55 protein-coding genes, 8 tRNA genes and 1 pseudogene (1 of these 64 only partly in view) are annotated in these 56270 nt (G+C 70.8%); 18 read left to right on the plus strand and 46 right to left on the minus strand.

Annotation, left to right across the window (positions count from 1 at the left end; translation table 11 throughout):
- The 5 genes and pseudogenes from ACIQMV_RS18515 to ACIQMV_RS18535 form a co-directional block, all read left to right on the plus strand.
- Positions 1-919, plus strand: a pseudogene (locus ACIQMV_RS18515) (DNA polymerase III subunit gamma and tau); the annotation flags it as partial.
- Positions 920-1065: 146 nt separating this feature from the next.
- Positions 1066-2319: a phosphoribosylamine--glycine ligase gene (gene purD / locus ACIQMV_RS18520; RefSeq protein WP_402593859.1), complete on the plus strand. Its 1254-nt coding sequence runs from the start codon at positions 1066-1068 to the stop codon at positions 2317-2319.
- Between the two features lie 293 nt (positions 2320-2612).
- On the plus strand, positions 2613-4595 hold the full coding sequence (locus ACIQMV_RS18525) for a hypothetical protein (RefSeq protein WP_402593861.1): 1983 nt from the start codon (positions 2613-2615) through the stop codon (positions 4593-4595).
- Positions 4596-4857: 262 nt separating this feature from the next.
- Positions 4858-6351 (plus strand): N,N-dimethylformamidase beta subunit family domain-containing protein, encoded by a 1494-nt coding sequence (locus tag ACIQMV_RS18530; protein WP_402593863.1) that lies wholly within the window; start codon positions 4858-4860, stop codon positions 6349-6351.
- 86 nt (positions 6352-6437) lie between these two features.
- Positions 6438-7337 (plus strand): phosphoribosylaminoimidazolesuccinocarboxamide synthase, encoded by a 900-nt coding sequence (locus ACIQMV_RS18535; protein ID WP_402593865.1) that lies wholly within the window; start codon positions 6438-6440, stop codon positions 7335-7337.
- Between the two features lie 44 nt (positions 7338-7381).
- Here the strand turns inward: ACIQMV_RS18535 and ACIQMV_RS18540 are convergent.
- The 8 genes from ACIQMV_RS18540 to ACIQMV_RS18575 form a co-directional block, all read right to left on the minus strand.
- Positions 7382-7454: transfer RNA gene (locus tag ACIQMV_RS18540), tRNA-Gly, on the minus strand.
- Between the two features lie 23 nt (positions 7455-7477).
- On the minus strand, positions 7478-8101 hold the full coding sequence (locus tag ACIQMV_RS18545; RefSeq protein WP_141359990.1) for a response regulator transcription factor: 624 nt from the start codon (positions 8099-8101) through the stop codon (positions 7478-7480).
- Positions 8098-9357 carry a sensor histidine kinase gene (locus ACIQMV_RS18550; RefSeq protein ID WP_402593866.1) on the minus strand — a complete coding sequence of 420 codons (1260 nt, stop codon included), beginning with the start codon at positions 9355-9357 and terminating at the stop codon, positions 8098-8100. The genes ACIQMV_RS18545 and ACIQMV_RS18550 overlap by 4 nt, the downstream gene beginning before the upstream one ends.
- Positions 9358-9387: 30 nt before the next feature.
- On the minus strand, positions 9388-10164 hold the full coding sequence (locus ACIQMV_RS18555; protein WP_402593868.1) for an ABC transporter permease: 777 nt from the start codon (positions 10162-10164) through the stop codon (positions 9388-9390).
- Positions 10161-11138 (minus strand): ABC transporter ATP-binding protein, encoded by a 978-nt coding sequence (locus ACIQMV_RS18560; protein WP_402593870.1) that lies wholly within the window; start codon positions 11136-11138, stop codon positions 10161-10163. The genes ACIQMV_RS18555 and ACIQMV_RS18560 overlap by 4 nt, the downstream gene beginning before the upstream one ends.
- Positions 11139-11266: 128 nt before the next feature.
- A tRNA-Gly gene (locus ACIQMV_RS18565) sits at positions 11267-11339 on the minus strand.
- Positions 11340-11420: 81 nt separating this feature from the next.
- Positions 11421-11492 (minus strand) — tRNA-Gly (locus ACIQMV_RS18570).
- 148 nt (positions 11493-11640) lie between these two features.
- A complete protein-coding gene (locus ACIQMV_RS18575; RefSeq protein WP_141359994.1) occupies positions 11641-11958 on the minus strand; it encodes an Lsr2 family protein in 318 nt (105 codons plus the stop codon).
- Positions 11959-12323: 365 nt separating this feature from the next.
- Between ACIQMV_RS18575 and purS the strand changes: the two genes are divergently transcribed.
- From purS to purM, 6 genes are all read left to right on the plus strand, one after another.
- On the plus strand, positions 12324-12596 hold the full coding sequence (purS, locus tag ACIQMV_RS18580; RefSeq protein ID WP_141359995.1) for a phosphoribosylformylglycinamidine synthase subunit PurS: 273 nt from the start codon (positions 12324-12326) through the stop codon (positions 12594-12596).
- Positions 12593-13297 (plus strand): phosphoribosylformylglycinamidine synthase subunit PurQ, encoded by a 705-nt coding sequence (purQ, locus tag ACIQMV_RS18585; RefSeq protein WP_141359996.1) that lies wholly within the window; start codon positions 12593-12595, stop codon positions 13295-13297. Before purS ends, purQ begins: the two co-directional genes overlap by 4 nt.
- Entirely contained in the window at positions 13294-15552 is a 2259-nt protein-coding gene (gene purL / locus ACIQMV_RS18590; RefSeq protein WP_402593873.1) for a phosphoribosylformylglycinamidine synthase subunit PurL, read from the plus strand. The genes purQ and purL overlap by 4 nt, the downstream gene beginning before the upstream one ends.
- Before the next feature lie 127 nt (positions 15553-15679).
- Entirely contained in the window at positions 15680-16477 is a 798-nt protein-coding gene (locus tag ACIQMV_RS18595; protein WP_402593875.1) for a sterol carrier family protein, read from the plus strand.
- A gap of 234 nt (positions 16478-16711) precedes the next feature.
- A complete protein-coding gene (purF, locus tag ACIQMV_RS18600; protein ID WP_402593877.1) occupies positions 16712-18241 on the plus strand; it encodes an amidophosphoribosyltransferase in 1530 nt (509 codons plus the stop codon).
- Positions 18242-18273: 32 nt separating this feature from the next.
- Positions 18274-19341, plus strand: coding sequence for a phosphoribosylformylglycinamidine cyclo-ligase (gene purM, locus ACIQMV_RS18605; protein WP_402593879.1), 1068 nt, complete (start codon positions 18274-18276; stop codon positions 19339-19341).
- 144 nt (positions 19342-19485) lie between these two features.
- Here the strand turns inward: purM and ACIQMV_RS18610 are convergent, their stop codons facing one another.
- Positions 19486-19737 (minus strand): DUF3073 domain-containing protein, encoded by a 252-nt coding sequence (locus ACIQMV_RS18610; RefSeq protein ID WP_141360001.1) that lies wholly within the window; start codon positions 19735-19737, stop codon positions 19486-19488.
- Positions 19738-20036: 299 nt separating this feature from the next.
- Positions 20037-21131: a Leu/Phe/Val dehydrogenase gene (locus tag ACIQMV_RS18615; protein ID WP_402593881.1), complete on the minus strand. Its 1095-nt coding sequence runs from the start codon at positions 21129-21131 to the stop codon at positions 20037-20039.
- Positions 21132-21413: 282 nt separating this feature from the next.
- Here ACIQMV_RS18615 and ACIQMV_RS18620 point away from each other — a divergent pair, with 282 nt between their 5' ends.
- Positions 21414-22280 carry a hypothetical protein gene (locus ACIQMV_RS18620; RefSeq protein WP_141360003.1) on the plus strand — a complete coding sequence of 289 codons (867 nt, stop codon included), beginning with the start codon at positions 21414-21416 and terminating at the stop codon, positions 22278-22280.
- A 587-nt stretch (positions 22281-22867) separates the two neighbouring features.
- On the plus strand, positions 22868-23074 hold the full coding sequence (gene bldC, locus ACIQMV_RS18625; protein WP_003949541.1) for a developmental transcriptional regulator BldC: 207 nt from the start codon (positions 22868-22870) through the stop codon (positions 23072-23074).
- Between the two features lie 474 nt (positions 23075-23548).
- On the opposite strand, the gene ACIQMV_RS18630 is transcribed toward bldC, so the two are convergent.
- From ACIQMV_RS18630 to ACIQMV_RS18660, 7 genes are all read right to left on the minus strand, one after another.
- Entirely contained in the window at positions 23549-23743 is a 195-nt protein-coding gene (locus ACIQMV_RS18630) for a DUF6274 family protein (RefSeq protein WP_398229065.1), read from the minus strand.
- A 200-nt stretch (positions 23744-23943) separates the two neighbouring features.
- Positions 23944-24018: transfer RNA gene (locus ACIQMV_RS18635), tRNA-Asp, on the minus strand.
- 93 nt (positions 24019-24111) lie between these two features.
- A complete protein-coding gene (gene hrpA / locus ACIQMV_RS18640) occupies positions 24112-28089 on the minus strand; it encodes an ATP-dependent RNA helicase HrpA (protein ID WP_402593883.1) in 3978 nt (1325 codons plus the stop codon).
- A 194-nt stretch (positions 28090-28283) separates the two neighbouring features.
- Positions 28284-28357 (minus strand) — tRNA-Phe (locus ACIQMV_RS18645).
- A 25-nt stretch (positions 28358-28382) separates the two neighbouring features.
- A tRNA-Asp gene (locus ACIQMV_RS18650) sits at positions 28383-28457 on the minus strand.
- 48 nt (positions 28458-28505) lie between these two features.
- Positions 28506-28578, minus strand: a tRNA-Glu gene (locus ACIQMV_RS18655).
- A gap of 80 nt (positions 28579-28658) precedes the next feature.
- Positions 28659-30257, minus strand: coding sequence for a metallophosphoesterase (locus ACIQMV_RS18660; RefSeq protein WP_402593885.1), 1599 nt, complete (start codon positions 30255-30257; stop codon positions 28659-28661).
- 79 nt (positions 30258-30336) lie between these two features.
- Here ACIQMV_RS18660 and ACIQMV_RS18665 point away from each other — a divergent pair, with 79 nt between their 5' ends.
- A complete protein-coding gene (locus ACIQMV_RS18665) occupies positions 30337-30687 on the plus strand; it encodes a metallopeptidase family protein (RefSeq protein WP_216372783.1) in 351 nt (116 codons plus the stop codon).
- Positions 30688-30978: 291 nt separating this feature from the next.
- On the opposite strand, the gene ACIQMV_RS18670 is transcribed toward ACIQMV_RS18665, so the two are convergent.
- On the minus strand, positions 30979-31266 hold the full coding sequence (locus ACIQMV_RS18670; protein WP_402593888.1) for a hypothetical protein: 288 nt from the start codon (positions 31264-31266) through the stop codon (positions 30979-30981).
- Between the two features lie 242 nt (positions 31267-31508).
- On the opposite strand from ACIQMV_RS18670, the gene ACIQMV_RS18675 reads away from it, so the two are divergent.
- From ACIQMV_RS18675 to ACIQMV_RS18685, 3 genes are all read left to right on the plus strand, one after another.
- The gene (locus ACIQMV_RS18675) at positions 31509-33674 is read left to right on the plus strand and encodes a DEAD/DEAH box helicase (RefSeq protein ID WP_402593890.1); all 2166 of its coding nucleotides are present in this window, start codon (positions 31509-31511) and stop codon (positions 33672-33674) included.
- Between the two features lie 242 nt (positions 33675-33916).
- Positions 33917-33989, plus strand: a tRNA-Lys gene (locus ACIQMV_RS18680).
- A gap of 291 nt (positions 33990-34280) precedes the next feature.
- On the plus strand, positions 34281-34520 hold the full coding sequence (locus ACIQMV_RS18685; protein ID WP_402593892.1) for a helix-turn-helix domain-containing protein: 240 nt from the start codon (positions 34281-34283) through the stop codon (positions 34518-34520).
- 49 nt (positions 34521-34569) lie between these two features.
- Here the strand turns inward: ACIQMV_RS18685 and ACIQMV_RS18690 are convergent, their stop codons facing one another.
- The 3 genes from ACIQMV_RS18690 to ACIQMV_RS18700 all read right to left on the minus strand — a co-directional run bounded on the left by ACIQMV_RS18690 (position 34570) and on the right by ACIQMV_RS18700 (position 35437).
- Entirely contained in the window at positions 34570-34764 is a 195-nt protein-coding gene (locus ACIQMV_RS18690; RefSeq protein WP_402593894.1) for a DUF397 domain-containing protein, read from the minus strand.
- Positions 34765-34874: 110 nt separating this feature from the next.
- Complete coding sequence (locus tag ACIQMV_RS18695) at positions 34875-35069, minus strand: hypothetical protein (protein WP_402593896.1); 195 nt, start codon at positions 35067-35069, stop codon at positions 34875-34877.
- Entirely contained in the window at positions 35066-35437 is a 372-nt protein-coding gene (locus ACIQMV_RS18700) for a hypothetical protein (protein ID WP_402593897.1), read from the minus strand. Before ACIQMV_RS18700 ends, ACIQMV_RS18695 begins: the two co-directional genes overlap by 4 nt.
- Before the next feature lie 143 nt (positions 35438-35580).
- Here ACIQMV_RS18700 and ACIQMV_RS18705 point away from each other — a divergent pair, with 143 nt between their 5' ends.
- Positions 35581-35829 (plus strand): GntR family transcriptional regulator, encoded by a 249-nt coding sequence (locus ACIQMV_RS18705; RefSeq protein WP_402593899.1) that lies wholly within the window; start codon positions 35581-35583, stop codon positions 35827-35829.
- Between the two features lie 111 nt (positions 35830-35940).
- On the opposite strand, the gene ACIQMV_RS18710 is transcribed toward ACIQMV_RS18705, so the two are convergent.
- The 25 genes from ACIQMV_RS18710 to ACIQMV_RS18830 form a co-directional block, all read right to left on the minus strand.
- Positions 35941-36309 (minus strand): hypothetical protein, encoded by a 369-nt coding sequence (locus tag ACIQMV_RS18710; RefSeq protein WP_402593900.1) that lies wholly within the window; start codon positions 36307-36309, stop codon positions 35941-35943.
- Positions 36299-36733, minus strand: a complete 435-nt coding sequence (locus ACIQMV_RS18715; protein WP_402593902.1) for a hypothetical protein — start codon at positions 36731-36733, stop codon at positions 36299-36301. The genes ACIQMV_RS18710 and ACIQMV_RS18715 overlap by 11 nt, the downstream gene beginning before the upstream one ends.
- Positions 36733-36918, minus strand: coding sequence for a hypothetical protein (locus tag ACIQMV_RS18720; RefSeq protein WP_402593904.1), 186 nt, complete (start codon positions 36916-36918; stop codon positions 36733-36735). The genes ACIQMV_RS18715 and ACIQMV_RS18720 overlap by 1 nt, the downstream gene beginning before the upstream one ends.
- Before the next feature lie 13 nt (positions 36919-36931).
- Entirely contained in the window at positions 36932-37861 is a 930-nt protein-coding gene (locus tag ACIQMV_RS18725) for an N-acetylmuramoyl-L-alanine amidase (RefSeq protein ID WP_402593905.1), read from the minus strand.
- A gap of 63 nt (positions 37862-37924) precedes the next feature.
- Entirely contained in the window at positions 37925-38419 is a 495-nt protein-coding gene (locus ACIQMV_RS18730) for a hypothetical protein (RefSeq protein WP_402593906.1), read from the minus strand.
- Positions 38416-38868, minus strand: a complete 453-nt coding sequence (locus ACIQMV_RS18735) for a hypothetical protein (protein WP_402593908.1) — start codon at positions 38866-38868, stop codon at positions 38416-38418. Before ACIQMV_RS18735 ends, ACIQMV_RS18730 begins: the two co-directional genes overlap by 4 nt.
- Before the next feature lie 13 nt (positions 38869-38881).
- Positions 38882-41188, minus strand: a complete 2307-nt coding sequence (locus tag ACIQMV_RS18740) for a LamG-like jellyroll fold domain-containing protein (RefSeq protein ID WP_402593909.1) — start codon at positions 41186-41188, stop codon at positions 38882-38884.
- Positions 41189-41206: 18 nt separating this feature from the next.
- Positions 41207-44992, minus strand: a complete 3786-nt coding sequence (locus ACIQMV_RS18745; RefSeq protein ID WP_402594010.1) for a hypothetical protein — start codon at positions 44990-44992, stop codon at positions 41207-41209.
- Positions 44993-45078: 86 nt separating this feature from the next.
- Positions 45079-45648 carry a hypothetical protein gene (locus tag ACIQMV_RS18750; protein WP_402593910.1) on the minus strand — a complete coding sequence of 190 codons (570 nt, stop codon included), beginning with the start codon at positions 45646-45648 and terminating at the stop codon, positions 45079-45081.
- A 14-nt stretch (positions 45649-45662) separates the two neighbouring features.
- Positions 45663-46172: a hypothetical protein gene (locus ACIQMV_RS18755; protein WP_402593912.1), complete on the minus strand. Its 510-nt coding sequence runs from the start codon at positions 46170-46172 to the stop codon at positions 45663-45665.
- A 7-nt stretch (positions 46173-46179) separates the two neighbouring features.
- Positions 46180-47166 carry a phage tail tube protein gene (locus tag ACIQMV_RS18760; protein ID WP_402593913.1) on the minus strand — a complete coding sequence of 329 codons (987 nt, stop codon included), beginning with the start codon at positions 47164-47166 and terminating at the stop codon, positions 46180-46182.
- Between the two features lie 3 nt (positions 47167-47169).
- On the minus strand, positions 47170-47370 hold the full coding sequence (locus ACIQMV_RS18765; RefSeq protein ID WP_402593914.1) for a hypothetical protein: 201 nt from the start codon (positions 47368-47370) through the stop codon (positions 47170-47172).
- Between the two features lie 24 nt (positions 47371-47394).
- Positions 47395-47859 (minus strand): hypothetical protein, encoded by a 465-nt coding sequence (locus ACIQMV_RS18770; RefSeq protein WP_402593916.1) that lies wholly within the window; start codon positions 47857-47859, stop codon positions 47395-47397.
- Complete coding sequence (locus ACIQMV_RS18775; RefSeq protein ID WP_402593918.1) at positions 47859-48413, minus strand: hypothetical protein; 555 nt, start codon at positions 48411-48413, stop codon at positions 47859-47861. Before ACIQMV_RS18775 ends, ACIQMV_RS18770 begins: the two co-directional genes overlap by 1 nt.
- A 15-nt stretch (positions 48414-48428) precedes the next feature.
- Positions 48429-48647 (minus strand): hypothetical protein, encoded by a 219-nt coding sequence (locus ACIQMV_RS18780; protein WP_402593920.1) that lies wholly within the window; start codon positions 48645-48647, stop codon positions 48429-48431.
- Positions 48648-48710: 63 nt separating this feature from the next.
- Positions 48711-49958, minus strand: a complete 1248-nt coding sequence (locus ACIQMV_RS18785) for a phage major capsid protein (RefSeq protein ID WP_402593921.1) — start codon at positions 49956-49958, stop codon at positions 48711-48713.
- Positions 49959-50025: 67 nt separating this feature from the next.
- Complete coding sequence (locus ACIQMV_RS18790; RefSeq protein WP_402593923.1) at positions 50026-50796, minus strand: HK97 family phage prohead protease; 771 nt, start codon at positions 50794-50796, stop codon at positions 50026-50028.
- Positions 50774-52087: a phage portal protein gene (locus tag ACIQMV_RS18795; RefSeq protein ID WP_402593924.1), complete on the minus strand. Its 1314-nt coding sequence runs from the start codon at positions 52085-52087 to the stop codon at positions 50774-50776. The genes ACIQMV_RS18790 and ACIQMV_RS18795 overlap by 23 nt, the downstream gene beginning before the upstream one ends.
- Positions 52084-52266 (minus strand): hypothetical protein, encoded by a 183-nt coding sequence (locus ACIQMV_RS18800; RefSeq protein ID WP_402593926.1) that lies wholly within the window; start codon positions 52264-52266, stop codon positions 52084-52086. Before ACIQMV_RS18800 ends, ACIQMV_RS18795 begins: the two co-directional genes overlap by 4 nt.
- A complete protein-coding gene (locus ACIQMV_RS18805) occupies positions 52260-53777 on the minus strand; it encodes a terminase (protein ID WP_402593928.1) in 1518 nt (505 codons plus the stop codon). Before ACIQMV_RS18805 ends, ACIQMV_RS18800 begins: the two co-directional genes overlap by 7 nt.
- Complete coding sequence (locus ACIQMV_RS18810; protein WP_402593930.1) at positions 53719-53991, minus strand: hypothetical protein; 273 nt, start codon at positions 53989-53991, stop codon at positions 53719-53721. Before ACIQMV_RS18810 ends, ACIQMV_RS18805 begins: the two co-directional genes overlap by 59 nt.
- A gap of 249 nt (positions 53992-54240) precedes the next feature.
- Positions 54241-54678 (minus strand): AAA family ATPase, encoded by a 438-nt coding sequence (locus ACIQMV_RS18815; RefSeq protein ID WP_402593932.1) that lies wholly within the window; start codon positions 54676-54678, stop codon positions 54241-54243.
- A gap of 4 nt (positions 54679-54682) precedes the next feature.
- Positions 54683-54958 (minus strand): HNH endonuclease, encoded by a 276-nt coding sequence (locus tag ACIQMV_RS18820; RefSeq protein ID WP_402593933.1) that lies wholly within the window; start codon positions 54956-54958, stop codon positions 54683-54685.
- A 20-nt stretch (positions 54959-54978) separates the two neighbouring features.
- Positions 54979-55245: a hypothetical protein gene (locus ACIQMV_RS18825; protein ID WP_402593935.1), complete on the minus strand. Its 267-nt coding sequence runs from the start codon at positions 55243-55245 to the stop codon at positions 54979-54981.
- A 698-nt stretch (positions 55246-55943) separates the two neighbouring features.
- Positions 55944-56270: the end of an FtsK/SpoIIIE domain-containing protein gene (locus tag ACIQMV_RS18830; RefSeq protein WP_402593937.1), read on the minus strand. Its footprint extends 1800 nt past the window's final position; 327 of the gene's 2127 nt are visible here — the last part of the coding sequence; the start codon falls outside the window, past its right edge — the gene reads right to left on this strand; the stop codon is at positions 55944-55946.

Consider the following 56270-nt stretch of genomic DNA (forward strand, 5'->3'; position numbering starts at 1 on the left):
CGCGCCTGCCGTGAGCGACCGTCCCCAGGAGGCCGCTCCGCCCGTCCCGCCGGCCGCTCCCGCTCCCACTGCCGCCGCACCCGCCGCACCCTCCGCGCCCGGTGCCTGGCCCACCGCGGCGGCCGCGGGCGGTGGCCGTCGGCCGGGCGGCTGGCCCACCGCGGCAGCCCCGGGCGGTGGGCAGGCGCCGGGTGCGGAGGGCGCGCCCAGCGCCCCGGCGCCCGCACAGCAGGCACCCGCGGCGAGGCCTGCCGCCGCACCGGTGTCCCCCGCCCCACCGGCCCCGGCGGGCGGCGGGCTCGACCCCCGCGTCCTCTGGCCGAACATCCTCGAAGCGGTGAAGAACCGCCGTCGCTTCACCTGGATCCTGCTCAGCCAGAACGCCCAGGTCTCCGGTTTTGACGGCACCACTCTCCAGATCGGCTTCGTCAACGCCGGCGCCCGCGACAACTTCGCGAGCAGCGGCAGCGAGGACGTGCTGCGCCAGGCACTGGCCGAGCAGTTCAACGTCCAGTGGAAGATCGAGGCGATCGTCGACCCGACGGGAGGCGGCGGCTCCGGGGCCGCACCCGCGGGCGGCGGCTACGGCGCAGGCCCCGGAGGCAGCGGCTACGGCAGCGCAGGTGGCGGCGGCTACGGCGGCGGGGGAGGCGCGGCGGCGCAGCGTACGGCGGCTCCCCCGCCCATGGCTCCGGCGGCGCCCGCTCCCGCCTCGTCCCCGAGCCGGCCGTCGTCCGCGGCGGCACCCGCGCCCGCCCCGGCACCCCGGCCCTCCGCCCCCGAGCCGGCTCCCGTCGCCCCCGAGGACGACATCCCCGAGGACGACGACCCGGACCTCGACGAGTCGGCCCTGTCCGGTCACGAACTGATCGTGCGGGAGCTGGGCGCGACGGTGGTCGAGGAGTATTCGACGGAGTAGCGGCGCAACAGAGGGGCGGAGCAGTGCAGTGGGGCCTCGGTACGGTTCCGCCCCGGCTCTGCTCGGAGGAACCTACGAACGCCCCGCCGCCGTCCCCTCGGCGGCCCGCACAAAGGGTGACGCGCCGCTGCCGTTAGGCTGACCTCGTGAAGGTCCTCGTCATCGGCAGCGGCGCCCGCGAGCATGCCCTGTGCCGTTCCCTGTCCCTCGACCCCGCCGTCACCGCGTTGCACTGCGCGCCCGGCAACGCCGGCATCGCGGAGGTCGCCGAGCTGCACCAGGTCGACGCCCTCGACGGCGCGGCCGTGTCCGCGCTGGCCGCCGAGCTGGGTGCCGACCTCGTGGTCGTCGGTCCCGAGGCCCCGCTGGTCGCCGGGGTCGCCGACGCCCTGCGCGAGGCGGGCGTCCCGGTGTTCGGCCCCTCCAAGGAGGCCGCGCGGCTGGAGGGCTCCAAGGCCTTCGCCAAGGACGTGATGGCCGGGGCGGGCGTGCCCACGGCCCGTTCGTACGTCTGCACGACGGCCGAGGAGGTCGACGCGGCCCTCAACGCCTTCGGCGCGCCCTACGTCGTCAAGGACGACGGGCTCGCCGCTGGCAAGGGCGTCGTCGTCACCGACGACATCGAGGCGGCCAGGGCGCACTCGGCGGCCTGTGACCGTGTGGTGATCGAGGAGTATCTCGACGGACCCGAGGTCTCTCTCTTCGCCGTCACCGACGGCGAGACGGTCCTGCCGCTCCAGCCCGCCCAGGACTTCAAGCGGGCACTCGACAACGACGAGGGCCCGAACACCGGCGGCATGGGCGCGTACTCGCCGCTGCCCTGGGCCGACCCCAAGCTCGTGGACGACGTGCTGCACAGCGTCCTTCAGCCCACCGTCGACGAGATGCGCCGCCGCGGCACGCCGTTCTCCGGCCTGCTCTACGCGGGGCTCGCCATCACCAGCCGCGGCATCCGCGTGATCGAGTTCAACGCCCGTTTCGGCGACCCCGAGACCCAGGTGGTCCTCGCCCGTCTCCAGACCCCGCTGGCGGGTGTCCTGATGGCCGCCGCCACCGGTGATCTCGCACATCTGGAGCCGCTGCGCTGGAGCGACGACGCGGCTGTCACGGTGGTCGTCGCCTCGCACAACTACCCCGGCACCCCGCGCACCGGCGACCCGATCACCGGCCTCGACGAGGTGGCCGCGCAGGACGCCCCGCACGCGTACGTGCTGCACGCCGGCACCCGGCGCGAGGGCGATGCCGTTCTGAGCGCGGGTGGCCGCGTGCTGTCCGTCACGGCGACCGGCAAGGACCTGACGGAGGCACGCGACCGCGCGTACACAGCGGTCGCCCGTGTCCGTCTCGACGGCTCCCAGCACCGCTCGGACATCGCGGCGCGGGCCGCGGCGGACGCGTAGCGCGGCGACCCGCCCCTTTCCCCGGACCGGTTCTCCTCACCGGCTCCGTTCCTCACCAGCAGGCCCCGGCTCCACGAGCCGGGGCCTCATCAATGCGCTCTGCCGTTCGGCTCTGACCAAAGCCATTCCATCGAGTGACCAATGCTCCATCCGGCTGACGCGGGCCGGGGGCCCAACTAGGGTGCGCGCAGGCATTCCGGCACTTGGCCCACCGGCATTGCGATGTCAGTCATGGGTGCCACAGTGGGGGAATGAGCAACGCCAGGACAGTCGGGAGGGGGTGACGGGCGGTCGTGACCGGTATGGGTGTGGAGGTCGCTGTGCAGGCCGCGCGCTCCAGGGCCCTGGCCGTGCTGCGCGTGCGCAGCCGAGCGCTGGCCCTCGCCCTGCTGCCCGCCGCCCTCGCCGTGATCCTGCTCGCCGGCGGCTCGGCAGGGCACCTCGTGGGTCACGGCTGGGACGTCGCCCGCTGGGCGGTCGGCGCCGTCGCGGTCGTCGTCCTGCTCCTGGCCGCGGGCATCGGGCTGGTCGTGGCCCGTGCCCGTCCCGCGATGAGCCCGACCGTCCCGATAGCCGAGGAGTCGGCCCCGGACCTGTACCGCCTGGTGCACGATCTGGCCGACCGCCTCGGCGTCCCCGCCCCGTCGGCCATAGAGCTCACCCCGGACTGCGACAGCTGGCTGGAGGACCGTACGCACCCGGCCCACGGCCCTCCACCGGGGGAGGAGCACCTCCCCGGCGAGCCGGACGCCCTGCGCGGACTCTCCCCGGCCCGCCCGCGCCGCAGGGCGGCGACGCCCGTCCTCGTCATCGGCTCCCCGTTCCTGTGGTGGATGCGCGTCGGCGAGCTGCGGGCCGTGCTCGCCCCGGTCGTCGCCGGTACGGGACCCTCGGCGCACCCGGACATAGCCGCCGCCCGGCGTTTCGTCCGCGGTCTGGACGCGGCGGTGGCCGTCGCCTCGGCACCCGGCCGCCGTCCCCTGATCCGCCCGGTGTGCGCCGGACTCGGCTGGGTGGTCCGGTTGCTGCTGCGCGGCTGCCGGGAGCACGCGGCCCAGATGGAGCGCGGGGTGGCGGCCGCGGCGGCGGAACGCGCACAGGCTGTGGACTACGGGCTCAGGATCGTCGCCCAGGAGCAGGTGGGCCTGGCGTACGCGGGCTGGGACCGGCTGCTGACCCGGGTCGCGCTCCCCGCGTGGCGCATGGGCCGCTGGCCCTCCCGGCTCGACGCAGGTGTCGTCGCTGCCCTCACCGAACTGTCCCGCCGCGACCGCCTGGCCGAGGGTTTCGCCTCCCGGCTCGGCGAGCGCCCGGCCTGCGATCTGCTGGAGGAGCCCGGTGCCATCGACGAGGCCGCCTCGCTGCTGGCCGCGCGCCTCTTCCACGGCGGCCCGGCCGAGCGGAGCCCGGACTGGTGTCCGGTGGACTGGCAGGAGTACCCGGACGAGGTCGTCGACCGCAAATGGCGTGCCGACGCCGCTCGCCTCCACCGCGTCCTGGACGCGCTGGGCGTCCGCCGCTCCCCCGGCTCCGCCGCCGATCCGCACGGACCGACCCTGGCACGGGTCCTGGAGCACCTGTCCGCACCGTCCCCCTCCGGCAAGCTCTCCGAGCGGAGGGGACTCCCGGCCGACGACGTCCGGCCGGCTCACGGCGACGGCGCGTACCACCCGTACGGCGAGTACGGCGGGCACGGCGAGTACGGCGAGTACGGCGGGCACGACGACAAGCAGGGTCACGGCGACTACCGGGAGCCGACAGAACGCGTAGATCATGCACATCGCGCAGACCGCGACCGGCACGCAACTCCGGAGAACCACGCCGCCCCCGAAGCTCCCGCCCCGCCGGACGAGGACCCCGGCCTCGGCAGCGAGCGCGGCGCCGCACTCGCGGCCGGCATCAGCGCCGAGCTGGCCCGCGAGGAGGCGTCGGCGCCACCGGCGTGCACGGTGTCGGCGGGAGCCGAGCAGCTCGTCGGCACTCCCCTCCGGAACGAGGACTCGCTGCCCCTCTTCCCGCTCGAACCACCCCGCACCGGCCGCGAACTCCTCGCCGACCACGTCACCGCGATGGTGTGCTGCGCCGCCATGGACACCGCCGACGCCTCCCCGGGCCTCGACTGGCTCGACGGCCCCGCCCTCCTGATCAACGGCGAGAGGGCCGCCGACCTCAACCCCAAGGTCCTCGCGCTGGTCGAGGACGGCGACCCGGTCCCGCTGCGGACCTGGCTGGTCGACTCGGGCATACGTCCGGAAAAGCCCGTACGGCTGGTCTGACCTGGGCCGACGCCGTCCCGGCAGCAGCGTTAGCGGATCCCCCTCTTCCACTTTCGGCCAATTCACAACGAATAGTGACAGGATGCGCGCGTTATGTGATGTGCTGGGACCGATAGCGCACGTGGCAAGCGCGTGCGACATACGACAGCCGCAGCCGGACACGCCGACCGTCACACGCCGACCCGACGCGTCGGTCACCGCGGCCACCGACAGACCCGCACCGCCGCATGGGACCACGGGGGCACGAGGGAGGGGATCGGGCATGGGATCGGAGCAGATTCGCCGCTGGGAGTCGGGAGCACTCGCGCACGCCGTGACGGACCCCTTCGGCCTGGGCCCCGTCCCCTGGCTGCGCGGCAGCGAGACGTACTTCGACGACACCGGCCACGTCGTGCCCTGGTACGTCGACCCGTCCCCGCAGACGCCGCCCGGCGGCCCCCGCGTCCCCGCCCCCCGCACCTCCGGCGTCGGCCCCCGTTCCGCCGACGACGTCCACCGGCAGATCAAGGGCTTCGTCTCCACCGGCGCCGTCACCCCCGGCGAGGCGATCGACTTCCACATCACCGTCGATCCGCCCCAGCAGTTCGGTGTGGACGTCTACCGCATCGGGCACTACGGCGGCGACGGCGCCGCCAAGATCACCACCAGCCCGCGCCTGTCCGGCATCGTCCAGCCCCCGCCGCTGACCGCCGACCGCACGGTCTCCTGCCACCACTGGTGGCTGTCCTGGCGGTTGCAGGTGCCGTCCTACTGGAGCGTCGGCGCGTACGTGGCCGTGCTCACCACCGCCGACGGATACCGCTCCCACATCCCGTTCACCGTCCGCGACAACCGTCCCGCGGACCTGCTGCTGCTCCTGCCCGACATCACCTGGCAGGCCTACAACCTCTACCCGGAGGACGGCCACACCGGCGCCAGCCTCTACCACGCCTGGGACGAGCACGGCCGACTGCTCGGCGAGGCCGATGCCGCCACCACCGTCTCCTTCGACCGCCCCTACGCGGGCGCGGGCCTGCCCCTGCACGTGGGCCACGCCTACGACGTCATCCGCTGGGCCGAGCGCTACGGCTACGACCTGGCCTACGCCGACGCCCGCGACCTGCACGCCGGCCGTGTCGACCCCAGCCGCTACCGCGGCCTGGTCTTCCCCGGCCACGACGAGTACTGGTCGGCCGGTATGCGCCGCACCGTCGAACTCGCCCGCGAGCACGGCACGTCCCTGGTGTTCCTGTCGGCCAACACCATGTACTGGCAGGTCGAACTGGGCCCCTCCCCGTCCGGCGTCCCCGACCGCCTGCTGACCTGCCGCAAACGCAAGGGCCCCGGCCGGCCGGTGCTGTGGCGGGAGATCGACCGGCCCGAGCAGCAACTGGTCGGCATCCAGTACGCAGGGCGCGTCCCCGAGCCGCATCCGCTGATCGTCCGCAACGCCGACCACTGGCTGTGGGAGGCGACCGGGGCCGAGGAGGGCGAGGAGATCGCGGGCCTGGTCGCGGGCGAGGCCGACCGCTACTTCCCGCGCACTCCGCTGCCCGAGTACCAGGACCGCATCCTGCTCGCCCACTCCCCGTACACGGACGGCGAGGGCGTGACCCGCCACCAGGAGACGTCCCTGTACCGGGCCCCGTCCGGCGCCCTGGTCTTCGCCGCCGGGACGTTCGCCTGGTCCCCGGCCCTGGACCGCCCCGGCCACGTCGACGCCCGGGTCCAGCGCGCCACCGTCAACCTCCTGGATCGCATCTGCAAGCGCGACTGACCGCCACCGCGGAGCCACCCCAGCCCGGAACCGATCCCTCCCATACGGGAGAATCGAGCCATTGGACAGAACCACGGGGAGGAACCGTGTCCGGATTCATCGAAAAGCCCGAGCCGATCCAGGTTCCGGGCCTGGTGCATCTGCACACCGGCAAGGTGCGCGACCTGTACCAGAACGAGGCGGGTGACCTCGTCATGGTCGCCAGCGACCGCATGTCCGCCTACGACTGGGTGCTGCCGACCGAGATCCCCGACAAGGGCCGCATCCTCACGCAGCTGTCCCTGTGGTGGTTCGATCGGCTCGCCGACCTGGCCCCGAACCACGTCCTGGCCACCGAGGTGCCCGAGGGCGCCCCGGCCGACTGGGCGGGCCGCACCCTGATCTGCAAGTCCCTGCGGATGGTCCCCGTGGAGTGCGTGGCCCGCGGCTACCTCACCGGTTCGGGCCTGGCCGAGTACGAGCAGACCCGCACGGTCTGCGGCCTCGCCCTGCCCGAGGGCCTGACCGATGGCTCCGAGCTGCCCGCACCGATCTTCACCCCGGCCACCAAGGCCGAGGTCGGCGAGCACGACGAGAACGTCTCCTACGAGGAGGTGGCCCGCCAGGTCGGCGCGGAGACGGCCGCCCAGCTGCGCCAGGCGACGCTCGCCGTCTACGGCCGGGCCCGGGACATCGCCCGCGACCGCGGGATCATCCTCGCCGACACCAAGTTCGAGTTCGGCTTCGACGGGGACACGCTCGTCCTCGCCGACGAGGTCCTCACCCCGGACTCCTCCCGCTTCTGGCCGGCCGACCAGTGGCAGCCGGGCCGCGCGCAGCCCTCGTACGACAAGCAGTTCGTCCGTGACTGGCTGACGTCCGCCGAGTCCGGCTGGGACCGCGGGAGCGAGCAGCCCCCGCCGCCGCTGCCGGAGCCGGTCGTGGAGGCGACCCGGGCGAAGTACGTGGAGGCGTACGAGCGGCTGACGGGAACGAGCTGGTCGTAGCAGACGAAAAGACCCCGGTCCGATGGACCGGGGTCTTTTTCCCGAGCGGACGACGAGGCTCGAACTCGCGACCTCAACCTTGGCAAGGTTGCGCTCTACCAACTGAGCTACGTCCGCATTGCGCCGTGGCGCGAGGCCAACTATACCCAACCTCGCTCCCGTGCGAGCCGTACTGCCGCATGTCGATTCTCCGCGCCCAGTTTGGTCACGGCCGACGACAGGTAGTTCCGTACGGTCCCCGGTGACAGCGCGGCCCGCTCGGCGATCTCCGTGACCGGTGCCCCGTCGGCGGCGAACTCCAGCACCTCGGCCTCCCGCGTGGTCAGCGGCGAGTCCCCGGCGGAGATCGCGTCGGCGGCCAACTCCGGGTCGACGTAGCGGTTTCCGGCATGCACGGTGCGAATGATCTCGGCGAGCCGCTGGGCGCTGACGGTCTTCGGGACGAACCCGCGCACACCCGCGGCAAGCGCCCTCTTCAGGTGTCCGGGCCGTCCGTGACCGGTCACGATCAGCACCCGGCAGTCCGGCAGCTCGGTCCGCAGGGATGTGGCGACCTTCACACCGTCCGCGCCCGGCATCTGCAGATCCAGCACGGCCACGTCGGGCACGTGCGCCCGCGCCATGGCCAGTGCCTCCGGTCCGCTCGCCGCCTCCGCGACGACCAGCAGATCGTCCTCCAGCGAGAGCAGGGCGGCGAGGGCGCCGCGGATCAGGTGCTCGTCGTCGGCGAGCAGCAGCCGTACGGGCACGGGGGATGTCGTCATCGGGTGGCCTCGCTCAACGGACGGGCGGTCTCGGGATCGGCGGCGGGCGGCGGCAGCGGCACCTCGGCGGTCAGCCGGAACCGGTCGCGCCCCAGGGGACCCGCCCGCAGGGTGCCGTCGAGTTCCGACAGCCGTTCCCGCAGACCGGCGAGCCCGGAGCCCGGCCGGTCACCGGCGGGGGACTCGGGCACCCCGTCGTTCTCGACGCACAGCTCGGCCCGGCCGTCGGCGACGCGCAGGGACACGGTGCACCGCTGGGCGTCTCCGTGCCGGAGCACGTTCGTGGCGGCCTCCCGGACGACCCAGCCGAGCGCGGACTGCACCGGTGCGGGCAGACCGGCCGGCGAGCCGGTGACCGCGCAGTCGATGCCGGCCGCCGCCAGGACACCCTGAGCGCCGGCGAGTTCCGCGGCGAGGTCGGCCTCCCGGTAGCCGCGGACCACGGCACGGACCTCGCGCTGCGACTCCTGGGCCAGCCGTTGCACCTCGATCATCTGCCCCACCGCCTCGGGCCGGCCGCGCCGGCCCAGTTGCACGGCCAGCTCCGCCTTCAGCGCGATCACCGCGAGGTTGCGCCCCAGCACGTCGTGCAGGTCCCGCCCGAACCGCAGCCGTTCCTCGGCGACCGCCAGCCGGGCGCGGGTCTCGCGGGCCTCGTCGAGCGCGTAGACGGCGTTCAGCAGCCAGACGGAGAAGACGGAGGTGAAGGCGACGAACGCGCCGCCGACCAGCACCGCGCCCGCCGTGGCCAGTGCGGCGATGCCGGGGAGGCCCAGCGGGAACGTGTAGAGACCGGCGCCGGCCGCGAAGCCCAGCACGACCGCGACCACACGTCGCCGGTTGCGCACGCCGAGCGCGATGATGCCGGCGCCCATGACCAGCACGCCCCCGAAGACGGCGCCGGCCGCGGTGACGACGACGTCGGCCTTCGGGCCGTGCGCGCGCTCCGCCATCGCCATCGCCACGGTGGCGGTCACCGCGGTGACGGCGGCCAGCGTCCACAGCATCCGCACGGGTTGTGGACGGCTGCCGCGTGTCCAGTCCAGCGCCCGGGCCGCGGTCACCGCACAGGTCAAGGAGTGCCCGCACACCAGAAGCAGCAGCCAGGTCCCCGGGTTCGGCCCCGCCTGCCGGAAGGCCGAGAGTCCAAAGGCGACCGCCTCGATCAGCGCGAAGAAGTGGAACGACCACCGTGTGTACGTCTCGACCTTCGCCGGCGTGCTCTTGCCGCGCCACCAGCCGACGGGCCCGCCCATGGCCTCTCCGCCCACCTCTCCCCCCACCTCTCAGCGCCTCGGTTCCCAGCGGAACCGGCGCCGTACAGCAAACACCGCGATCGCGATCCAGGCCAGCGCGACGGCCAGGGCTCGCAGGGTGTCGTGGACGCCCAGGTCTCCGGTCCAGCCGCCGCGCACCAGCGTGATCACCGGAGTCAGCGGCAGCAGCTCGCAGACCCGGGCCAGCCGCTCGGGCAGCAGCTCCAGCGGCACGGCCAGCCCGGAGCCCACCATCGAGACCATCAGCAGCGGGAGCGAGGTGACCTGGGAGCTCTCGGTGGTCCGGGTGAAGCCCGCGGTGACGGCCGCCAGCAGCACGCCGAGCAGCAGACCCAACAGCAGTCCGGCGACGGCGAGGTGGGGCGCGCGCGGGGCGTGGACGTGGAGCAGTGCCGTGCACGCGCCGGTCAGCAGCAGGCACTGGACGAGGCCGGTGGCGACGGCCGGCAGCGCGGCCCCGGTGAGGATCTCGGCGTCCCGCAGCTCGCCCGTGCGCAGCCGCTTGAGCACCAGTTGCTCGCGCCGGGAGACGAATACGCCGACCAGGGTGGAGTACACGGCGAACAGCAGGGAGAAGCCGATCGCGGCGGGCAGGATGACCAGCCCGATGGTCAGCCCGGCGTCCTTCAGGTTCATCTGCGCGGCCGCCGACCGCACGCTGAACGGCAGCACCAGCGGCAGGAACACACCCGCCACCAGGGCGCTCCGGCTGCGGGCCAGCAGGGCCAGCTCGGCGCGCGCGAGCGCGGCCATCCGGCCGGCGGGGGTGGTGACGGTGGCGCTCATGCCGCGTACTCCTCGTGCTCGTCGTGCTCTCTGTACCCGGTCGTCCGAGACGCGGCGGCGTCCCGCGCGATGCCGAGGAAGGCCTCCTCCAGCGAGGCCGACCGCACGTCGAGGCCGCGCAGTTCGACTCGGGCCCGCCGGGCCCACAGCAGAAGTTCCGTGGCGGTCCGCTGGAGTTCGCGGGTGCGCAGCCGTACGGCGCGGCCGTCCATCTCGTGATCGCACACGCCCAGTTCGGCGAGCGGGGGCAGGTCGCCCAGGAAGAAGCCCATGGGGAGTTCGAAGGAGATCCGGGACGGCTGCGCGGCGGTCACCTCGGCCGGGGTCCCGGCGGCCGCGACGCGTCCCTCGTGCAGGATCGCGATCCGGTCGGCGAGCCCTTCGGCCTCCTCCAGGTAGTGCGTGGTGAGCAGCACGGTCGTCCCGCCGTCGCGCAGCGCTCGCACCAACTCCCAGGTGTCCCGGCGTCCTTCGGCGTCCAGCCCGGTCGTCGGCTCGTCCAGGAACAGCACCTCGGGCGCGCCGAGCAGGGCGAGCACCAGGTCCAGGCGGCGCCGTTCGCCGCCGGACAGCTGCTTGACCCGTACGTCCGTCCGCCGCTCGAGTCCGACCAGCGCCAGCACCTCGCGGGGCGGGCGGGCCCCGCTGACACAGCCCGCCCACATCCGCGCGGTCTCGGCGACGGTCAGCTCGGAGGGGAAGCCGCCCTCCTGGAGCATCACCCCGGTGCGCGGCCGTACCAGCGCCCTCTCCGCGTACGGGTCGTGTCCGAGCACCCGTACGCGCCCCGAGGTCGGCGCCGCCAGGCCCTCCAGGAGTTCGACCGTCGAGGTCTTGCCGGCGCCGTTGGTGCCCAGCAGGGCGAAGATCTCCCCCCGGGCCACGTGGAAGGAGATTCCGCGCACCGCCTCGAATCCGCCCTCGTACACCCGCTGGAGGCCGGTCACCTCAATCACGTGCTCGTCCGTGTCCATGGATCCAGCGTCCCGGCGGCCGGGGCGCCACAGCAGTGCGCGGTGTCATCACCCGGCATGACAAATGTCAGAGCGGACCGGGGGACAACGAAAAGACCCCGGTCCGATGGACCGGGGTCTTTTTCCCGAGCGGACGACGAGGCTCGAACTCGCGACCTCAACCTTGGCAAGGTTGCGCTCTACCAACTGAGCTACGTCCGCATTGCCTCCGACCGGCTCCCACCGATCGGCGCGAGCACCAGCCTACCTGATCCACAGGAGTGATCGGGACCGGCGGTGCAGAGCGGGTGACAGGAATTGCACACTGCGCCTTCCCCCTGGAAGGGGGATGTTCTACTACTGAACTACACCCGCATGGACTCCGTGGGCCTTGGCCTTCCAGCCTTGCCCCTCGGCGTGCTCCAGACATTAGCTGATCAACGGGGGGTGTGCGCAAGTCGGTTGTCCCCAGGGCCCGCTGACGGGCCCTGGGCCACGGGCCGGGCGCTCCGGGAGCGACCCGTCACTGGGCCGCGCTGAACGCCTCGTAGACCTTCTTGGGGATGCGGCCGCGGGCCGGCACGTCCATTTTGTGGGCCTGTGCCCAGGCGCGGACGGCGGCGGGATCGGGGGCGACCTCCGTCTGCCGGTAGGTCTTGCCCGACTTCGACCGTTTGCGGCCGGCTTCCACGTACGGCGCGAGCGCCTTACGCAGTTTCTTGGCATTGGCTTGGTTCAGGTCGATCTCGTAGAACTTGCCGTCCAGTCCGAAGGCGATCGTCTCCGCCGCTTCCGAGCCGTCGATGTCGTCAAAGAGAGTGACCACGACACGCTGCGCCACGAATATCGGTCCCTTCGTGCGGCACCTCTGCGGCTCACCGGCTCCGCCATGCCGATGCATGACGTGCGGAGATGTTCGGAGATGCCGACTGTCCGCCTGTTATCGGGAAAAGTATCGGCTGTTGCCAATTCATTTGTACAGTGCCGGGCATTGCAATGGGAAGCCCGACTAAATCTGTCCGCGTGTCCCGGTGCAATACCGGATCGGTCGCCGAACACCGAACTTTCCCAGAACTTTTCACGAAGACCGCCCATCGGTGGGAGGTCGTGACGGGCGTCACGTAGATTCCTACGAGTCTACTCGCGTAGAAATTTTGTGCGGGTAGTCTGAAGGAACCTGCTCAGCACCACACACCGGGAGTGCCAGTGGCACGCGTCGTAGTCGACGTCATGCTCAAGCCGGAGATCCTCGACCCCCAGGGCCAGGCGGTGCAGCGCGCACTGCCGCGGCTGGGTTTCGAAGGCATCTCCGACGTCCGTCAGGGAAAGCGATTCGAACTGGAAGTGGACGGGCCCGTCGACGAGGCCGCGCTCGCCCGCATTCACGATCTTGCCGAATCCTTCCTCGCCAACACCGTGATCGAGGACTTCACCGTCAGGGTCGAGGACACGGCGGAAGTCGCGGAGGCCGCGAAGTGACCGCTCGTATTGGCGTCGTCACTTTCCCGGGGAGTCTCGACGACCGGGACACCCAGCGCGCGATCCGCCTCGCGGGCGCCGAACCGGTCGCCCTCTGGCACAAGGACAAGGACCTCAAGCAGGTCGACGCGGTCGTCCTGCCCGGCGGCTTCTCCTACGGCGACTATCTGCGCGCCGGCGCCATCTCCCGCTTCTCGCCGGTGATGGAGACCGTCATCGAGCAGGCGAGGGCCGGCCTGCCGGTGCTCGGCATCTGCAACGGCTTCCAGGTCCTCACCGAGGCCCACCTCCTCCCGGGCGGGATGCTCGGCAACGACCACCTCCACTTCATCTGCCGCGACCAGAAGCTGCGGGTGGAGAACGCGGAGACCGCCTGGACCAGCGACTACACCGCCGGCCAGGAGATCCGCATCCCGCTGAAGAACATGGACGGGCGGTACGTCGCCGACGAGTACACGCTCGACAAGCTGGAGGCGGAGGGACGCGTCGCCTTCCGGTACGTGGTCCGTGGCGAAGCCGCTGATGGATACGGCAATCCCAACGGCTCGCTCCGGGACATCGCCGGCATTACCAACGAGGCCGGCAACGTCGTGGGCCTCATGCCGCACCCCGAGCACGCCACCGAGCCGCTGATCGGTACCGGTCGTACCGACGGCCTGCCTTTCTTCACCTCGATCCTCAAGAAGCTGGTCACCGCATGAGCAGGACGCCTCTGGACACGGTCGAGCACGCGGCCGCGACCCCCGACGTCGAGCTGCCCTGGGCCGAACTCGGCCTGAAGAAGGACGAGTACGAGCGGGTCGTGGAGATCCTGGGCCGCCGCCCGACCGGCGCCGAGCTCGCCATGTACTCCGTGATGTGGTCCGAGCACTGCTCGTACAAGTCCTCCAAGGTGCACCTGCGCCAGTTCGGCGAGAAGGCGCCCGAGAGCGACGCCCTGCTCGTCGGCATCGGCGAGAACGCCGGTGTGGTGGACGTCGGCCAGGGCTACGCGGTCACCTTCAAGGTCGAGTCGCACAATCACCCCTCCTACGTCGAGCCCTACCAGGGCGCGGCCACGGGCGTCGGCGGCATCGTGCGCGACATCATCGCGATGGGCGCGCGCCCGGTCGCCGTCGTGGACCCGCTGCGCTTCGGCGCCGCCGACCACCCCGACACCAAGCGGGTGCTGCCCGGCGTGGTGGCGGGCATCGGCGGCTACGGCAACTGCCTGGGCCTGCCCAACATCGGCGGCGAGGTCGTCTTCGACGCCTGCTACCAGGGCAACCCGCTGGTCAACGCGGGCTGCGTCGGCGTGATGCGGCACGAGGACATCCACCTGGCCAAGGCCTCGGGCACGGGCAACAAGGTCATCCTGTACGGCGCCCGCACGGGCGGTGACGGCATCGGCGGTGCGTCGATCCTCGCCTCGGAGACCTTCGACGACGCCAAGCCGTCCAAGCGCCCCGCGGTCCAGGTCGGCGACCCCTTCCAGGAGAAGCTGCTCATCGAGTGCACCCTGGAGGCCTTCGCCGAGAAGCTCGTCGTCGGCATCCAGGACCTCGGCGCGGCCGGACTGTCCTGCGCGACGAGCGAGCTGGCCTCCAACGGCTCCGGCGGCATGCGCGTCATCCTGGACGACGTCCCCCTGCGCGACTCGACGCTCTCGCCCGAAGAGATCCTCATGAGCGAGTCGCAGGAGCGCATGTGCGCGGTCGTCGAACCGGAGAAGGTCGACCGCTTCCTGGAGATCTGCGAGAAGTGGGACGTCATCGCCACCGTCATCGGTGAGGTGACCGACGGCGACCGGCTGGAGATCTACTGGCACGGCGGCAAGATCGTCGACGTCGACCCGCGCACGGTCGCCCACGAGGGCCCGGTCTACGAGCGCCCGTACGCGCGCCCCCAGTGGCAGGACGCCCTCCAGGCCGACGACGCGAACAAGCTGCCGCGCCCGCGGACGGCCGAGGAGCTGAAGGACCAGGTCCTGAAGCTGGTGGCGTCCCCGAACCAGGCGTCCAAGAAGTGGATCACCCAGCAGTACGACCACTTCGTGCAGGGCAACACCGTGCTGGCCATGCCCGAGGACTCCGGCATGATCCGGATCGACGAGGAGACCGGCCTCGGCGTCGCCCTCGCCACCGACGGCAACGGCCGCTACGCCAAGCTCGACCCGTACACCGGCGCCCAGCTCGCGCTGGCGGAGGCGTACCGCAACGTCGCCACCACGGGTGCGAAGCCGCTGGCGGTCTCCGACTGCCTGAACTTCGGCTCGCCCGAGGACCCGGCCGTGATGTGGCAGTTCGCGGAGGCCGTGCGCGGTCTGGCGGACGGCTGCAAGCAGCTGGGCACCCCGGTGACCGGCGGCAACGTCTCGCTCTACAACCAGACGGGCGAGGCCGCCATCCACCCGACCCCGGTGGTCGCCGTCCTCGGCGTGATCGACGACGTCTCCCGCCGCACCCCCGTCGCCTTCCAGGAGGAGGGCCAGCTGCTGTACCTCCTCGGCGACACCCGCGAGGAGTTCGGCGGCTCGGCCTGGTCGCAGGTGGTCCACGACCACCTCGGCGGCCTGCCCCCGAAGGTCGACCTGGAGCGTGAGCGGCTGCTGGCCGAGATCCTGATCTCCGCCTCCCGCGACGGCATGATCGACTCCGCGCACGACCTGTCCGACGGCGGCCTGGTGCAGGCGGTCGTGGAGTCCGCCCTCCTGGGCGGCAAGGGCGCGCGTCTGGTCGTACCCGACGGCCTGGACGCGTTCACCTTCCTGCTGTCGGAGTCGGCCGGCCGCGCGATCGTCGCGGTGCCGCGCTCCGAGGAGGTCCGCTTCAACGACATGTGCGGCGCGCGGGGCCTGCCCGTCAGCCGCATCGGTGTCGTGGACGGCGACTCGATCGAGGTCCAGGGCGAGTTCGAGCTGCCCCTGACCGAGCTGCGCGAGGCCCACGAGGGAACGATCCCGGCGCTGCTGGCGTAAGTCCCCACGGCATACGCGGTGCGGGCCCCGCCCGGTCCAGGGCGGGGCCCGCCTGTGCGTTTCCTACGGGCGCGGCCGCCGGTCACAGGCCGGGGCGGCCGAGCCGTGAAGGCATAGGCTCGCCGCCATGCCCCCGGTCAAGAAGCGCACCCGGACCTACGACCCCGGCAAGACCCGTGCCGCCGTGCTGGCGCAGTTCGGCCATGTGCGGGACGCCGTACGCACGCTGTCCCCCGAGCAGCTCGCGCTGCCCACGCGGCTCGGTGACTGGACCGTGCGGGATCTGGTCGCCCACGTCGGCATGACCCTGTCGGCCGTCGGCCGGCTGCTCGACCGGCCCGAGCCGGCCCGGCAGGACGGCGCCCTGCTCGACTGGCCGTCGGCCATCGGCGCCGATGCCCCGGCCATCGCGGCACACGCCCGCGAACTCGCCGAGCGCAACCCCGATCTCGTCACCTACCTCGACACCGTCGAAGGGAACTTCACGGCCGCTCTCGCCGGCCACCCCGGCACCCGGCTGCTCGACACCAGCGCGGGCGCCCTGCCGCTGGCCGACTACGTCGTCACCCGCGCCGTCGAACTCGTCGTCCACACCGACGACCTGAACGCCGCCGTGCCGGGCCTGGGCATCCCCTACGACCGTCAGGCGCTGGCCGCCGCCACACGGCTGCTGGCCGACGCGCTCGCCGCCCGCGCGCCCGGCGGATCGACCGAGGTGCGCATCCCGCCGTACGCCGTCGTGCAGTGCGTGCAGGGCCCCCGGCACACCCGCGGCACCCCGCCCAACGTCGTCGAGACCGACCCGCTGACCTGGGTCCGGATGGCCGCCGGCCGGCTGGCGTGGCAGGACGCCGTGGCGGCCGCCGAGGTCAGCGCGAGCGGGGAGCGGGCCGATCTCGGCGGGCTGCTTCCGCTTCTGGCCTGAACCCGCTCCCCACGGTGTCCACGGCCCGAATGATGTGCGACACCTCACTCATGTCCACCCCGGAAAAGTTCGCAGCGACTTCCCGGCGCCACCGCGTCAGCGGATGGATCATCGATGCAGGGCTCTGACCTGCTGAAACGGCGACGATGCGCGGGAAACGGGGGGAGAGCGGTCCCGGACCGGCGCGCATCCCCCAATTCGGACCAGTGGTCGACCTCGCCTACACTCGGACCCGTGCCACGTGGTGACGGACGACTCAACCACGACCTGCTCCCCGGTGAGAAGGGCCCCCAGGACGCGTGCGGCGTCTTCGGTGTCTGGGCTCCGGGTGAAGAGGTCGCAAAACTCACGTACTTCGGGCTGTACGCCCTCCAGCATCGGGGCCAGGAATCCGCGGGTATCGCGGTCAGCAACGGCTCCCAGATCCTCGTCTTCAAGGACATGGGACTGGTCTCCCAGGTCTTCGACGAGACCTCGCTCGGCTCCCTCCAAGGTCATATCGCGGTCGGACACGCCCGCTACTCGACCACCGGCGCCTCCGTCTGGGAGAACGCCCAGCCGACGTTCCGTGCCACCGCGCACGGATCGATCGCTCTCGGCCACAACGGGAACCTGGTCAACACCGCCCGGCTCGCCGAGCTGGTCGCCGAGCTGCCGAAGGACAACAACGGGCGCTCCACCCGCGTCGCGGCCACCAACGACACCGACCTGCTCACGGCCCTGCTGGCGGCCCAGGTCGACGCCGACGGCAAGCCACTGACCATCGAGGAGGCGGCCCACACCGTCCTGCCGCAGGTCAAGGGCGCCTTCAGCCTCGTCTTCATGGACGAGCACACCCTCTACGCCGCCCGTGATCCGCAGGGCATCCGCCCGCTGGTCCTGGGCCGTCTGGAGCGCGGCTGGGTCGTCGCCTCGGAGACCGCCGCGCTGGACATCACCGGTGCCAGCTTCGTCCGGGAGATCGAGCCCGGCGAGTTCGTCGCCATCGACGAGAACGGTCTGCGCACCTCCCGATTCGCGGAAGCGAAGCCCAAGGGCTGTGTCTTCGAGTACGTGTACCTGGCCCGCCCGGACACCGACATCGCCGGCCGGAACGTCTACCTTTCCCGCGTCGAGATGGGCCGCCGCCTGGCGAAGGAGGCCCCCGCCGACGCCGACCTCGTCATAGCGACCCCGGAGTCCGGCACCCCCGCCGCCATCGGCTACGCGGAGGCCTCCGGCATCCCCTTCGGCAGCGGACTGGTGAAGAACGCCTACGTCGGCCGCACCTTCATCCAGCCCTCGCAGACCATCCGCCAGATCGGCATCCGCCTGAAGCTGAACCCGCTGAAGGAAGTCATCAAGGGCAAGCGCCTGGTCGTCGTCGACGACTCGATCGTGCGCGGCAACACCCAGCGGGCCCTGGTGCGGATGCTGCGCGAGGCCGGCGCCGCCGAAGTGCACATCCGGATCTCCTCGCCGCCGGTGAAGTGGCCCTGCTTCTTCGGCATCGACTTCGCCACCCGGGCCGAGCTCATCGCCAACGGCATGAGCATCGACGAGATCGGCACCTCGCTCGGCGCCGACTCGCTGGCCTACATCTCCATCGACGGCATGATCGAGGCGACCACCATCGCCAAGCCGAACCTGTGCCGTGCCTGCTTCGACGGCGAGTACCCGATGGAGCTGCCCGACCCCGAGCTGCTCGGCAAGCAGCTGCTGGAGTCCGAGCTGGCCGCCGGACCGGCCGCCACGGCCGCGGCCGACGCGATCCGCCGCCCGTAAGCACGCAAGACGACACGAAGGTTCCCAAGGTCATGTCTTCCGAGACCACTGGCGCCAGCTACGCGAGCGCGGGCGTCGACATCGAGGCGGGCGACCGCGCCGTAGAGCTCATGAAGGAGTGGGTGAAGAAGACCCGCCGCCCCGAGGTGCTCGGTGGCCTCGGCGGCTTCGCCGGCCTCTTCGACGCCTCCGCCCTCAAGCGCTACGAGCGCCCGCTGCTGGCCTCCGCCACGGACGGCGTCGGCACCAAGGTCGACATCGCCCGCCGACTCGGCGTGTACGACACCATCGGCCACGACCTGGTCGCCATGGTCATGGACGACATCGTGGTGTGCGGCGCCGAGCCGCTGTTCATGACCGACTACATCTGCGTCGGCAAGGTCCACCCCGAGCGGGTCGCCGCCATCGTCAAGGGCATCGCCGAGGGCTGTGTCCTGGCCGGCTGCGCGCTGGTCGGCGGCGAGACGGCGGAACACCCCGGACTGCTCGGCGAGGACGACTTCGACGTCGCCGGCGCCGGTACGGGCGTCGTGGAGGCGGACCGGCTGCTCGGCCCGGATCGCATCCGTACGGGTGACGCGGTGATCGCCATGGCGGCTTCCGGGCTTCACTCCAACGGGTACTCCCTGGTCAGGCATGTGCTGCTGGACCGGGCCGGTCTGCCGCTGGAGGCGCATGTCGAGGACCTCGGCCGCACCCTCGGCGAGGAGCTGCTGGAGCCGACCAGGATCTACTCGCTGGACTGCCTGGCGCTGATCCGCACCACCGAGGTGCACGCCTTCAGCCACGTCACCGGCGGCGGACTCGCCGCCAACCTGGCCCGGGTGATCCCGGACGGCCTGCACGCCGTGGTCGACCGCTCCACCTGGACCCCGGCCCCCGTCTTCGACCTGGTCGCCAAGACCGGCGACGTCGAGCGGCTGGAGCTGGAGAAGACCCTCAACATGGGCGTGGGCATGATCGCGATCGTGCCCGAGGAATCGGTCGACGTGGCCCTCGCCACCCTGGCCGACCGCGGGCTCGACGCCTGGGTGGCCGGCGAGATCACCGACCGCGGCGAGCACACCACGGGCGCGGCCCTGGTGGGGGACCACGGGTGAACCGCACCCGTGACCGGCACGCTCCGGCAGCCGGCGCCCGGTGGGCGCCGGCGGGCGCACGAAACCCGGTCCGGTGTGTGAGCCCCGGACCGGGTGAGATGCGATGCCTACGGCACGCTGGAAACGGCTGAGCCGCCGCGGGCGCTATGCGCCGCGACGGTGCTGCCGCGAGGAGTTGTCGTCCTCGTCCTCGTCGTCGTCCTCGTACAGATCGGCGTACCGTGCGTACGGGTCGTCGTCGTGCTCATCGTCCTCGAAACGGTCACCGTTCGGTGACTGATTCGACGTCGATGCGCCCAGCTCCTCGGCCAGGCGTGAGAGGTCCGTCCCACCGCTGTTGTACTTCAGCTGGCGGGCGACCTTCGTCTGCTTGGCCTTGGCCCGGCCGCGCCCCATGGCTCGACCCCCTCAACGACGGGGCTCAACGGCCCCAGAGTCTGACACGCGTTCATGATCCGGAACGGGCTCTCCGTGGAGAGACCGGTCCGTAGGGCTTCCACGGTACCTGAGCCCGCGCCCATACGGTACGTCGCCCACCGGACGCGCGTGTGCACAGGACCGTCGAGGAAGCCTGTCCTTGCTGGTCAGTGGCGATTCTAACCACTTATCCGCAGACGACCCGCCGGTGGAAGTGAGAGTTCTCTCCAACTGTCCACCGGCAGGTACCGCACGAACGTGCGACGTCCGCCGTGCCGTCAGCCCGTGGTCCGGGCGCTCCTGGCTTCCGACATCCGCTGCTCGGCGATCCGGTCGGCCGCCGCGGCCGGCGGAATCCCGTCCTCCTTCGCACGTGCGAATATGGCCAGCGTGGTGTCGAAGATCTCCGACGCCTTCGCCTTGCACCGGTCGAAGTCGAAGCCGTTCAGCTCGTCGGCGACCTGGATGACACCGCCGGCGTTCACCACGTAGTCCGGCGCGTAGAGGATCGAGCGGTCGGCCAGATCCTTCTCGACACCCGGGTGGGCGAGCTGGTTGTTGGCCGCGCCGCACACCACCGTGGCGGTCAGCACCGGCACGGTGTCGTCGTTCAGGGCGCCGCCGAGCGCGCAGGGGGCGTAGACGTCCAGCCCCTCGGTGCGGATCAGCGCGTCGGTGTCGGCCGCCACCTGAACGGCGGGGTACTTGTCGACGATGCGCCGCACGGCGTCCTGCCGGACGTCCGTGATCACGACCTGGGCGCCCTCCTTGAGCAGGTGCTCGACGAGGTGGTGCCCGACCTTGCCGACGCCCGCGATGCCGACCTTGCGGTCGCGCAGCGACGGGTCGCCCCACAGGTGCTGGGCGGAGGCGCGCATGCCCTGGTAGACGCCGAAGGAGGTCAGCACCGAGGAGTCGCCGGCGCCGCCGTTCTCGGGCGAGCGGCCGGTGGTCCAGCGGCACTCGCGCGCCACGACGTCCATGTCGGCCACGTACGTGCCGACGTCGCAGGCGGTGACGTAACGCCCGCCGAGCGAGGCCACGAACCGTCCGTAGGCGAGCAGCAGTTCCTCGGTCTTGATCTGCTCCGGGTCACCGATGATCACGGCCTTGCCGCCGCCGTGGCGGAGGCCGGCCATGGCGTTCTTGTACGACATGCCGCGCGCGAGGTTCAGCGCGTCGGCGACGGCCTGCTCCTCGTTCGCGTACGGGTAGAAGCGCGTACCGCCGAGCGCGGGGCCCAGGGCGGTGGAGTGGATGGCGATGACGGCCTTGAGGCCGCTGGCGCGGTCCTGACAGAGCACGACTTGCTCATGACCCCCCTGCTCCGAGTGGAACAGGGTGTGCAGGACGCCGTTGGTCACGTCGGTCACGGTGGTGACTCCCGGGGAAGTAGCGGCGAGCGGGGACTGGCCCTCCGAGGACCCCCGCGCGTTGTGGTGGCGGAGGCGGGAGGAGGGGTGGTGTGCGGCGGCCGGTGGGCCGCTCAGCAGGAGATTAGACCCTGACCCCGCCTTCCATGACCCTGGTGGTGGGGATCACCCTCCCCCGGAGTACGCCGCCACCCGGGCGTGGGACGATTTGCAGTGGTTTTCCGTCCACCCGGGTGCGGGCCGGGCGGGTTTCGGGTCCGGTCCGGTGGGGAGGGAGCAGGCGTGCCCAAGGTGTCCTCCGTGGTGGTCCCGTACGCGACCTACTTGCGCGTCTACGAACCGCTGGCCGCCTTCCCGGAGCCGGAGCGCAGCCACTGGGCGCGCTATGCCCGCCGCCCCGACCGCCCCTCCTACCAGGACGAACTGCGCCGCTCGCTGGCCGACCTGCTGCCCACTCCGCCGGTGCCGGTTCCGGTGCACGAGAGCGCGGACGCGTTCGTGCTCGACGTCGACGGGGTGGTCTGCGTCTGCCCCTGGCGCACCCGGCTGCGTGGCTGGCAGGCCCTGGGCGACCTCGCCGAGGAGTTCCCGGTGGCCGTGCTGGACGCGGTCCTGCCTCCGGTGGTGCGCCGCCAGGCCACCCAGGACTACGAGCGCTGGCTGGCCGACAACCCCGACGCCCGCCCCTGGATCCGCACCGCGACCTGGCAGGTGCCGCTGAACTGGTTCGTGCTGGTCTCGGACGAGGAACGGGAGTACGTCAAGGGCTCCGGCGGGGCCGGGGACCCCGGCTTCGGCGGCGACGTGCCGGTGCTGCGCTACCGCACACCGATGGTGCAGGCGCGGCGGCGGGTGGCGCGCGGGCTGCGGGCGCTGAAGGACGCCATCGACGAGGGGCCGCTGATCGACGGCCTGGTGGACGTCGGACGCTGGCTGGAGGAGTTCCATCCGCGCTCGCTGGTGGAACTGGACTACGGCGGGCTGGTGCACGCGCTGCCGGCCGGCGAGCTGGAGGGCGACCACTCGGCCGCCGATGTGGCCGAGGGCATCGAGGCGCTGCGCCGGGGCGACGGGGCGGCCGCGGGAGAGGCGTACGGGCGGCTCGTGGAGCGCTGGCGGGCGGTGCGCGACCGGCGCTCCGCGAACTGACGCCGCACCAGGAGCGACCGACCGACCCCGACCGACCCCGTGCGAGCCCGCGCTAGCCCGTGTCCGGGGTGACCCAGATCACGGTTGAACAGGTCGTGAACGGCGTACCGTCGAGGACGTTTCCGGGAGCTGACGGGACGTAGGTTCCGATCCGGGCGTTTGTATCAAGGGTGACGGACGGCACTTACCCGACCCTTGCGCCGCTTGCCACTCCTCGTGCCAAAATAGGACAAGGAGTCCGGGGAGGGCTCCATCCGTCCAACTATGCTCCACTGTGGGCGGAATCTCCGTGTTGCACTCTTTGGGGGGTCTGGCGACTCCTGATCGTGCTGTGACTGATCGTCACAGTGGCGTGACTGTCCGCTATGGCATGGTCCATCGGCTTCCGTCGCTGATGAACACCTGGGAGGGCAATTCCATCGGTTTGGCCGACGCGGCTGGACAGATGGTGTAGTTGTAGTGCCGAGGACAAGCCGTTCGTCCTATAACCGACTCGACTCGCGTCCGCCATTTCGGGCAACGCGGGTCAAGGTGCAGAATTTAGAGGAAAGAACCGAGAAGGTTCGGTTCTCCCGAGGAGGCCGCTCATGACCGCTCGCACCCCTGATGCCGAGCCGCTGCTGACCCCGGCTGAGGTCGCCACCATGTTCCGCGTCGACCCCAAGACGGTCACGCGCTGGGCGAAGGCCGGCAAGCTCACGTCGATCCGCACGCTCGGCGGGCACCGCCGATACCGCGAGGCTGAGGTCCGCGCACTGCTCGCGGGTATTCCGCAGCAGCGCAGCGAGGCCTGAACAACCGAATAACCGGACGAACCGGCTGGTCCCCCACTGGCCGAGGCGCCCGGAGCCACAGCTCCAAGCGACGCGGGTCCTGCCCCAACAGGCCCCACGCCCAAGCCGTCAGAGCTCCGTAGGCAAGTGAACAAGGGTGCGTCGTCGATCGCGCTGGACTCCGCCGGGTCCAGCGCGATCTTTTTTGTGTGCCTTCCGGAGCCCGCGGGGTGGCTCTGTGAGCGGGCTTGTCGGAGTCTGGGGAGGCTCGGCGGATCATCTGTGGAGCAACCCGCAGGGCAGTGCAATTGCACATATTAAATTGACCCTGTGTAGGGCGGGTGTAAGTACCGCACTTTCAGAAACTCATTCGGTGACACCCGTCACATGCCGAGGCGCTTGTTGCCGGCCGTGTCTCTGCGCTAGTGGAGGCTCCGGTTCCATCGCCCCACGCCCGCAAGGGAGTTCGGGATTCGAGGTGCGCCCCGGCGCGGTTCACGCCGTCGAGGGGCTGTCGCCTTCCACCGGCTCCTCCGGGGCGCCGGAGGCCGTCCGAGGGGCGCCGGCCATCTCCAGTCGCAGCAGGTGGTGGCAGACGGCGCAGCGACGGGTGAGGTGGCGGTACGACGAGGCTGCCGCGAGATGTGCGCGGAGCAGCGCCCGCGTCTCGTGCCTGGCCGATGCCGCCATACGCCACCTCCAGTGGACCGCGGGGGAGCCGAGCCTGCTCCCTGGGTACCGAGGGAATGTGACGCCGTCAAGACACGGCGGCGCGCCACAGGCCGCCACAGGGCCCCTCCGCGCCTCCGGAAGGGGCCGTGCGGACGGGGTGTGCGAGCACACGAGAAGAGGGCCCGTCCCCCTCGGGGGGACGGGCCCTCTTGACAGAGCGGTCCTGACGGGATTTGAACCCGCGGCCTCCACCTTGACAGGGTGGCGAGCACTCCAAACTGCTCCACAGGACCTCGTTTTGCGGCGCTATTCGTGCGTTGCGCTGCGAGAAGAGACTGTACAGGAGCAGGGGCCCGGGGTCGAACTCACTTAGCGTGCATTTGTCATCACGGGACGGCCGCGTCGATCGCCTTCACGATCCGCTTGTCCGAGACCGGGTACGCCGTGCCCAGCGCGTGCGCGAAGTAGCTCACCCGCAGCTCCTCGATCATCCAGCGGATGTCCAGGACCGAGGACGGCACCGGCCGGCCCCGCGGCATCTGCTCGAGCAGCCACGCGTACTCGTCCTGCATCTCGTGAACCTTCTCCATGCGCGTGGTGTCCCGCTGGACGTTCGTCGGCATCTGCTGGAGGCGGCGGTCCGCGGCCACCAGATAGCGCATCAGGTCCGGCAGACGCCGTACCCCGGACGCCGTGACGAAACCGGGCTTCACCAGGCCGTCCAGCTGAGCCCGCAGGTCCGCCAGGTTCGGCAGCAGCGCGGGGCTGCGTACGGCCTTCAGACGGCGCTCACAGGCCTGCCAGGCGGCCAGTACCTGCTGCACCTGGCCCACCGTCCGCACGGTCGTGTCCACGATGTCGGCACGCACCTTGTCGTACAGCTTCCGGTACGACTCTTCGTCCCAGACCGGCCCGCCGAAGTCCGCGATCAGCCGGTCCGCCGCCGCCGTCGCGCAGTCGTCGAACAGCGCCTGGACCGAGCCGTGCGGGTTCGCCGAGAGGGCGAGCTTCTGCTGGTTGCTCAGCTTCTCGGACGCGAACTTCGCCGGGTTGACCGGGATGTTGCGCAGAATCAGCCGCCGCGTGCCCCGCCACATCGCCTCGGCCTGCTCGGCCTCGGTGTCGAAGAGCCGCACGGACACGGTGTCGCCGTCGTCGACGAGCGCCGGGTAGGCCTTCACCGGCTGACCGGCCCGGCGGGTCTCGAAGACCCGGGTGAGCGTGCCGATGGTCCAGTCGGTCAGGCCCTTGCGCTCCAGGGACTCCCCGCCCTGCCGCTCCGCGGTCGCCGCGGCGGCCTGGGACAGGGCCTTGCGCGCCCTGGGCTTCAGCGTCAGCTTCAGCGCCTGGAGGTCCTTGTCCTCGGCCAGCTTGCGGCGCCGCTCGTCGACGATCCGGAAGGTGATCTTCAGATGGTCGGGGATCCTGGACCAGTCGAAGTCCTCGGCCTCGAAGGGCACACCGACCATGCGCTTCAGCTCACGCGCCATCGTGGTGGTCAGCGGCTCCTGCAACGGCACCGCGGACTCCAGGAACGCCTTCGCGTAGTTCGGCGCCGGCACGTAGTTGCGGCGGATGGGCTTGGGCAGGGAGCGGATCAGCTCGGTGACGACCTCCTCGCGCAGCCCCGGGATCTGCCAGTCGAAGCCCTCGTCCGTGACCTGGTTCAGCACCTGCAACGGGATGTGGACGGTCACACCGTCCGCGTCCGCGCCCGGCTCGAACTGGTACGTCACCGGGAACTTGAGGTTCCCCTGCCGCCAGGAGTCCGGATAGTCGGCCTTGGTGACCGCCTCCGCCGACTCCCGGATGAGCATCTCCCGCTCGAAGTCCAGGAAGTCCGGCTGCTCCTGCCGCTTCCGCTTCCACCAGGAGTCGAAGTGCGCCCCGGAGACGACGTGTTCGGGCACCCGCCGGTCGTAGAAGTCGAACAGCGTCTCGTCGTCCACGACGATGTCCCGGCGCCGGGCCCGGTGCTCCAGCTCCTCCACCTCGCTGAGGAGCCTGCGGTTGTCGGCGAAGAACTTGTGGTGCGTGCGCCAGTCGCCCTCGACGAGCGCGTTGCGGATGAACAGCTCCCGGCTGAGCTCCGTGTCGATCCGCCCGTAGTTCACCTTCCGCTGGGCGACGATCGGAACGCCGTACAGCGTGACCTTCTCGTACGCCATCACCGCCGCCTGGTCCTTCTCCCAGTGCGGTTCGCTGTAGGTCCGCTTCAGCAGGTGCCCGGCCAGCGGCTCGACCCACTCCGGTTCGATCCTCGCGTTGACGCGGGCCCACAGACGGGAGGTCTCGACGAGCTCGGCGGACATCACGAAGCGCGGCGGCTTCTTGAACAGCGCCGAGCCCGGGAAGATCGCGAACTTGGCGTTGCGGGCGCCCAGGTACTCGTTCCGGCCGCCGTCCTTGCGCGCGCCGCCCCCGGAGTCCTTGGACTCCTTCACGTCCTTCATGCCGATGTGCGAGAGCAGACCGGCCAGCAGCGAGACGTGGATCCGGTCGGCGGGCGCGTCCTGGTCGTCGAGGTGGATGCCCATCTGCTTGGCGACCGTGCGCAACTGGCTGTAGATGTCCTGCCATTCGCGGATACGCAGGAAGTTCAGGAACTCCTGCTTGCACATGCGCCGGAACGACGAGGAGCCCCGCTCCTTCTGCTGCTCGCGGATGTAGCGCCACAGATTGAGGTAGGCGAGGAAGTCGCTGGTCTCGTCCCGGAAGCGGGCGTGCTGCTGATCGGCCTGGGCCTGCTTCTCGGCGGGACGCTCGCGCGGGTCCTGGATGGACAGCGCGGCGGCGATCACCATGACCTCGCGGACGCAGCCGTTGCGGTCGGCCTCCAGCACCATGCGGGCCAGGCGCGGGTCGACCGGCAGCTGGGCGAGCTTGCGGCCGGTCTCCGTGAGCCGTTTGCGGGGGTCCTTCTGCGCCGGGTCCAGCGCGCCCAGCTCCTGGAGCAGCTGCACGCCGTCACGGATGTTGCGGTGGTCCGGCGGGTCGATGAACGGGAACTTCTCGATGTCGCCGAGGCCGGCCGCGGTCATCTGGAGGATGACGGAGGCGAGGTTGGTGCGCAGGATCTCCGCGTCCGTGAACTCCGGACGCGTGAGGAAGTCGTCCTCGCCGTAGAGCCGGATGCAGATGCCGTCGGACGTACGCCCGCAGCGGCCCTTGCGCTGGTTGGCGCTGGCCTGCGAGACCGGCTCGATCGGCAGCCGCTGCACCTTGGTGCGGTGGCTGTACCGGGAGATACGGGCGAAGCCGGGGTCGATGACGTACTTGATGCCCGGGACGGTCAGTGAGGTCTCGGCGACGTTGGTCGCCAGGACGATCCTGCGGCCGGTGTGCGGCTGGAAGACCCGGTGCTGCTCGGCGTGCGACAGCCGGGCGTACAGCGGCAGCACCTCGGTGAACCGGAAGTTCTTCTTGTTGAGCGCGTCGGCCGTGTCACGGATCTCCCGCTCCCCCGAGAGGAAGACGAGGATGTCCCCGGACCCCTCGGCCATGAGCTCCTCCACCGCGTCCGTGATCGCGGTGATCTGATCCCGGTCGGCGTCGTCGGAGTCCTCCTCCAGCAGCGGCCGGTACCGCACCTCCACGGGATACGTCCGCCCGCTGACCTCGACGATCGGGGCGTCGCCGAAGTGCCGGGAGAAGCGCTCGGGATCGATGGTGGCCGAGGTGATGACGACCTTGAGGTCCGGCCGCCGCGGCAGCAGCTGCGCGAGATAGCCCAGCAGGAAGTCGATGTTGAGGGACCGCTCGTGAGCCTCGTCGATGATGATCGTGTCGTAGGCCCGCAGCTCGCGGTCGGTCTGGATCTCGGCGAGCAGGATGCCGTCCGTCATCAGCTTCACGAACGTGGCGTCGGGATCCACCTGGTCGGTGAACCGCACCTTCCAGCCGACGGCCGCACCGAGCGGGGTGTCCAGCTCCTCCGCCACACGCTCGGCGACGGTACGGGCGGCGATCCGGCGGGGCTGGGTGTGCCCGATCATGCCCCGCACACCCCGGCCCAGCTCCATGCAGATCTTCGGGATCTGCGTGGTCTTCCCGGACCCCGTCTCACCGGCGACGATGACGACCTGGTGAGCGCGGATCGCGTCGGCGATCTCGTCCTTCTTCTGGCTGACCGGCAACTGCTCGGGATAGCTGACCACCGGCACCCGGGAACGCCGGGCGGACATGCGCTCCTCGGCCTTCCCGACCTCGCCCTCGACCTCGGCGAGGACGGCGGCACGCGCCTCCGGCTTGCGAATCTTGCGCGCGCCTTCGAGCCTGCGGCCGAGCCGGTGCGCGTCACGCAGCGACAACTCGTTCAGGCGGGAGGCGAGGGCGCCGAGGGCGGGGGCGGGATGCGTAGACATACGGGACCCAGGATCTCATCCCCGAGAAAATCCTGGCGAACGGTTTTGCCACGGGCCGCCGGCGGTGACACCCCGGTGGGCGCGTCCGTCCTCGGCCGGTGCCATGCCCGCTCCGGGGCCGAAGAGCTGCGGCTGCCTGCCGGCGGTGCCGGCGAACAAAGAAGATCCCGCCCGATGGGCGGGATCTTTCCCTGTGGCTGGGGCCGGGGTCGAACCGGCGACCTTCCGCTTTTCAGGCGGACGCTCGTACCAACTGAGCTACCCAGCCATTGAGGTCTCGCGTGAAACCTCAGCGGTCCTGACGGGATTTGAACCCGCGGCCTCCACCTTGACAGGGTGGCGAGCACTCCAAACTGCTCCACAGGACCATGGTTGTGTGCGAACCAACGAACGTAAGTGTCGCACACCGTACTGCGTGCCCCCAACGGGATTCGAACCCGTGCTACCGCCTTGAAAGGGCGGCGTCCTAGGCCGCTAGACGATGAGGGCTATCGGCCCGCCTGGGCGCTTCTCAGCGCGTCGGGGACGTGAAAAGCATAGGGGATGGCCGGGGGTATCGCCAAAACCGTTTACGAGCCGGAGGGGGAGGGCGTGGCCGGGGAGGCCGTGGAGGGGGAGGGCGTGGCCGGGGAGGGGGTGGCGCCCGGCTTGTTCTCCTCGGGCAGGTGGCGGCTGACCTCGGCCGTCGTCAGTCCCAGGCCGCCCAGCCTGATCGCGTCCCAGGCCTGGAGGCGACGGCTGTCCCGGTCGAGGTAGAGGATCGACGCCTCGATCGGGGCCGGGTGCTTCCCCTCGACCGCGCGCAGGCCGCTGCCGCCCGTGGACCCCTCCATGCGCAGCCGCGTGCCGTACCTGAGGACCTCCGTCCCCTGGTGGTGGAGGTGGCCGCACAGCACCAGCGGCACGGTGCCGTCGGTCTCGCGGGCCGCGGACGGTTCGTGGGCGAGGGCGATGTCGACGGGAGTGCCCTTGGCCCGCTGGTCGCGCAGGGCCGAGGCCAGGCGGGCGCCGGCCAGTTCCTCGGACGCGTCGGCGCCCGGCGCGCCGGAGCGGTCGGGGGTGAACTGGGGGTCGCCGATGCCGGCGAAGCGCAGGCCGGCGACGGTCTCGGCGCGGCCGTCGTCCAGGACGTGCACGTTCTTCATGCGCTCCAGGTAGCGCTGGGTGACCTTCGAGTCGTGGTTGCCGCGCACCCAGACATAGGGGACGCCCAGGTCCCCGATCGGGTCCAGGAAGCCGTTCTCCGCCGCGGAGCCGTGGTCCATCGTGTCGCCGGAGTCGACGATCACGTCCACCTTGTACTGCTCCACCAGCGAGGCGATGATCTTCCAGCTCGCCGGGTTGAGATGGATGTCGGAGACGTGCAGGACCCGGATGGTCGTCGGGTCCGGCTGGTAGGCGGGGAGCGTGGAGGTGACGTCGTAGAGCTTGGTCACGTTCGTCACCAGGCGTGCCAGCTCCTTCTGGTAGACGTCGAACTCGGTGACGATGCTGCGCGCGTTGCCGACCACCGAGGGTGCCGAGGACAGCAGTCCGGAGAACTTCGGCTCCAGCACCGACTTGGGATTCCAGGTGGCGTACGCCGTCGCCCCGGACGCCGCGAGCAGGGTCAGGGCCAGGCCGCCGGCCGCCAGGGCGCGACGCGGGCGGCGGTAGACCGCGAGGCCGAGCGCGGTCGCGCCGGAGACGACGGCCACACAGGACCGCAGGGCCAGGTCGAGGGTGCCGTGCTCGACGTCGTGCGCCACCTCGTCCTGGAGGCCGGAGAGGCGTTCCGGGTGGTCGACCAGGGCCTGGGAGCGGGCCGGGTCGAGCTGGTCGACGTTCACGTCGAGGCGGACGGGGGCGATGTGGCTGTCCAGTTCCAGGGAGCCCAGCGGAGAGACGTTGATCTTCGTGCCGCCGGTCAGGGAGGGGCGCAGGGTCATCGTGGTGTTCATGGGGCCGACCGGTGCCCGTACGTTGCCGACGACGAGCAGCCCCAGCCAGGCGCCGACCAGGACGACGGCCACCAGTCCGGCGGCGCGCGCCCAGGGGCGCGGCTCCTGCGCCAGGGAGAGGTCCGGCCGTTGACGGGTCGATCGGCGGAGTGTGACGGCGTGCACCGCCTTCCGTATGCCGCGGAGGGGGTGCGGGCGGTTCGGGTCTGGGAGGGCGAGGCGGGGCATTGGGCGCGTATGCCCATGCCCGACACCCGATATGCCCGTGCGTGGCATGGTCGCGCGGGTGGTGCCGGACAATGACCGTGTGCTGGAGATGACGCGCGAGGAGTTCGAGGAACTGGTGGCCGAGGCCCTCGACCGGATTCCGCCGGAGCTGACGCGGCTGATGGACAACGTCGCGGTGTTCGTCGAGGACGAGCCGCCCGCCGACGATCCCGAGTTGCTCGGGCTGTACGAGGGGACCCCGCTGACGGAGCGCGGCGAGTGGTACGCGGGGGTGCTGCCGGACCGGATCACGATCTACCGCGGGCCGACGCTGCGCATGTGCGGGACACGGGAGGACGTGGTCGCGGAGACGGAGGTGACGGTGGTTCACGAGATCGCCCACCACTTCGGGATCGACGACGAACGTCTGCACGCGCTGGGGTACGGCTGACCCTCGCCGGACGCGGTCGCGTGTCCTCCGGCGGGTGAACGGAGTTGGACAGGGTGACTTCTTCTCCCGGAGGTGGCTGCCCGTGCGCCCCTTGTTCGTATCCGTCCGTCTCGCCGCCGTGGTCGCGGCCGTCACCGCCGCCGCCGGCTGCGTGAGCGTGGGGGAGGACGCCGGCTCGGTCAGGCCGTCGCACTCCGCCGGGGACCGGGGCGGCCGGGCCCCGGGCGGGGAGGGCGCGGTGTCCGGCGGTGACGCGGGCCGCGCGGGTGGCGGCGGGGACGGCAAGCGTGGTCACGGGGGGAAGGGGAAGCCCGGCGAGTCGCCGTCCGCGTCGGTGTCGCCGTCGGACGAGCCCGGGGCGTCGGCGGCGCCGGGCACGGGCGGGTCGCCGCCGAAGGCGGGCGAGCCGACGCCGAGCGAGGCGGTGCCGGTGCCCCCGCAGACGTCCGCCGCGCCCGAGCAGCCGCCGGCCTCGCCGCCCCCTCCGCCGGCGTCCTCGGATCCGCCGTCGGCCGAGCCGTCGCCCTCGGCGCACGACGGCACGGGGTCGCAGCTGGAGAAGCGGGAACGCTCGTACAAGCCGGGCCGGCACCCGCACCGGACGAGCGGCTGACCTGCGGAGGCCCCGCCGGTTTGCCTTCGGGGGTGCAAGGTGCGTATGGTGGTAGATCGTTTGATCCCATTTGCCCGGCGCCCACGCAGAGCGCGCCGTGTGGCGCGTACTCTCCTTTGCCGTGGCGGACCGCATCGAGGCGGTCGTGGCGCGAATCACGGAGTTGACGGGCGCGTGCCGACGAGACTCCGGAAGGTTTCGCATTCGCATGTCCATTGCCACTGATCACGTCGTCGTGCCCGAGAACGCCGACGACGCTCCCGAGAACCACGAGGCCCCGGAGATCACCTTCGCGGACCTCGGCCTGCCCGAGGGCGTCGTCCGCAAGCTCGCGCAGAACGGCGTGACCACGCCTTTCCCGATCCAGGCCGCGACCATCCCGGACGCCCTGGCCGGGAAGGACATCCTGGGCCGGGGCCGCACCGGCTCCGGCAAGACCCTCTCCTTCGGTCTGCCGACCCTGGCCACGCTGGCCGGCGGCCGCACCGAGCGGAAGCGGCCGCGGGCCGTCATCCTCACCCCGACCCGTGAGCTGGCCATGCAGGTGGCCGACGCCCTCCAGCCCTACGGCGACGTGGTCGGCCTGAGGATGAAGGTCGTCTGCGGCGGCACCTCCATGGGCAACCAGATCTACGCCCTGGAGAAGGGCGTCGACATCCTGGTCGCCACGCCGGGCCGTCTGCGCGACATCATCAACCGCGGCGCCTGCTCCCTGGAGGATGTGCAGATCGCGGTCCTGGACGAGGCCGACCAGATGTCCGACCTGGGCTTCATGCCCGAGGTCACCGAGCTGCTGGACCAGGTTCCGGCGGGCGGTCAGCGGATGCTGTTCTCCGCGACGATGGAGAACGAGATCAAGACCCTCGTCGACCGGTACCTGACCGACCCGGTCAGCCACGAGGTCGACGCGGCGCAGGGCGCGGTGACGACCATGTCCCACCACATCCTGATCGTGAAGCCCAAGGACAAGGCGCCGGTCACCGCTGCCATCGCCTCCCGCAAGGGCCGCACCATCATCTTCGTGCGCACCCAGCTGGGCGCCGACCGCGTGGCCGAGCAGCTGCGCGAGGCCGGTGCGAAGGCCGAGGCGCTGCACGGCGGCATGACCCAGGGCGCCCGTACCCGCACCCTGGCCGACTTCAAGGACGGTTACGTCAACGTCCTGGTCGCCACCGACGTCGCCGCCCGCGGTATCCACGTCGACGGCATCGACCTGGTGCTGAACGTCGACCCGGCCGGCGATCACAAGGACTATCTGCACCGGGCCGGCCGTACGGCCCGCGCGGGCCGTACGGGCACGGTGGTCTCGCTGTCCCTGCCGCATCAGCGGCGTCAGATCTTCCGCCTGATGGAGGACGCGGGCGTTGACGCCTCGCGCCACATCATCCAGGGCGGCGCGGCCTTCGACCCGGAGGTCGCCGAGATCACCGGTGCCCGGTCGATGACCGAGGTGCAGGCCGAGTCCGCGGGCACCGCGGCTCAGCTGGCCGAGCGTGAAGTCACTCACCTCGCCAAGCAGCTGGAGCGCGCGCAGCGGCGTGCGGCCGAGCTGCGGGAGGAGGCCGACCGGCTGGTCGCCCGGCTCGCCCGCGAGCGCGGCGAGACCGTGACGTCCGAGGGCTCGGCCGAGGTGGCCGAGGAGCAGGTGGTGGCCGAGGTGTCGGTGCCGGAGCAGCCGGCGGCCCGGGACATCGAACGTATCGACCGGGAAGAGGGCGCGGAGCGCGAGGAGCGTTCGGCGGCCCCGTCGTCGTACGACCGGCGTGAGCGGCGCGAGGACCGTGGCGGTTTCCAGCGGGACCGGGACCGTGCGCCCCGTTCCTTCGACCGTCGTGACGACCGTGGCGGCTTCAACCGGGACCGTGACCGGGACCGCGGTGACCGGGGCGGCTTCCGCCGTGACGACCGGGGCGACCGCGGCGACCGCGGTGGCCGTTCCTTCGACCGTCGTGATGACCGTGGCTCGTTCGACCGCCGTGACGACCGTGGCGGCTTCCGTCGTGACGACCGTCGTGACGACCGCGGCGACCGCGGTGGCCGTTCCTTCGAGCGGCGCGACGACCGTGGCGGTTTCCAGCGGGACCGGGACCGTGCGCCCCGTTCCTTCGACCGTCGTGACGACCGTGGCTCGTTCGACCGCCGTGACGACCGTGGCGGCTTCCGCCGTGACGACCGCCCGGCCCGGCGTGACGAGCGTGGCGGGCACCGCGGCAGCGACCGCCCGTTCAACCGCGACCGCCAGGGCGACCGCCCCGGCTTCCGCTCCGGCGGCCACGAGCGCCCCTACGGCCGCCGTGACGACCACCGCGGAGGCGGCGGCGGCGGTTCCTTCGGCCGCCGCGACGACAAGCCGCGCTGGAAGCGCAACGGCTGACGCCGGCTGAACCCACCCCGCGGGGCCCGTACGACTCCTGTCGTACGGGCCCCGCGGTTTTTGACCACCTATGCCTCGCTGACCACGGCGGGTCCGGCGGCGGCCACCGTTTCGACCCCCGTCCGGACGGACGGTGTGCGGGGCGGTCACCGCCGATCACGCCGAACTTCCGGCCGGGCACCCCGGATACCCGATCGGCGACGGGCCCTCCTCCCGCTATGCTCGGGTAGGCAACATCGCCTGGGCCCTTAGCTCAATTGGCAGAGCAGTGGACTTTTAATCCATTGGTTGTGGGTTCGAGTCCCACAGGGCCTACAGGAAGGACCCCAGGTCAGTGACTAACTGGCCTGGGGTCCTGTCCGTTTTGACTAGGTGTCATGATCGCTCGCTGGCCCGTAGCTGGCCCGAAAGCCCGGCGATCATCCGGAGGCAGAAAGAAGGGCGGCCGCTCCTTAAGGAGCGGCCGCCCTTCCCGTCTCGGGTGTCCTCTCCAGGGTCGCGTGGCGGCCCCAGCACCTTCGACGGGCTATCCCCCAGCCTTCAAGATCGCACAAGGCGGAAAAGATTCCGCAGACACATGATCATCCGGCATCGAGCGTTTGTCGAGTGCGAGCCCTGCCCGACCCCGACGATGACGCCTGGCTGTCCGAGCTGTACCGAGCCATCGGCGAGCGGGTGCGTGCCGAGCGGATCCGCCAGGGCCTGACCCAGGACGATGTGTGGCAGGCGGCCGACATCGACCGACGGACGGTTCAGAACGTGGAGAGCGGCCGGTCCATGACGGTGGCGTCGCTGGCGCGCATCGCCCGGGTCCTGGGCGTGCCGCTCGCCGCCCTCGTGCAATGAAGCGGCCCCGGCCGGTGTGGACACCAGCCGGGGCCGCAGTGCGTGCGGGTCAGGCGCCGAGCGCGCCCGCCTTCACAGCGCCGAGGAACGCGCCCCAGGACGCGGGCGCCACGGCTGCGGCACCGCGGGGCCGGTCCTTGGTGTCCCGGAAGTGCGCGCCGGACGGCGTCCGGGCGACCTCGACGCACGCGCCGTTGCCGGTCGAGTAGGTGCTGACCTTCCAGGGCAGAGTGCTGCTGTCCATGTGCTTACCTTTCACTGGTGGTTGTTACGTGATGGGCGGCCGTCCGAGCCCCAGGAGACGGCCAGCCCGCCCGCCGCGTCGTGGTCGGTACCTACGCGCGGCGGGAGTCCTTAGCGCTGGCGCCAGCGGTAGCCCTCGACGTCCGTGATGGACTGGCGGCCGTTGTAGAAGTCGACGTGGTCGTCGTCGTGGCCCGGGCGCCGGGTGCAGCGGCCGCCCCCGCCGGGGCGCGGCATCCAGCAGTACCCGGCTGCGTGGCCGGCGGCGAGGGATGCAGCCTCGTCGTGGGTCTTCCGTCCGCTCACCGCCGTCGTCCTTCCCGCAGGAGCCGGTGGAAGGCGCGGCCGATCTCGCAGCCGGGCGAGCTGTTTTGGCATTCCTGGCAGGGGCCCGGGTGAACGTGGTCCAGGAACGCTCGGTGCACCCGCTTGCAGATGCAGCGGCGGCAAGCGCGCGGGAACCGGGACACGCCGCTGGGGCTCTTCTGCTGGCCAAGGTCAACCGCTGTCTCGGCAGTGAGCGGGCCAGCCTTGCACCAGATGCAGTTGATGCCGCGCGCCTGGCCGTCGGTGACCTCGTCCAGGTCCGGGAGCGCCAGGAGCGCCAGGGCGGCGGCCGGGACCTCCAGTAAGCCCTCTGCCGAGCTCGGGGTGGGGACTGTACGGTTCGTCATGTCGACTCCTCGCAGTCGGCCAACCCCCGGGCCCTGCCAGGCCGCGGGGGTTACTTGTGACACAGACCATACCGCGCCTTACCGAGGGTTGCCGAGGGGTCCTGCGGTCGCGCGGCATGGTGCGGGAACCTACGGTCGCCAGCATGAGCGCTGACCTTGACCGGACGCGGGCCGTATGGAGGCAGGCCGCGCAGATCGTCATCGGCCGCATCAAGGACGGCACCTACCCGCCCGGAACCCGAGTGCCCTCCACGCTGGAGCTGGCAACCGAGCTGGGCATCGCGGCATCAACCAGCCAGAAGGCGCTCGCACATTTGCGTCGTGAGGGCTGGCTGCGGGGCGAGTCCGGCATCGGCACGTTCGTCGCCGACCAGCCGCCCATAGACAGCTGAGCCCCAGGCATGACGAAACGCCCCCGCCCTCCCTTGAAGGGGAGAGCGGGGGCATGTTGGCGGGGGCGAGACGTCCCGGGCCGGCTTCCTATGCCGAAGCCGGGCCGGGACTCACAGCCCCACGTCGTGAAGGTAGGGCTGCACCTCTTCCGGTACCGGCTGTGGCGGGGGCGGCGGCTCCAGCTGCGACTGCCGCATGTACCCGACCAACGTCCGCGACCAGCCTGCGAGGTAGCGGATCGCGAAATCCTGAGCCGTGATCCGAGCCCTGTCCCGGTTCGCCTGCTCCTTCTGCTGCTGGAGCTCGGCCTTCACCTCGGCATGGCTGGTGCGCAGTTCGGCCACGATGGTGGTGAAGTCGTCGCGGCGCTGCTGTCCGCGTGGCTGCCGGCGACCGACCACGGCCGTCGCGATGCCGCCCACGGCGGTGACGGTGGCGACGGCCAGCGCGCTCAGCGCGGTCAGCATCTCAGTTCTCACTCGGCGGCTCCGATCGTGCACGGGGAGGCTCGTCCCAGCCGATCGCTACCAGGCAGACCGCGCCGAACGCGCCGAAGATCGCGGCAGGAACCCAGCCGCGCGGGTAGTGCTCCAGTGGCCACCAGGCCACCAGGTAGGCCATCGACCATGGGGCGGTGATCGCCCAGACGGCGAGGAAGCCCGGCCAGTCCCTGCGCGGCGGGAGCCACGCGCAGACCAGCGCGACCACCCCGGCCGCCATCCACAGGGCTCCCCACGCGTCCAGCGGCATCCACCGCAGCAGCAGGCTCAGCCCTGACTGCTGCTGCGGGGGCTGCACGATCTGCCCGTACCCGTACAGGACCGCGATCGCCCCCTTGAGGGTGAGCAGGGCGCCGCGGCGGCCCAACTGCTGGCCGAGCCGGCGGGCCGCCGCGGCACTCATCAGGCGTCCGCCGAGGGCTGCTTGTTGGGCACCGCGTAGGTGATGCCCCAGGCGCCGAGGACGGCGAGGGCGATGGTGATGCTCTCGGTGGCCGTGACCTGGCCGTCCTGCACGGCGGTGACTGCAGCCGTGGCGCCTGCGGCGAGGCCGGCCACGATGGACTTGGCGATGCTGGAGATCTTCATAGGGTCCTCCTGGTCAGGCGGTGACGGTGAAGCCGTGCTTCGCGGCGAGGCGGCTGAGGGAGTCCTTGCCGGGGATGCCGTCGGCGGGCTCGCCGGGCTTGCGGCCGCGGTACCCGCAGCGTTCCTGCCAGCCGCTCATGGCGTCCTTGGTGGCCGTGCCGTAGTGGCCGTCCAGGTAGGTCTTGGCGAGCAGGCCCTCGTTGACGAGAGCGGCTTCCACGGTGCGCACGCCGGTGTAGGTGACCGGCTGGCCCTTCGCGGCCGGGTCGGTCTTCGCCGCGGCGATCAGCTTGGACAGCGACACCTTCGGCTTGGCCGGCGCGGGCAGGCTGGTGGTGGGCGGCTTGCTGTCGAGCCGCTTCGCGACGCGGTCGAGGATCTGCTCCCAGTCCATGCCGGGCCCGCGCGGGTCGACCTTGCCGGGCTGCCAGTCCAGGTGCCGCAGCGCCGACCGGGCCCCCCACCCGTGAGCCCGGCAGAGGGCGGCGATGACGCGGACGATGGCCTCGATCTGCTCCTCGGGCCACGGGTCCTTGCCGTCGCCGAGGTTCTCGCACTCGAATCCGTAGAAGTGTCGGTTGCCGTCGACGGTGGCCTCGTCGTCCAGGGGCGGCTTGCGTTCGGCGATGACCGCGGACAAGACGTCCGGGTCTCCCAAACCGGCGTGGTTGGCGCGGCCCCAGCCGACCGCGTGCACGCGCCCGTCCTTGGCGATCATGCCGTGACAGAGGGGGCCGGGCAGTCCGGCGTACCCGTCGCGCACGATCTTCACCGTGTTCGCGGTGCCCTTGGTGACAGTGTGGTGGATCATCACGCCGTGCACCGGACCCCACGGGCCCTTGCTGTTGCGGTTGTGGTTCTTCCAGTCGCCGACCTCGACGACGGTCACGCCCTCGGCCGCCAGGGCGGCGAGGAACTGGGCAGCGGTGAGTGGCGTGGCCACGGGCACCTCCAGGTATGAGGAAAGCCCCGGCCATCGGCGCGGGGCGTACAGGAGTAGGCAGGGTCAGGAAGCGGTCTCGTAGCGGCAGAACACCGACAGGCGGCCACCGGCCGCCCAGGTGACCGGAACCGTCGACGCGACCCAGTTCAGGTTCGTCGGGGACGCAGTGGTCGGGAAGAACGCCAGGCCGACCGTAGCGCCGGCCGCGATGGTGAACGCGCCCTGGATCCGCTGGGATTGGTGCGCGTGAACGATGCCGAGCTGCTGGTCCGTTGCGGCCGCGGCGAACGGCAGGGACAGGGACCAGCCACCATTCCCGTAGGTGGTTGTCGATCCCATCAGCACTTCGATCCGCACGTCGCAGGTCCGGCCGACCTTCATGTACCGGCCGGTCAGGCTGCCGTTGTTGATGGCCGGGTTGGTGGTCGCCCCCGTCCAGGCGGGGGTGTACGTCGTCCAGGCGCCGAAGAAGGTGTTGAACTGGTCGCGGATCTCCTGGTTCATGGTCGCGGCGGAGACGACTTCGCCGACGACCCAGGTGCGCGGGGCGAACGTCACGGCGTCTCACCTCCCGGCTCAGGCTCGGGCTCGGGCTCGGGCTCGGGCTCGGGCACGGGCCGGTCTGGGTTGTTCGGGTCGTCCGGGTGCCACCAGTTCCGCAGACCCGGCTTCAGCCCCATCAGGCCGGCCTCCACCGCGGCAACGTCGGCGGGGAAGATGAGCGTGCACCAGCCCCAGTCGCATTCGGTGCACGCGTAGCGGGGGTCGGTGGGCGAGACGACCGCAGCGGACCCGCACGAGGAACAGTCGGCGATCCACCGGTTCTGGTTGATCCGCGCGTAATACGTGTCGTCGACCATCCCCTCGGGCGGGATGACGCGGCGGCCCATGGTGGTCTCGTACCAGCGCCAGACACGTTCCGCCGCAGGCACCTCGTCCCACGCGCGCTGGTCTTCGCGCGGTGGCGGTGTGTAGAACGTCTCGGCGCGCACAACGGCGACCGGCATGACTGGGTCTCCTTCAGTAGGCGAGGCGGGTCGTGGACCCCAGCCGCGAATAGGTCGAATCGCCCAGCACCCACACCGAGTCCGTTTCCGCCTGCGACGTGTGGAACTGGATGGTGTGCTGGTTGTGGCGGATGTCCTCGCGGTAGCCCTCGACCGTGACGGACATCGACGCGGCCGGCGCCTGGCTCGGCATGGCCGTGACCGTGATCATCGTGCTGATGTCCGCCGCCATCAGCGTGCGGTACGCGGCCTGGCCCATGGTGGACGCCTCGATGCGGATACCGCGGAGCTCCACCTGCGGAGTCGAGTACCTGTACAGCAGCCAGTTGCCCAGGTCGGTGACGACCAGATCGTCGGTGCACAAGGTGTCGACGGTCCGGCCCATCGGGCCACGTGCCTTCCGGGACACGGCGTGGACCATGCGCTGCGTCGCCCCGCCCGGCCGCGACAGCGTGAGCGTGTTCGCGACCTTCTGCGTGTCGTAGGCCAACTCGAAGTCGGTCGGCTCGAAGTCCACGTACTGGATGTTCAGCGCGCTGCTCTGGTTGTAGCGGACAGAGCGGCCTTGCAGCATCACCATCGGCGCGTCACGCCGCGCGTAGAGCTTCCCGGACTCGGTGGTCTCCACATCCCGCAGGTGCTCGAGGCACGTCTGGCCCAGCGCGGCCTGCTCGGCGATCCCGGTATTGAAGATGCCGACGTCACCGAAACTCAGTCCGATGTAGGTGACCAGCCGGTAGGCGCGCTCGTCGGCGGTCTCCCCGGCGAAGCCGGTAGTGCCGCACCTGTAGTGGTCGACGAGGTTGGCAGCGGACATCGCCGTGTCCAGGTACAGGGCAACGTTGCTGATGCTGCCCGACCACAGGGTCAGGCCATTGTGGCTGGCCCCAATGGTCAGCGTGGACAGATCCTGCACCGGGAGGATCGCGGAGAACGAGCCGATGCTGACGCCGTCGACGTACAGCTCCTTCGCTTCGGCGTCGTAGATGACGTGGTGCAGGGCGCCGTCGGCGAGGTTGGTGGACCCCACGACGATGCCCGTGGCCGAGGCGTCGGGCGTCGTCGTGGAGACCGTCAGGTAGCCGGTCGATGCCTGCAGGTAGAGGATCAGGTTGCTGCTGCGGTCGGGGCTGGCGACCGTCAGGATGTTGCGGCCCGCCACGGTCGTGGCGACCCAGGCCTCAAGGAGCAGATGCTGGGTGAACGATGTCGCCTGAAACGCCCGGCCGAGGTCGGCGCGCAGGTACTTGCCAGCAGTCGCGGACACCGGAGTGAACAGCGGCGCCCCGGACATGCCGAGCGGGGCGATGCCCGCGCCGAACGCGAGCTCCCCGCCGGCCCCCGCCTGTCCGACAGCGAGGGACCGCGGCCCCGTCAGCCCGGAGGCGTCCCCGCCCGAGGTGGATCCGTCCGGCTCGTCCAGCGGATAGTAGGCGTTCGGCCCCCACAGCAGAATCTCCTGCAGGAGCATCGGCCGCATCTGATCCTCGGCGCGCGAGAGGACACTGAGCACATCCATCGCCGTGACGGTGACGGCCGAGCCCAGGCCCTCCCACGTGACCGGCCACTGGTTGACCAGCCCCCAGAACCGGCGGCTGAGCTGGGCCGCATCCGGGCTGAACACGGTAGCCGTGCCGCCCTCTTCCACCTGGACCGCGTCGACATACACGAGGTTCCCGACGGCCGGTGTGGTGGACGGGATGACCTGCAGGGCCATCACCGAAGCGGTCGCCGTGAACGTGACCGTCAGGCGGGTGTACGTATCGGTGACCGTGCTCGCCGACGACGTGATGCCGCCCATCCGGATCCGCGCCGCGGCATGCCCCGCCGGGACGCGCACGTACACGCTCGCCGTGCAGACAGCGCCGATCGTCAGCCCGTACACCGCGGTCTCGAAGTAGCCCGAGCTGCCGGCGTTCCAGGTGACGCGGGCGGCCCGCGTGCCGTGCTGCACAGGCGCGGCGACGGTCGTGACCTCGACCCCGGCCGGCCACAGCCAGCCCTCGACGCTGCCGCCCTCGAAGGACGGGTTGAGCGTCAGGTTCCGGGTCGCGGTGGACACGGACACCCGGATGGGCACGCCGTCCGTGACGTTCGGGTAGTAGGGCGAGGTGCTGTTCTCCGGCGTGAACCGTCCGTCGGTGTTGTCCAGGACCAGCGTGCAGCTGCCGGCCTGGATGTCCGACAGTTCATCGGCCGCGCCCCGGGTGATGGAGATTCCGTTCTTGCTGATGTCCGTGTACTGCGTGATGCATGTCCAGGTCCCGCCGGTGGAGACGGCGTCCTGCAGCGTCGTCCCGAACGCCGCCTCAACACTCACCCGCGTCATGGTCACCCCCTAGGTCAGGCCGAGGCTGACGCCCCCGGTGTTGCGTTTCAGGGCCAGCAGCGCGGTCTGGATCTCCTTGCCGATGGCCACCCGGTCAGCCGTGGGCGCCACCTCCACGGTCAGGTAGACGGTCATCCCGCTGCCCCCGCCGGCCACGACAGCGGGCCGCCCCAGCACTGGCTGAGCGGAGGCGACGCGGCCGGTGACAACGCCCAGGGCGCGGTCGACTTCCGGCAGGGCGCCGACCAGGCCGCGGGCCAGGCCTTGCGTGGAGAAGCGCCCCAGCTTGGCCATGACCGTCGACGGGCTCTTGATCCCCAAGGCTTTCTTGATGCTCTTCTGCATCGACGTGGCGATCTTCAGCATGAGCTTCTCGATGTCCTTCTGCTGAGAAGCCAGGCCAGTGAGGAACCCCTTGGACGCGTTCTTGCCGGAGTCGTACAGGATGTCCGCGCCGCGCTTGCCGAGCTTGTCCGTGGACTTGTCGAGCTGCGACTGAAGCGAGTTGATCTGCTTGAACGTTGCCTTGTCCGCGCCGACCAGAGCGGACGCGTAGGCGTAGCCGTCCTCCGGGCCCATGTTGAGGATCTGCCGCAGCAGCCCCTTGTTGAGGCCCTTCTTGGCGAGGATGTCGATGTACCGGGTGAAGTGCTTGATCTTCGCCAGCTTGGCCGCGAGGCCGGCCTTGATGCCGCCTGCGGTGACCTCCTCGGGCTGCATGCCGAGGTTGCCCAGGCTGGCCTGGGCCCGGGCGTTGCTCGTGACGTCCTTGGCGTACTGCTTCGCCTCGGCGATCTTCGCGGCGATCTTGTCCCGCTTGGCCGCCAGGGTCATCAGCCGGTTCGTCTGGAAGTTGACGAACGCGACCAGGCTGGACTCCTTCTTGCCGGAGAACGCCGTCTTGATGTCCTTGACCAGGTCAGCCGACACCGACTTGATCTTCGCCCGAGTGCTGGTCAGCCCCTGGATGAACCCCTTCCCGACGTCCTTGGCAAGCGCCTTCGTCTTCTTCGACGGCGACGCAATCTCCAGCTCCTCCCGGATGCCGGCCGTGACCGCGGCCGCCATCGTCGCCGCCGCCGCGCCCACGCTGGCCCGGGAACCGGTCATGCCCACGGCCAGGCCGGCCCCGGCGAGGACGCCCGCCGCCTCGCTGCTCGGCCGGATCATCGACATGGACGTGCCGTGATCGAAGATCCGCTCTGTGCCGTCGAACGACATCAGCTCGGGCCCGTGCTCGCCGACCCACGCCACCTCGCCCCGCCGGGGCGTACCGCCGCCGGCGAACCCGTTGAGCTTGGCGTTGTTGCGGGCAGCGGTGCCCTCGGCGCCGAGGGTCGCGTAGACGGTCGTGACGGTGACGGTCTTCCCGCGGATCGCAGCGATTGCGTCCTTGATGTCCCGGGCCAGCTTGCTCGCCCGGTCCCGCACCGCCAGGTCGATCGTCTTGTCCTTGAGCGCGTCCCGGGCCTTCTGGACCGCGGCGATGTTGCCCTTGGCGTTCGCGGTGTCGGCCGTGATCTTGAACCGGCCGTCCTTCATGCGTTCGACCTTGAAGCCGAGGTCGCGCAGCATGCTGACCGCGTCCGCGGTGAGCGCCTTGACCGTGACCTTCTTGGAGTCGGGCGACTTCTTCATCGCCGCCAGGACGCCGTTGAGGCTCTTGATCGCGTCCTCGGTGCGCATCTCAACGCGGACCTTCTTCAGGTCCTTGATGTTCAGGATCTGGTCGGCGAGCTGCTTGGCCTGGGCCTTGGTCAGGCCCATGGCCTGGGCGTTCCTGATGAGTTCGGCGCGGCCGCGGGAGTAGACGCCGTTTACCTTCTCCCAGCTCGCCCCGGACTCACGGGCCTGGCCGGCTGCATCCTCGGTCTTCGCAGCGAGATCGTTGAGCGCGGTCGCGGCAGCCTGCGCCTTCGGGGAGTTCAGGTCCAGCTCGCCGTTCACCATCTTCAGCGAGCCGGCGTTCTCCTTCGCGGCCTTCGCCGCGGCGTCGATGCTCGCCTCGAACCCGATCATCCCGCCCAGGCCCTTACGCTGGACGTCGTTGAGAGCCTGGATCGACTGGCGGAGCCCGTCCGCGGATCGCTTCTGCTCGTCGAGCTTGGCCTGCACAGACTGCGCCTGGGCGCCGAAGACGCCCATCGAGTCGGCGGCGAGCTGCTGTTCGAACTTGGCGTCGGCGAGAGCGGACTTGTAGTCGTCCAGCCGCGAGGTGAACTCTTCGGTGTCCTTGCCGTCCTTGGCGAGTTGGGCGGTCATCCGCTTCAGCGCGGCCGCCGCCTGATCCGGATTGCCGTTCTTGACGAGGTTGGCGAGCCCCTTGTCGATGCCGTCGATGTCCTCCTTGGCCATCTTCATCGAGTTCGACTCCGCCTGGCCCACGGTGACGAGCATGTTCATGAAGTCGTTGAACTTGTCCATGCCGGAGCCGCCACCGGCGACACGGTCGACCGCGGAGGCCAGGCCCTCCATGTCCTTGCCCATCACCCGCGCGGCCTCGCCCGTCACCTTCCCGGTGGCGCCCAGCCGGGCCAGCGACGTGGTGAGCTTGTCGACATCCGGTGGCGTCCTCTTGCCCCACTGCGACAGCTCGGTGAGCGCGACCAGCAGCAGACCGATACCCGTGCCGACCAGCGCGACCTTCGCACTGCGGGACAGCGCACCGATCGCCGCGCCGACCGCGCGGAGCCGGCCGGGCGTGCCCGCGGCCGCGTTGCCCATCGCGATGAGCTGCGTCGCGAACTGGGCCACGACCGTGCGCGCCGCGGTCAGACCGAACGCGGCCGCCTTCACCAGCTTCATCGCGAACGCCAGCTGCAGGAGGATGGCGATGGTGCCCGGCGGGACCGCCGAGACGAGCTTGGCGAGGACGTCGATGACCTGCAGCATGCCCACGCCGACGTCGCTGCCCGCCCGCAGCACGTTCATCAGCGTGGTGCCAATGTTGCGCAGGACGCTGGAGACCAACGGGCCCTGGGCTCTGGCGTAGTCCATGAACTCTGCCAGGTTGCTGCCGACCTTGCCGTCGCTGGTGCGCATGAAGCGGACCAGTCCGTCGTTCAGGTTGCGCAGCGTCTTCTGCGTGAACGAGGTGAACTTGTCGTTGAGGCGGTCGAAGCCGGGGCTGGCCATCGAGCCGCCGATGATCGTCAGGAAGCGGTCGGTCTCCGACGAGGCGGCACGGACTAGGCCGGACGTCTTCGGCAGCAGGGCGTTGGCGATGCCGATGCTCTTGATGACCGGAGCCATCGTGTCGCCAGCCAGCTCGTCGGACCAGTCCGAGAACTCGTCCTTGAGCACGCCGAACGCGGCCGCCGCCTTGCGGGTCTGCGGCGGCAGGTCGGCCATGGTCTTGGCGTAGGCAGCCTGCGCCTGCGCCGCCTCCTGCGAGGTGGCGCCGGACTTGTCGACCGCGTCCTGCCACGTCTTCTCCGCCTCCGCCGCCTCCCCCAGGGCGGAGATCTGCGGGATCAGCGCGGCACCCATCGCCGCAACCGCGACGGCGACCGTGCCCGCTCCGGCGGCGATCGGCGCGAGCGTCGCCGCTACCGGGATTGCCGCCGGGGCCAGCAGCAGTGCGGCACCGGCCAGCTTCTCCAGCGCCTTCCCGCCGGCCTCGCTGTCCTGCTGCATCTGGGACAGACGCCGGGACGTGTTGCTGGTGAAGCGGTTCATCGCAACGTTGCTGCGGGTGGCCGCATCGTCGATGCGCCGGTGAAGCCGCTGCGCACGGTCGCCCACCCGGTCGAAGATGCGGCTCAGCGCGTCGTGGCCGGTGAGGGTGAAGTTCATCGACGGCACGGCTCAACCACCTTCCGCCTGGAGTGCTGCCTGGTGCTGGTCGATCCAGGCGGTCAGGTTGTAGAAGTCGTCGACGCTCAGCTCGTCGACGGCTGCAGGGGGGATGTGGAGGACGTGGGCGAACAGTCCGAGGTAGAGGCTTCGGGCTCGTTCGATGTCGGGCTCTGGCTCGTAGCCTCGCCCGGCGTCTCCTCCGGCAGCGGCTCGTCCGGCGTCTCGGCGGCCGTCGCTTTTGGGCTGGTGGCCCTGGCGTCGATCAGGGCGCGCGCGTGCTCAGGGTCCGCGGCCACGTCCGGCAGTCGCTCCAGGAGGATGCCGGCCACCGTCTCCGGGGTCAGCTCGCTGTCGTCGAGCGTGGCCGAGAAAGCCTGGTCGACGTAGGCCTCGACCTCCCGCCGGTCCATGCGGGAGACCATCTCGTCGACGCCCGGGTCGAACTCCCCGAACCTGAGGCTCGGCTGGGAGCGCTTCTTGATGACCCAGACGATGCCGCGCATCGCGTCCAGGTCGTCGCGCTCCAGGCCCTCCCGGATTTCCTGCCACTTCATGTCGACGGTGCGCTGCACGATCGCGGCCTCGGACACGCGGAGGCTGGACGCGTCGTACTGCTCGGGCTCGCCGCCCGCAGGGGTGTAGACAACGATCACGGGGGTGTCTCTTCCTATTCGAGGTGCCGGCGCACGTCGTCGACGACGCGGCCGACTTCACGGGTGATGCGGTCGTGGTGGGAACGCACGGTCCGGTCCCACCACAGAGGCGTGGCGTTCTGCGTGGCCCAGCGTCGGCGGTTGCCGAACACGGGGTGGCGGATGCGGCCGTCGTTGATGACGTCGGGCATCCGCTTCAGGTCCCGGGGGAGGCGGCTCTTGTCGACCCATACGCGGGCGCCCGGGTCGCCGGTGGTGCGCACCGAGATACGGATGGCGTCGGCGATCGTCGCCCGCAGCGGCCGCGTGGTCGGCGACCTGCCGCCCCGCTTGCCGAACGCCCGGCCCTGCGAGCGGATGTCCAGGCCGCGCATGGTGGACTGCAGATCGTTGCGCAGCGGCTCCGCAGCCCGCCGAATGCGCCGGTGGAAGCTGGAGCGGATGTTCTCGTGGCCGGCCCGGCGCAGCCGCGCCGACAGTTCGAGCAGCTGGCCGGTGCCGATCACGCGAATGTCCTGGACCACGCCAGGCTCACAGGGTCGCTTCGGTCGAGATGATCTCGATCTTCGGCTGGTTCGTGCCGTCGTACAGGCCGACGTAGTTGAACGTCGGCTTCACGACACCGAAGCCATCGACGACGGGCGGGCCCTCGTCCAGCTTCACCGCCGGGAGCGTGATCCGGAACGTGTTGCTGTAGGTCGTCTCGATCAGGGCGCCCGTGAACTCCCACACCAGGGACGTCGCGCCGTCCGAGGTGTGCAGGTCGTCCAGGGTGGTGGCGACGTAGTCCGTCTCCAGGCTGCCGCTGATCTTCACCTGGTCGTTGGCGACCGGCTCCTTCTTCAGCGCGGACTGGTTCGCGTAGAACCGCTCGACGTCCTGCGGCCGCTCGACCTTGCAGGACACCTTGCGGATGCCGTCCAGCGCCGTCTCCGACCCGAACGCGCCGGTCTTCAGCGCCATCTGCCCGAAGTGGAACGGCGCCATGTTCGAGTAGCTCGCCGCCGCGAGGACCTGGGCCTCGTCGCAGTCCTTGCCGTCGAACTCGAAGCTGCCGGTCAGCATGCCGCCGGCCTCGCACTCGAACTCTCCGCTGGTGATCTTGCAGCCCGTGAACGACTTCGCCGTGACGGTGCCGTTGGTGAGCGGCACGCCCTTCTGGATCGTCAGGCTCTTGCCCCGCGTGTCCGCCAGGATGTGCGTCTGCATGTAGGCGGACGAGGTGCCCTGCTTCACCGGTGTCACCGTGGTGCCCATGAGCGCCTGGAGCAGCAGGCCCATGCCCAGGTTGGTGACCTCGATGTCCACGGTGCCCTGTGCCTCACGGCGGGTGACCACGCGCCTCGAGGACAGTGCCAGCAGCCGGCCGGCCGCGATACCCGCCGACTGCGCGGTGGTCTTCTTGAGAGCCAGGCTCTCCTTGGTGAACTCGATGAACTGGGTGGGCGCCTTGTAGGTGCCGTAGGTCGTCTCGGCTGCGATGCCGAGCTGGGCGCCGAGCCCGGATCCGATCGCCATGGATCAGCCCTCCTTCTGCGGGTTGGCCGCGGTCTTCTTCGAGGCCTTCGCCCCGGGCTCTTCGACGGACTCCCAATTCGCGGGCTGGCACACGTAGCCCTCGAACCGGTCGTCGGGCACCTCGACGACCTCGTCCGGCTGGACCGTCCTGCCGAGTTCGGGCACGGTCACCGGCTCCGGCCCCAGAAAGCGCACACGCGCCATCACTTGCTCCCTTGTGGTGGTGGATCAGATACGGGCCTGGCAGGTCACCGTGAACGCCAGCCCGGCGACGCTGCCCTCGGCCTGCGCCTGGCTCAGGTCGCCTGCGGTCAGGTGCGCCCACAGCACAGCCCCGCCCAGCGTGGGCGCGTCCGGCGAGTCGTTCGTGGCGCGCAGCGCCGTCTCGATCTCCCCGAGGATCGCGAACGCTTTGCTGCGCGTGGCCTGCATGTCCTTGTCGCCGGTGCGGGCCTCGATGTACCCGGCGATCTGGAACGCCTCGTCGCGGGTGCGGGCCCCGGCGCTGTTGAACGTCTGGGTGAGGGACACCGCGGTCTCGCCGCCGGGCTGCCAGCCCACGAAGAGCAGGCGCCGATCGGTGAGGTTGACCGCAGGCGGCCCGTCGACGACCGTCACGTCCGCCAGGCCGGGCGCGGCGCGCAGGACCGCCACCAGCGCGTCGACAGCCGCGGGGACGCGGGAGGTGAGCATTACGCCACCCCCGGCCCGGACTTGAACGGTTCCAGCAGCTGCAGCACCCGGTTGGGCACCGCGTACCCGAAGCCGGGCACCGGCTCGGTCACGCTGTAGTCGTCGCCGCCGCCGATGCTGCCCAGCCCCCGGGACGCCCCGTACTGCGTGCGCCACAGGTGCTGCAGCAGGATCAGCGCGGCCAGCCGGATCGTCGGCGGCACGCTCCCACGGCCGGCGCTGTAGACGACCGTCCACAGCCTGCCGTCGAAGTACGCGCCGTCCAGCCGCATGATGGTTCCGGCAGCGCCGTCGAGGTGGAGCCGGGCGACGTCCAGGCCGGTGCCGCCGGTCAGCGGTGTGACCGAGATGAGTTCGACGGCCGGCGTCTGCGCCAGGCACAGCGTGGGCCCGCGCCCGCCGACCGTCTCCGTCACCGCCCGGGTCTCGACCGGGCCCACAATGCCCTCGATGACCGGGGTCAGCGCGTCGACGTAACCCTGCAGCTCCGTGTCGTGCGCGTCGCTCGTGATGTCCAGCTGCGCCTTGGCGTCGTCCAGGGTGATCAGGGCCATGGGCGTCGCCTCCCGTTACTCGGTGCGGGTCTCGATACGGCGGCCGCGGCCGCCGCCCCGGGACTTCGGCGTGGCCTTCTCAGCCGTCGCGTTGGGCTTGCCGTCGGCGACCAGCTCGGCCCGCTCGCCGTCCGCCCAGGCGGCGGCCGTCGCCGCGTCGACGTCGATCTCGTCCCCAGGCGCCCAGGAGAAGTCCAGCCCGGCGACGGACTGCAGGATCCGGATACGTGGCATGCCGGGTCCTCCTTCCAGCAGGGCGGCCCCCGACGGTGCGCCGGGGGCCGCTGTCGGATCGGGTCAGGTCGCCGGGTGGGCGTACACGCGGAACGCGGCGCCGTCGTCGGGCTTGGCGTCCAGGCGCAGGAAGCCGAGGAACCCGACCTGCAGGTAGTCCGCGTAGCGTTCCTCGAGCCGCATCATCTGGCCGCCCGCGACCTGCCGGACGACGTAGGCGGCGTTCAGGTCGCCGAACCCGATGCTCTTCGCGGACGCGGCCGGGACGGGGATGCTGTTGTCGATGACGACCGGGGAGGCGAGCAGCGTCGACGGGACGCCCGCCTGCACTGACGGCTCCCACAGCGGCCGGTTCTGGCCGTCCTTGAGCTTGCGGATCACCTTGACCGCGGAGTCGGACATCGCCCACTGCGCGTTCATCCGGTAGGCCGGGTCCACCGAGTGCTGGAGGTCCACCAGGTCGTCGTAGGTGACCGACGTGACCTGGCCGGCCGCGCCCGTCTTGCCCGCGGTGGCGTTGGTGAAGAGCCCCTCGGGCTGGGACGAGCCGGTACCGGTGGCCAGGTGCGCGGCGACCGCGCGGCCGATGCGCTCACCCAGCTTGCGGGTCAGCCACGACTCGACGTTGAACACGTCGTCCTGCAGCAGCTGCAGGCTGAGCCTGACGAGCTTGGAGGTGTACGTGTACGCGCCGAGCGTCTTCTGCCCCAGCGTCACGTCCTGCTCGGTGACCTGGCTGTTCTCCGAGAGGATCGCGCCGACGTTCGCAGTGTCGTCGTTGGTCGGCCAGTTGAGCGGGTTGCCGGACGCAGTCGTGATGACGTTGACCGCGCCGAGCAGGCCGCCGTAGGCCTTCATCGCCTCGGTGATCTTGTTGAGGGTCTCGGTCGGGATGAAGTACCCGCCCGCGGACCCCGGCGACGTCGCGCCCGCGCGCACCTCGGCGTGGTTGGCCATGAGCAGCTGGCGCTGCTCGTTGTCCAGGCCGGACATGCCCCGCCGGGTGAACGTGGCGAACGCGGCCCGGTACGCGGCGTCCTGGTCGGCCTCGCGGTCCTCGCCGCCCTCGGGCCCGCGGCCGCCGGCGACGACGGCCTGGTCGCGCTGGACGGTGTCCAGGCGGGCCGCCCGCTCCATGCGCTCGATGTCCGAGGACACCTCGGTCAGGTCGGCCTCGGCGCGGTCCCACTTCTCCCGCTCCTCGGCGGTGAGCGCGTCGCGGTTCTCCTGGTCGGCTCGCTGCTGGATCTCCTGCATCTGGGACCAGATGTTGGCCCTGCGCTCCAGGGCTCGGGTGAGCAGTGCGCTCATGGCGTTGTGTCCTTTCACGGCACGCCAGACAGCCCCGCAGCGGCGGGGCTGAAGGATGATGGGTAGGTCAGCGCGGAAGCCCGTAGCGGGCAGCCAGCGCGTTCATGCGCATCGACAGGGGCAGGCCCATCGGCTGAGTGGACACCGCCGGCTCAGCAGGCTTGCCAGTGCCGCGAGTGGACTCACCCGGCTCGCGGTCGATGTGCACCAGGTCGAGCAGCTCCGGCCGGAACTTGGCGCGGGCCTCGACTGCGGCGAGGTCGCCGCGGCGGTCCAGGGCCCGGGCCACGGCCTTCAGCTCAGCCTCGGTCTCGGGGTAGGCAGGGAAGGTGACGGCACTGACTTCGATCAGCCGCACCTCGCGGATCACGCGGACGTCGACCTCGACAGGGTCGGCGCCCTCGACTTCGATCTCCTCGGTGTTCCACTCGTCCTTGACCACGTAGAACCCGAAGGACATCCCCGTCACGTTGCGGTTGTCCAGATTCACCGCCAGGTCCTGCACGTAGGACAGGCGGGTGTCGAGCGCGGAATCCACGGCCAGGCCCTTGTCGTCCTCGGTGAGGGACAGGGTGCCAGCCGATGCTCTCGATACGACGTAGTACGAGTCGTGGTCGATGAGCATCCGCGCATCGCCCTCGGACAGTGTCTTGGCGAAGGCGCCCTCGGCGATCTCCTCGTAGAACCCCCAGCGCAGCGGATTGCCGATCGCGGTCCGCGAGTTGAACACCGCGGCGTATCCGGCGAACCGCTGGCCGTCACCCTCGGCCCGGACCACTACCTGCGCGGCATCCAGGGCCAGGCGGCGCCGTTCCTCAGCGCCCGTCGTCGTGGGCATCGTCGCCTCCTTCGGCGTGCTGGGCCTGCAGGCGTCGCGCCTCGGCCATCAGGGCGGCCGCACGGGCGGGCACAGCGCCGCCGTCGTCGGCCAGGGGGTTGGCACCCAGCGGGGCCATGTACGTCGGCTGCAGGTACGTGTCGCCCTCCGGCCCCGGGATGGGCGGGAGTTCCTCGAGGGCGCGCACGTCGTTCGCGCTGAACGCGCCGATGTCGCGCATCGCTCGGTAGAACAAGGCCCGGCTGGCGCTGTCGCCGCGCAGCAGGCCCTGCAGGGCGTAGTGCGCGTACTCGCCCGACGGCAGCAGTTCCTTCGTGACGCGCTGCTCGACAGGCGCCAGCCAGGCCGGCCCGAGGTCGAACGTCACCCAGCCTTGCGCCTGCTGCTCCAGGCCCGTGCCCCAGCTGGTGGACTTCGCGGTCTCCATGAGCAGGAACAGCGGGACGCCGAATAGTCTGGCGATCTCGGTGATCTGAAACTCCCGGCTCTCAAGGAACTGGGCATCCTTCAGCGGCATCGTCACCGGATTGAACGCGGCTCCGGAGTCGAGGACCGCGACATCGTGCAAGTTCTCGATGCCGCCGACCTTCGCCTGCCAGCGCGCCTTCAGCGCGTCGGCCTGCTCCTTCGTCAGCCGCTGCTCGGTCTGCAAAACGCCGCTGACCATGTTGCCGCGGCCGAACAGCTTTGCCGCGCCCAGCTCGGCGGCCTGCGCAAGGCCGATGCTCTGCGCCGCTGCCCGCACGGGCGAGCAGCCGGTCAGCCCGTCGTAGCCCAGGCCGGGAAGGTGCATGATCTCCCGCGGGGTCAGCCGGTGCACGGCGCCCCAGTCGTCGGTGATCCAGAACCACTTACCCGACGGGTTCCCCTCGCTGGGCCGATCCCGCTCCACTTTCACCCGCTCCGGAGCGACCGGCCACAGCTCCTTGATCTGCCCAGACGGCGCGCGCAGCTTCTGCACGTAGGCGTTGCCCCACAGCACGCGGTGCACATTCGCCAGCCGCCACACCTCCAGCGGCGTCATCTCCGGGTGCGGATCGGCCAGCAGCGCGGACTCGGTGCGGTCCTTGGTGCCGGCCTTGTACGTGTGCAGCGGCAGCGCCGCCGACACGTTCGCGATGACCGCCACGGACCGCCACACCGCGGGCATGTGCAGCGCCGACTTCTCCGACACCTGGACGCCGGAGTCGACGCGCGGGCCGCCCAGCCATTCCGCCAGCGAGGTATCCGTGAGCGGCACCGCCGGGTTCTCCGGCGAGCTGCGCCCCTCGAACAGTCCGAACAGGCTCATGACCCCGGCTCCTTACGGTGTGCGGCCGGCGGCCGGGCAGCCAGCTTCCGCTCAGCGGCCACGACGCCCAGGATGCCGCCCAGGATCAGCGCTGCGGGCACGTAGATGAGCGCGACGCCGTACAGGGCGGCTACCAGGCACACGGCCTCCAGCAGGGTCAGCACAACGGTTCTCACCACAGGTTCGGCGCCTCCTCCGATTCGTCGACCTCGGCACCGAGCCCCCACCGGGCGAGGGTGGCCGCCACCAGCGGGCTGATGTCCACGGACACGATCCGGCGGGCCCACGCCCACGCGTCGCCCAGCGGCCGCTTCTGCGCGCCCGCCAGCGCCGCGGCGAGCGGCGCCTGGTCGAGGTGGGACAGGACCTGTTCGGTGACCGCGTCGTAGAACTGGCCGCAGGCCGCAGCGACCTCGCGGCCCTTCGGCTGGACGACCGTGACGCCGAGGCGCTCCTCCAGCTCGGCGATGAGCGACCCGGCGGGGCCGGCGCCGTCGATGACCCAGCACCGCGGCCGCCACTTCTCGTGCAGCTCGGCAGCCCGCTCGAGGATCCAGCCCGTACCGGGCCGGTGGTCCACCACCTCAACGTGCGTGCCGCCGCGCCACTCACCGGCCACGCCGATCGCCGCGTGGCTGCGTTCCGGCGTCATGTCGATGGCGAACGCCACGGGATCCGACGGGGAACTGTCCGCGGCCGCCAGGGCACGCCACGCGTCCTCGCCGATGACCTGCCACGTGTCCGCCGTGTCCGACGGGTAGTCGCCCACACCGAGCCGCTCACGGGCGTAGCCAGCGGCGCTCAGCGTCGACCGCTCGTTCGCCACCTTCTCCAGCGTCAGTCGGAAGCCGATCGCCGGGTTCGCCTTCAGTACCGCCTCGTCCGACCTGGCGTCGTCGTGCGCCGTGCAGTCCTTCGGGCACTCGTCGACGTGCAGGTCACACGACCACTCGAAGTACGCCAGCGACGGATCCGGCGTGCCAGACTCCAGCGCGGCCAGCGCGCGGCGCCGCAGACGGCCCAGCTGTACGGACAGGGCGCCGATGCCCGCGCTGCCCAGGTACCAGATCTGCGGGTTGTCGACGGCCGCCATCGTCGGCAGCAGCGCGTCCATCGCCTCGTCGCCAAGGATCATGTCCTCGTCGAGGATGTTGCAGTCGCCGGTGAAGCCCCGCCCGCTGCCCTTACTGCGCGCGATGAAGCGGAGCGTCTGCCCAGTGTGCAGCTCGATCGACTCCTCGCCGACCGTGTACCGGTACGCCTTCACGCGTTTGTGCAGGTCAGGGCACCCACGGATCAGGCGCTCGATCCGCTTGAACGCCGCCTTGGCCGTCTTGAACTCGTGCGCGCTGTGCAGGATCAGCTGCTCGCCGCCGATGAACAGGCCCCACAGCTCGCGGGCCTCGATGATCCCGCCCTTGCCGTTCTGCCTCGGCACGTTGACGCACACCTCGAACGCCGACCAGGAGCCGTCCGCGTCCTCGCCCATCCCGCGCCGCAGGACGTACTGCTGCCACGGGTCCAGGTGCAGCCCGGCGCGGGCGGCGAGGTCGATGGCTTCCTGGCCTGCGCTGGTCGCGGACGGCGGCACGGTCTCGATGGGCGGCTGCTGCCAACCGACCACCAGGGCGTCAGTCGCCGGAGGCTCGGGCTGCAGCGCGGCGCTTGGCTCGCTGAGCAGCGATGTCATCGACGCTGTCCCCCTTCGACTCGACGGGCGCCAGCTTGCGCAGGTCAACCATCACAGCGCGTAGCTCTCTGGCAGCGTTGGACTTGCCGGTCGGGCCGCCCGGTTCGTCGATCGACTCGGCCAGCGCGATGGCGACTTGGGCCAGGCCGGGCGCTATTTCGTCAACGTGAAGGCTGGCGATTTCTTCGGTGATCTTGTCGGTGACACGCCCCATGATCACCTCCGGTAGTCACTCAGCGTGACGTCACTCAGTGTGACGGCCTGCTAAATCGCTGGAGTTCGCTTCGGCGGAATAGGAAGTGATCCGAGCCGCGCAAAAAATCGGGCGACAAGGGCGTTTGGGTCGCCCGGGAAGGCTCCGAACTTTTGACCCACTCTCCCCCTGTCGGCCGTGATCACTCGGCTCGTCGTCGGCGTCGGCGGGGGGTTCACGCTGGGTGTGGTCGCGGTGGGTGACTGGGGGTCACCAGGCTCGGGAGGCTTGCGGCATAGCCTCGCGGGGCCGGCCGCGGCGGGCGTTGTACCAGCGGGCGGCCACGCGCTCCATGTGGGGGGACCTCATCGAAGCGATGCGTTCCATGACGATCGTCTCGCCCGGGTCGACCACCACGATGCGCGCCTTGTACCGCTTGTACTTCGCCAGCGCTTTGCCGCTCGGCATGGTGTGGATGAGGTACACGTCGAGCTGGTCGACCAGCTGCAGGGCCTCGTCGAGGGCGGCGTAGCGGGCGCGGTGGGCGACCCGGAGGTGCAGCGGGTGCTGGTTCCAGTTCGGTGCGCCTGGTCCGGTGAGCGCGCGGGTGATGCGGTCGAGGTCGATGACCACGTCGTCGGGCTTGGCGTGTGCGTCGATCCATGTGGTCTTGCCTGCGGCTGGCGGGCCGGTGACGACGTACAGCACGCGCTCACCACCTCCGTGACGCCCGCTGGGGTGGCCGGGGGGTGGTGCGGTTGCCGCGGGCGCTGTTGCAGCGGCGGTGTGCGGGGCGGGCGTTGGCCCGGTCGAGCAGGCTGCCGCCGCGCGAGAGCGGCACTTCGTGATCCAGGGTGAAGCTGAACGGGTGCCGCGCGTCGAGGTCGTAGCCGATGTCGTGGCCGCACCACCAGCACGGGAGCCGCTGGGCTCGGAGCCAGGCGCAGAGCCTGCGGTAGGGGCGCCCGTTGCGCGGGTTGCCGGCCACGGGCGCCACCTCCGTCACGGTCAGCCGGGGAAGTCGTCTCCGAGCACGGCGCGCCGCTCGCGGTCCGCCCGCCGGTTCAGTGCGGCGTGCATGCGGTACGCGGTCACCGTCAGCAGCAGGAACACGATGGCGAACAGTGCCTTGGTCACCACCGACACGATGCCGAATCCGCTCGTGGCGCTGGCGATGAACAGCATGATCAGGTTGCCGGCCAGCCAGGCGAACCAGACCCGGAACTTCTCGACGCGCACGGCCTTCTGGATGTCGCTGTAGCTCGGCTCAGGCATGGTTCCCCCACGGGTGTTCGGATGCTGGTGTGCATCATCCGTCGCGGGGTGGGCCGTGTGGAGGGTCTGTGGCCGTGTTGTGACGCGTTGGTGTCCGTCGCCTGGCGCCCCGCATCCCGCGGGTGCCCGTGATCCCCGCTGGGGCCGCCTCCAGCCCCGGGCGCCAGGCGACGGACGGACACGACGAAGCCCCCGGGGATCAGGTCACCCGGGGGCTTCGTCGTGTGTCTGTGGTGCCGCGTGTGGGCACAGCTGTACGCGGAAATCGTGGCTCATCGATCGTCGCACGTCAAGCGGCTACTGCTCCTCGCTGCCCAGGGCGGCACGGCTTGGCTGCGTCCTTGGCTGCCAGGACGTCAGCGACACGGTAGACGGGGCGCTTTGGGGTGCCGCCGCAGCGGGTGAGGACGCCACGGCGGACCCAGTCGCGGATGGTTGCTGGCTTCACGCCGCAGGCGCGGGCTGCCAGGGAGGTGGTGAGCGTGCCGGAGGGCGGGACGAGGTACTCCATGCCTCCATGATGCCTGCTGGACGCGCTCTTCAGGGGGTGCTTCTCACCCCCTCTAGGGGCGCTACTTCGCAGGTCAGTGGCCTCTACACCCCCCACTACAGCGGTAGCGGCCCCCCTCTAGATCCACAGCAGTGGTAGAGGGGGGCCGCAGGGGTGTTCCGGGGGCGGGTTGTAGAGGGGGAGGGGTCTACCGGGCGTCGAGGAGCTCGGGCGGCACAGCGGCCTCCAGGTCCTCGCGCCGGTAGCCGGCGAGGTTCTTCCCGGCGATGTTCACCTGCTTCGTGGTCCGCTTCACCCCGGCGTCCTCCAGCTCCCGGGCGAGGCGTTCGGCGTCCCAGTCGCCGTACTCGGGGTCGAGGTTCTCCAGCCGCTGCAACAGGTCGACGGTGTGCATGCGGGAGGTGTGCCGCATCACGGTGAGGCAGTCGGACAGGACGGGGGCGATGGTGACGGCGGCCTGGTCGGCGGCCGCGGTGACGTCGGCGACGGCGTCGCCGGTCAGCTGGCCGTGCTT

This window comes from Streptomyces sp. NPDC091412 (genome assembly GCF_044756885.1).
Taxonomy (GTDB): Bacteria; Actinomycetota; Actinomycetes; order Streptomycetales; family Streptomycetaceae; genus Streptomyces.

Coding starts and splice junctions, on each gene's coding strand:
- ACIQMV_RS18530 (WP_402593863.1), top strand. CDS start 4,858: ATGGGATCGGAGCAGATTCGCCGCTGGGAGTCGGGAGCACTCGCGCAC.
- ACIQMV_RS18545 (WP_141359990.1), bottom strand. CDS start 8,101: ATGACGACATCCCCCGTGCCCGTACGGCTGCTGCTCGCCGACGACGAG.
- ACIQMV_RS18550 (WP_402593866.1), bottom strand. CDS start 9,357: ATGGGCGGGCCCGTCGGCTGGTGGCGCGGCAAGAGCACGCCGGCGAAG.
- ACIQMV_RS18555 (WP_402593868.1), bottom strand. CDS start 10,164: ATGAGCGCCACCGTCACCACCCCCGCCGGCCGGATGGCCGCGCTCGCG.
- ACIQMV_RS18560 (WP_402593870.1), bottom strand. CDS start 11,138: ATGGACACGGACGAGCACGTGATTGAGGTGACCGGCCTCCAGCGGGTG.
- purL (WP_402593873.1), top strand. CDS start 13,294: ATGAGCAGGACGCCTCTGGACACGGTCGAGCACGCGGCCGCGACCCCC.
- ACIQMV_RS18595 (WP_402593875.1), top strand. CDS start 15,680: ATGCCCCCGGTCAAGAAGCGCACCCGGACCTACGACCCCGGCAAGACC.
- purM (WP_402593879.1), top strand. CDS start 18,274: ATGTCTTCCGAGACCACTGGCGCCAGCTACGCGAGCGCGGGCGTCGAC.
- ACIQMV_RS18610 (WP_141360001.1), bottom strand. CDS start 19,737: ATGGGGCGCGGCCGGGCCAAGGCCAAGCAGACGAAGGTCGCCCGCCAG.
- bldC (WP_003949541.1), top strand. CDS start 22,868: ATGACCGCTCGCACCCCTGATGCCGAGCCGCTGCTGACCCCGGCTGAG.
- ACIQMV_RS18630 (WP_398229065.1), bottom strand. CDS start 23,743: ATGGCGGCATCGGCCAGGCACGAGACGCGGGCGCTGCTCCGCGCACAT.
- hrpA (WP_402593883.1), bottom strand. CDS start 28,089: ATGTCTACGCATCCCGCCCCCGCCCTCGGCGCCCTCGCCTCCCGCCTG.
- ACIQMV_RS18660 (WP_402593885.1), bottom strand. CDS start 30,257: ATGCCCCGCCTCGCCCTCCCAGACCCGAACCGCCCGCACCCCCTCCGC.
- ACIQMV_RS18675 (WP_402593890.1), top strand. CDS start 31,509: ATGTCCATTGCCACTGATCACGTCGTCGTGCCCGAGAACGCCGACGAC.
- ACIQMV_RS18690 (WP_402593894.1), bottom strand. CDS start 34,764: ATGGACAGCAGCACTCTGCCCTGGAAGGTCAGCACCTACTCGACCGGC.
- ACIQMV_RS18700 (WP_402593897.1), bottom strand. CDS start 35,437: ATGACGAACCGTACAGTCCCCACCCCGAGCTCGGCAGAGGGCTTACTG.
- ACIQMV_RS18705 (WP_402593899.1), top strand. CDS start 35,581: ATGAGCGCTGACCTTGACCGGACGCGGGCCGTATGGAGGCAGGCCGCG.
- ACIQMV_RS18715 (WP_402593902.1), bottom strand. CDS start 36,733: ATGAGTGCCGCGGCGGCCCGCCGGCTCGGCCAGCAGTTGGGCCGCCGC.
- ACIQMV_RS18720 (WP_402593904.1), bottom strand. CDS start 36,918: ATGAAGATCTCCAGCATCGCCAAGTCCATCGTGGCCGGCCTCGCCGCA.
- ACIQMV_RS18735 (WP_402593908.1), bottom strand. CDS start 38,868: ATGCCGGTCGCCGTTGTGCGCGCCGAGACGTTCTACACACCGCCACCG.
- ACIQMV_RS18745 (WP_402594010.1), bottom strand. CDS start 44,992: ATGAACTTCACCCTCACCGGCCACGACGCGCTGAGCCGCATCTTCGAC.
- ACIQMV_RS18760 (WP_402593913.1), bottom strand. CDS start 47,166: ATGGCGATCGGATCCGGGCTCGGCGCCCAGCTCGGCATCGCAGCCGAG.
- ACIQMV_RS18765 (WP_402593914.1), bottom strand. CDS start 47,370: ATGGCGCGTGTGCGCTTTCTGGGGCCGGAGCCGGTGACCGTGCCCGAA.
- ACIQMV_RS18770 (WP_402593916.1), bottom strand. CDS start 47,859: ATGCTCACCTCCCGCGTCCCCGCGGCTGTCGACGCGCTGGTGGCGGTC.
- ACIQMV_RS18775 (WP_402593918.1), bottom strand. CDS start 48,413: ATGGCCCTGATCACCCTGGACGACGCCAAGGCGCAGCTGGACATCACG.
- ACIQMV_RS18780 (WP_402593920.1), bottom strand. CDS start 48,647: ATGCCACGTATCCGGATCCTGCAGTCCGTCGCCGGGCTGGACTTCTCC.
- ACIQMV_RS18785 (WP_402593921.1), bottom strand. CDS start 49,958: ATGAGCGCACTGCTCACCCGAGCCCTGGAGCGCAGGGCCAACATCTGG.
- ACIQMV_RS18790 (WP_402593923.1), bottom strand. CDS start 50,796: ATGCCCACGACGACGGGCGCTGAGGAACGGCGCCGCCTGGCCCTGGAT.
- ACIQMV_RS18795 (WP_402593924.1), bottom strand. CDS start 52,087: ATGAGCCTGTTCGGACTGTTCGAGGGGCGCAGCTCGCCGGAGAACCCG.
- ACIQMV_RS18805 (WP_402593928.1), bottom strand. CDS start 53,777: ATGACATCGCTGCTCAGCGAGCCAAGCGCCGCGCTGCAGCCCGAGCCT.
- ACIQMV_RS18810 (WP_402593930.1), bottom strand. CDS start 53,991: ATGGGGCGTGTCACCGACAAGATCACCGAAGAAATCGCCAGCCTTCAC.
- ACIQMV_RS18825 (WP_402593935.1), bottom strand. CDS start 55,245: ATGCCTGAGCCGAGCTACAGCGACATCCAGAAGGCCGTGCGCGTCGAG.